The sequence below is a fragment of the Flagellimonas sp. ABD4_174 genome (assembly GCF_056160185.1).
Window position 1 is genome coordinate 1 of record NZ_JBSWWP010000002.1, and the last position, 57,671, is coordinate 57,671.

Genomic DNA, 57,671 nt, shown 5'->3' on the forward strand with positions numbered 1-57,671 from the left:
TACAATCAACATTCCATAAAAGTAGGCTCAGCGGCCTATGTGGGCGAAAACCACTCCAACTCCATAACCAATACTACAGTTTATGTAAGTGCGGATGAAGATGTGAAAGGTAGGTTCGTGTTCAAAAACACATACCGGGACGGCATGAGCCAAATATTTGATGAATTGTCCAATGATCTTAACCTAGGTATTCTTTCGGGCGATAATGATGGTGAAAAAAAGAAGCTGGAGGGCTTGCTCCCGGCAAAGACCAAAATGATGTTCGATCAAAAACCGGAAGATAAACTGGAATACATCAAAAAGTTGCAGCAGAAACATAAGGTCTTAATGGTGGGCGACGGCCTGAACGATGCCGGAGCCTTGGCACAGAGCAACGTAGGGTTGGCCGTTTCGGAAAACATAAACGTGTTCTCCCCTGCCTGCGACGGAATTTTAGATGCTGCCCAACTGCGAACGCTGCCAAAATTTATTAAATTATCCAAGCAATCCGTTCGGATAATCAAAATGAGTTTCCTACTTTCATTGTGTTACAATGTAGTTGGATTGTATTTCGCCGTTACAGGGCAGTTACAACCGGTAATAGCCGCTATTTTAATGCCTTTGAGCTCAATTAGTATCGTGGTGTTTACCACCTTGGCCACCAATTTTGTGGCTAGAGAGTTAAAAAATAAAGAAAGCTGATATATGTCATTTTTTGAAGCATACCATCACAGTAGTTTTACCCCTAAATTAAGGCAGGTATGAGTGTTATTTATGTGTTGTTGGCCATTAGTGTAACGGTGGCCGTGGTCTTTTTTATAGCCTTTGTTTTTTCGGTAAAGAGCGGACAATACGACGACACCTATACCCCATCGGTAAGAATGTTGTTCGAGGATGAGGTGGTAAAGAGCCAGGATAAATCAAACCTATATAGTAAAAAGGAAATCAAACAAACTAAAAGTACAAACCAATAAATATGGAAATACAACAGTTCCGCTACGATAACAAAATCGTGCAAAAGTTCTTATACGCTACCATTTTATGGGGTGTGGTAGGTATGGCAGTAGGTCTTTTGTTGGCCTTTATGTTTTTGTTCCCCAATGTTACCGAAGGTATTTCATGGTTGAGTTTTGGACGTTTGCGTCCATTGCATACCAACGCCGTGATTTTCGCATTTGTGGGTAACGCAATTTTTGCAGGGGTATATTACTCATTGCAGCGATTGCTCAAAGCTAGAATGTTCAGCGATGTTCTGAGCAACATTAATTTCTGGGGGTGGCAGTTGATCATTGTGGCAGCGGCCATTACCTTGCCTTTGGGTTACACAACCTCAAAAGAGTACGCAGAATTGGAGTGGCCCATAGATTTGGCCATTGCTGTAGTTTGGGTGGTCTTTGGATGGAACATGATAGGCACTATCTTAAAAAGAAGACAACGGCACCTATATGTGGCCATTTGGTTCTACCTTGCCACATTTGTTACGGTAGCAGTGTTGCATATCTTTAATAGTTTGGAACTACCTGTTACGGCGTTAAAAAGTTACTCAGTGTATGCTGGTGTACAGGATGCATTGGTGCAATGGTGGTACGGTCACAATGCAGTGGCATTCTTCTTGACCACTCCTTTCTTGGGGTTGATGTACTACTTTGTTCCTAAAGCAGCGAACAGGCCAATTTATTCCTATAGATTGTCCATCGTCCACTTCTGGTCGTTGATATTCATTTATATCTGGGCTGGCCCTCACCACTTGTTATATTCTGCTTTGCCCGATTGGGCTCAGAACCTTGGTGTGGTATTCTCCGTAATGCTTATTGCACCATCTTGGGGTGGTATGATCAACGGTTTGTTGACCCTTCGTGGAGTATGGGACAAGGTGCGTACCGATGCAACATTAAAATTTATGGTGGTTGCCATTACCGGTTATGGTATGGCCACGTTCGAAGGCCCAATGCTTTCCTTGAAAAATGTAAACGCCATTGCCCACTTTAGTGACTGGATCATTGCCCACGTGCACGTTGGAGCTTTGGCCTGGAACGGGTTCTTGACCTTTGGTATGATCTATTGGTTGGTGCCACGAATGTTCAAAACAGAACTGCACTCCAAAGGATTGGCCAACTTCCACTTCTGGATCGGAACCTTGGGTATTGTACTTTATGCCTTGCCGATGTACGTTGCTGGATTTACCCAGGCGTTGATGTGGAAAGAATTTAATCCAGATGGTACCTTGGTTTACGGTAACTTTTTGGAAACCGTTACCCAAATAATTCCAATGTACTGGATGAGGGCCATTGGAGGTTCATTGTACATCTTGGGTATGTTCGTGCTGCTGTATAACGTAGTAAGAACCATAAGGTCAGGTAGCAAGGTTGAAGATGAAGCGGCAGAAGCTCCAGCATTGGAACGTGTTGCCAAAAGAAGAGTGGCCGGCGAAACTTTCCATAACTGGTTGGAAAGGAAACCGGTACAATTGACCATCTTGGCAACCATAGCAATTCTTATTGGAGGTGTTGTTCAAATTGTACCTACAATCTTGGTGAAATCCAACATTCCTACCATAACAAGTGTTAAGCCTTATACTCCTTTGGAATTGGAAGGTCGTGACCTTTACATTAGGGAAGGTTGCGTAGGTTGTCACTCGCAAATGATTCGTCCCTTCCGAAGCGAGGTGGAACGTTACGGAGAGTATGCCAAGGCAGGGGAATTTGTGTACGACCACCCATTCCTTTGGGGGAGTAAGCGTACCGGTCCCGATTTGTTAAGGGTCGGAGGTAAATACTCGGACAATTGGCACTTGAACCACATGTACGATCCACAAAGTACTTCTGCAGGTTCCATAATGCCATCTTATGAATGGTTGGTTACCGACGAGCATGATCGCAGCGATATACAGGCAAAAATGGAAACTATGGTAAAATTGGGGGTTCCCTATACCGAAGAAGATATTGCCAATGCTCCGCAATCCATGGCAGAGCAAGCACAGCAAATCGAAAAGAACCTATACACAGACCCCGAGTTTGCAAAAACCTATGAAGCGGATAAAAAGTACGCCGAAGAAAATGGGCTCGAATTTGTTGAAATGAGAGATCGGGAAATCGTGGCCTTGATTGCCTACCTACAAAGATTGGGTACCGATATAAAGATTGAAGGAACTGAAGAAACAATATCTCAAAACAAATAACCATGTTGAAATTTGTAAAAGAACATATGGAAACCATCGACGGGATAGCCAACTATCCCATGGTTTCCCTACTTATCTTCTTTGTGTTTTTTGTGTTGTTGTTTTGGTGGGTTTTCACCGCTACCAAGGAACACATAAGGGAGATGTCCGAACTGCCTTTGGATAACGATGATCAACAAAACAAACTATAATATTATGAGCACAAAAACACCTTGGTGGATAAGAGTCCCGGTTTTATTCTTCCTGATCTTTGGATTAATGGAATACTTTATCGACTCGGGAGACAAACTGGCAATAATCGAATACCCTATCACACAGTTTTTTTTGCTGTTGGTATTAATGATCCTTATTGCCATAGAACTAATATTGGCCTCTATAGAAAATATTATGTTCCAGACACTGTCCGAAGAAGGAAAGGAACGTTACCTAGAAGCCAAAAGCAAGAAATTTGAATGGACCTGGGCCAAAAATTTAATGGCAAAACTGACCAAGAGCCGTTCAATCGAAAGAGAAGGTGAGATTGTATTGGACCACAATTACGATGGAATCCGAGAATTGGACAACGTGCTGCCACCATGGTGGGTATACCTTTTCTATGCGACGATTGTTTTTGCCGTTGTCTACCTGGTTAGATTCCATATTATCGGCGAATACGACCAAAAACTCGAATACGAACAAGAAGTGGCAGCAGCCCAATTGGCCATTGAAGAGTACAAAAGAACGGCCAAAGATCTGGTGGATGCCAGTACCGTGGAGTTTTTATCGGATGATTCCGATTTGGCCGCAGGTGAGAAAATATTCCAAGCCAATTGTGTGGCCTGTCACATGGCCGATGGTGGAGGTGGAATTGGACCAAACCTGACCGATAAATATTGGATATTGGGCGGAGGCATCAAAAATATTTTCACAACTATATCGGAAGGTGGTCGAGACGGTAAGGGAATGATTGCATGGAAACAAACCTTAAAGCCTGTCGAAATGGCCCAAGTAGCCAGTTATGTGATGACCATGGGCGGAACCACGCCCGCCAATCCAAAGGAAGCTGAAGGAGAAATCTGGGTAGACCCAAATGCTCCCGAAGAAGCCAATGGTACCGAATCTGAAACGGAAGAAACCGCTCCCGAGGAAATGGAGCAGGCCGTCGATTCAACAAACGTTGCCATGAACTAGTCCTTGGGGCGTTCGGCAACAAATATTTATCCATAAACCACAAATGCGATGGAAGAAAACTTTAGGGATTCCATAGGCACAATCACAGAAGAAGGTAAAAGGAATTGGATTTTTCCAAAAAAACCTAGTGGACGGTACTACGATTACCGAAAGTACGTAAGTTACTTTCTACTCGTTTTTTTGATAGCGGCCCCTTTCGTTAAGATCAATGGGCACCAATTTCTATTGTTCAACGTGTTGGACAGGAGGTTCAATATATTTGGGCTTCCATTCTGGCCACAGGATTTTCATCTGGTAGTAGTGTCCATGATCATCGGAGTTATTTTTATTGCACTGTTTACGGTGGCATATGGCCGTATCTTTTGTGGATGGATGTGTCCGCAGACCATATTTTTGGAAATGGTGTTCCGTCGTATCGAATACTGGATAGACGGAGATAGAGGAGCTCAAATACGACTGGACAAGGCTCCGTGGACAGGGAAAAAAATAAGGAAAAGACTTTTAAAGTGGAGTATTTTCTTTCTTATTTCCTTCTTTATCGCCAACGTGTTCTTGGCCTATTTGATCGGTAGCGATCAATTGATCGCTTATATTACAGATGGTCCTATGGCGCACTTGAGCACTATGGTCCCACTGTTGATTTTTACAGCGGTCTTTTATTTCATTTTCGCATGGTTTAGGGAACAGGTATGTATTATCGCTTGCCCATACGGTAGATTGCAAGGGGTGCTGCTGGACAATAAATCCATTGTAGTGGCCTATGACCATAAACGGGGTGAGGGCGAAAACGGGCGTAAAAAGTTCAGAAAGAACGAAGATAGGGAAGCTCTGGGGCACGGCGACTGTATAGATTGTTTTCAATGTGTAAATGTGTGTCCTACAGGGATAGATATTCGCAACGGGACACAGTTGGAATGTGTAAACTGTACAGCTTGTATAGATGAATGTGATCACATAATGGATAGTATCAATAAGCCCAAAGGCTTGATCAGATATGCCAGTGAAGATGAGATCACCCAAGACAAAAAATTCAAATTTACGGCACGCATGAAAGGTTATACAGCAGTGTTAGTCGTGCTTATTGGGATCCTTGTGGGAATGTTGTTTATGCGAAACGAGGTCGAGGCAAACGTACTTCGTTTACCGGGGCAGTTGTACGAGCGCAAGGATAACAACATTATAAGCAATGTGTACACCTATAAATTGGTGAACAAGACCACTAAAGATATTGATAATGTTTCATTCGAATTGATGTCGCACAAAGGAACCATCAAAATGGTCTCCCAGGAAACTTTCACGGTTCCCGCGGAAGAGATGGCCGAAGGAACACTTTTCATCGAAATAAATGCCTCGGCACTCAATGGAGATAAGGATAAACTGAAGATAGGGGTGTACAGCGGGGATAAACTCATAGAAACCACGGTGACCCAGTTTTTGGCACCTAGAAGTTATAACTAAACAAACGAGAGATGAAAATTAATTGGGGAACGGGAATCGTGCTGGCATTTATTGGCTTCATCGCCTTTATCCTATACTTTGTGGTAAGGATGAGCACCGACGATAGTGCCAACCACGATTTGGTTACGGAGGAATATTACAAAAAGGAATTATCCTATCAGCAGGATATAGATGCATCAAACACCGCATCGGAAATGAATGCCAACCTGAAGGTTGAAAAAACCAACGAAGGTTTGATGATATATTTTCCAGAGCGTTTCGACCCAAAAAAGATAAGCGGAACAGTGTCCCTATACAGACCGTCTAACAAGCACTTGGATACCAACTTTCCTATAAGTTTGTCCAAAACACATTTGCTCATACCTGACAATCGCTTGGTAGACGGTCGCTGGGACATTTCCGTAAACTGGAAATACGAAGGTAACTCCTTTTTGCATAAACAAAAATTGGTGTACTAGTAATGTTGACCTCTGCATTGGTATTGGGATTATTGGGAAGCCTGCACTGCTTGGGCATGTGTGGGCCAATCGCCTTTATGCTCCCCTTGGACCAAACCAATCAGGTTAAAAAGACCGCGCAATTATCCATATACCATTTTGGCAGACTATTGGCCTATGGCGTAATTGGTGTGCTTTTTGGACTTTTGGGCAAGGGACTGTCCTTGTTCGGTATTCAGCAAAAGCTTTCGATAGGCATCGGTGCGCTCATGATTGTCCTGGTATTGGTTCCTGCAAAATATCTGAACGGGCATAAGTTTTTAACACCCATTTATTCGATAATTGGTAAGGTGAAATCCAAACTTGGGGCAGAGCTCAAAAAAAAGACCCCGGATACTTTTTTGACCATAGGCTTTTTAAACGGCTTTTTGCCCTGTGGCCTGGTGTATATGGCCCTTTTGGGTGCCATTGCCATGGGCAGTCCCGTGGAGGGCGGACTTTATATGATGATTTTTGGTTTAGGAACGGTGCCGTTAATGTCCTTGGTGGTGTACTCCCGTGGTATGTTCAATACCTCCATTAAATCCAAAATTCAAAAATTGATACCTGTATTCGTGGTCATTATAGGAGTCCTTTTTATAGTTCGTGGACTTGGTCTGGGAATACCGTATGTTTCACCCAAGCAGGCTCCGGCAGATGCTGTATCATCGACCATAGAATGCCATCAACCCTAAAAATCTAATCAAAAATGAAAATAACAACAGCAAGTGAAGCGGTAGGAATTGTTAAATCTGGCGACCGTGTCTTCTTTCAAGGTGCGGCCATGACACCGAACGAATTGATAGATGCCCTTTGCGATCGGTACCAGGAAATTAACAATGTCGAGATCATTTCCATACATACCGAAGGCGACGCAAAATACACTAGGGAACCATATTGTAATGCTTTTACCCTAAATGCATGTTTTGTTGGTGGAAATGTGAGGAGTTACGTAAATACCAGATTGGGTGATTATATCCCGGTTTTTTTAAGTGAAATACCATGGTTGTTTGCCGATGAATATCTTCCATTGGATGTGGCCTTTGTGCAAGTGTCACCACCGGACAAACATGGTTATTGCTCTTTGGGGGTGTCGGTTGATGTGGCATTGCCAGCTGTTAGAACGGCAAAAAAAATAGTCGCACAAATCAATCCACAAGTGCCTAGGACCCATGGAACCGGAATTGTGCATGTAGACGATATCGCCTATGCCATTGAAGTGGATAGGCCAATCCATGAACATAATCCTACCGAAATATCTGAAATAGAAGGCCTGATTGGAAAACATGTGGCATCGTTGATAGATGATGGAGCTACCCTGCAAATGGGTATCGGCAACATACCCAATGCAGTACTTTCCAACCTTGGTAATCATAAAAATTTAGGTATCCATACCGAAATGTTCTCTGACGGGGTCTTGCCGTTGTTGGAAAGCGGAGTAATCAATGGATTGGAAAAGGCGGTAAAACGAGGTAAAATTGTGAGTTGTTTCGCTGTTGGGTCAAGAAAACTATACGACTTTATCGATGATAACCCTATTTGTGATTTTAGGGATTCGGGATATACCAATGATACAGCCAGGATTCGAAGAAATCCGAAGGCAACAGCGATCAATAGTGCCATAGAGATCGACCTTACGGGACAGGTATGTGCGGATACAATCGGAGGATATCAGTTTTCCGGGGTAGGCGGGCAGATGGATTTTATGAGAGGGGCTTCGTTGTCCAAAGGAGGAAAACCAATAATAGCCATGTCCTCTACCACTAAAAAAGGAGTATCCAAAATAACACCGTTCCTAAAGCAAGGGGCAGGTGTGACCACTACCCGTGCGCACATGCATTATGTGGCCACGGAGTACGGGGTGGTGAATCTATTTGGCAAGAACTTGCACCAACGTGCCGAAGCGTTGATTTCCATTGCCCATCCCGATCACAGGGAAACGTTGGAGAAAGCGGCCTTTGAGCGGTTTAACGGTTAGTCGTTTTTAAAGAAAAACAATAAAAAAGGGGGCAATTTTAAAATTGCCCCCCTTTTTTTGAACTGCATGAAACCAATCAAAAATGCAATCCATCAAATTTTAAAGGTGATTACAGGTGCGTTGGAATGGTTGGCGATATCTTCACCAATGCTTCCCATAAAAAAGTGGGCAAGACCTCTTCTGCCGTGTGTTGGGATTCCAATTAGATCGGCGGATACGCCATCACTATAGTTTAGAACGCCTTTCTCAACGGTGTAATCGTTGTAAATTTCTACTTCTAGGCCAAGGCTGGCGGCGTGTAAAAATTTAGAGATTTTTTCATTGGCGTCTTTATGGCTCAAAAACTCGTCACCAGGTGTGTTGATATACACGGGTTGAAGTTTGGCACCGAACAAATCGGCCATATCTTTTGCTTTTTTAAGGGCATCGACACTTTCTTCCTCAAAATCGGAAGCAAACACAAAACTCTTTGGTTTAAACTCCGACATATCACCTTTGATCACCAACACGGGTACGTCGGCTGTTCTGACCACACGCTCCGTATTGGAGCCTATAAAGATTTCTTGAAGGCCATCTGCACCATGGGACCCCATTACAATAAGGTCGGCCTTGTGCTTTTCGGCCACTTCGTTTACTTCGCTGAAAACTTTGTAGTGTTTTATGATCGGAACTACTTTAATACCCTTTAAAAAAGGTTGTTCCAAAAAGTCTGTAAAGCGTTTTTCACCTAGCTTTATCAAATGCACCACTTGTTCTTGGGAAATGTATCCTGATTCGCCCATAATGGCAGGTGAAAGTTCCAACATGTGGAGCACTAAGAGTTCTGCTTCATGTTGTTTCGCCAACGAAGCGGCAACTTTTAGCGCATTTTCGGATTGTTTCGAAAAATCAACTGGTACGATTATACTTTTCATTTTTATTGGATTTTTAGGTTAAACGGTCATGGAAAATATTCGGGTATCTGGTTTGTTTCGTTGCATTTGAAGATCAAACGCCATACTTATATTTCTTACAAAGGGTCTTCCTTTGGCGGTTACTTTTATTTTTTTGTCACTTGTTTCCACCAATCCGTCATTTTTTAATTCGGACAGGTTGGCCACTATCTCTTCAAAATCCACTATTTGTTCTTCAAGTGGTTCCCACGTGGTTTCAAATTGACACATGATATTGAGAATATGTCTTCTCAAAATTTCATCTTCTGTGTTAAGAATATGCCCTCTAAAAATAGGGATTACCCCATGCGAAACCAAATTTTCATACTCTTCTACATTTTTAACGTTTTGTGCAAAGCCATACCAGCTATCGCTGATACTGGATACGCCCAAACCGATCATTAATTTGGTTTTTGATGGTGTATAGCCCATAAAATTTCTATGCAATCTGCCATTCTCCAGCGCCTTGTACAAACTATCGGTCGGCAAGGCAAAATGATCCATGCCAACATCTTTGTACCCAAAGTCGGCAAGCATTCTCTTGCCAAGTTCGTATTGAGCCTTTTTTTCTATGGACGTGGGCAAATCTGATTCTTTGTACCCTCTTTGTCCGTTCCCTTTGAGCCACGGAACGTGGGCATAGCTGTAAAACGCGATCCTATCCGGTTTTAGTGCATTGGTCCTGGCTATGGTGTTTTCCACATCGGAACAATATTGGAAAGGTAGTCCGTAAATAATATCGTGACCAACGGATGTGTATCCAATTTCCCTGGCCCATTCGGTTACATTTTTTACATTTTCGAACGGTTGTATTCTGTTTATTGCACGTTGTACGGTTAAGTTATAATCCTGGACCCCAAAGCAGACCCGTCTAAAACCAACATCGTAAAGTGCCTGTAAATGTTCTTTTGTGGTATTGTTGGGATGACCCTCAAAGCTAAAATCGATATCTTCGGTTTTTTTGCTCAATCGGGCAATTCCGGTCATCAACATTTTTAAATTATCGGGCGAAAAGAAAGTTGGCGTGCCACCCCCAAGATGGAGTTCCTTGATCTTGGGTCTGGTTCCCAACAGATCTACATATAATTCCCATTCCTTTAGCACGGATTCAATATAGGGAGTCTCCACCTCGTGGCGTTTGGTTATACGCTTGTGGCATCCGCAAAAGGTGCACATGCTTTCACAAAAGGGCAAATGTATGTATACACTGATGCCTTCTTCGGAACTTTCGCCAAAAGCTTTTAGCACACTGGAGTTCCACTTTTTTCCGGAAAAACTGTCTGTGTTCCAATAAGGTACCGTGGGGTAGCTCGTGTATCGAGGACCCGGAACGTTGTATTTTTGAACCAATTCGCACATAAGTTGCATACCATTATGTTATAGTTCAAAAGTACTTTTGATCCATTTTAAAAAACATGATAATTGTCAGGATTGCGCCCCAAATGATGCCAAATACAAATTTTTAGGCTGATGTGTATCATGTTTTTGCCCCTCCAAACATTGTACCTTTAAATGATTTAGACATGCTCTTAAATATTTTACTATGGGAGAACATATCAGAAAAAGTTCTTTTAGCGAGGACGAACGTAAGGTATTTGTTCAACATTTGATCAATGATATCCAGGCCCTTGAGAATATGATTGCCGATGGTTTGATCGAAGATGATATTGTTCGTATCGGTGCAGAACAGGAAATGTGTATTATTAAGGACGATTATAGGCCATCACCAAATTCACTGGAAATACTAAAGGAAGTAGATGATCCCCACTTTACCACCGAATTTGCAACATATAATATTGAAGCCAATCTTGACCCTTACAAACTAGAGAAAGATTGCTTTGCCACAATGGAGCATCAGCTTAGGGTGTTGTTGCAAAAGGTAAAAGAATCGGCGGCCAAACACAATACCAAGGTAATTCTTACCGGGATTCTGCCAACAATCAGTAAGGATGAGCTGGGGATGGACTTTATGACGCCCATTCCAAGATATTACCGCATAAACGAAGTGCTTACGGCTTGGCGGGGCGACGATTTTACGGTTAGGATACATGGAGCCGATGAACTATCACTGCATCACGACTCAGTTTTGTTCGAAGCGTGCAATACCAGTTTCCAGCTCCACCTACAAATACCCCCACAGGATTTTGTTAAAAGCTACAACTGGGCCCAAGCTATTTCGGGGCCCGTTTTAGGGGTATGCTGCAATTCCCCGCTTTTATTGGGAAAGGAACTTTGGCGGGAGACTAGGATAGCCTTGTTTCAACAAAGTCTGGATACGCGGGTATGGACCAAGGCATTGCGCGAAGAAGTCGCCAGGGTCGGTTTTGGGGAACGATGGCAAAAAAAATCCGTAGCGGAAACATTTAAACAAGATATTTCCACCCATCGGATATTGCTTACCAAACCTATCGAGGAAAATTCCCTGCAATTATTAAAAGAGGGCAAAATTCCTAAACTCGAGGCATTGAGCTTGTTCAATAGTACCGTTTATAGATGGAACCGTCCTTGTTACGGTGTCGGGAATGGAAAACCACACCTAAGAATTGAGAACAGGTACATTCCCGCTGGCCCTACGGTGATAGATGAAATGGCAAATTTTGCATTTTGGGTCGGGCTAATGGCCGGAAGACCTCATAAGTATGACGACATGCCCGACCTAATGGATTTTAGAACGGCCAAACTTAATTTTCTTAGGGCGGCATCAAGTGGCAGGCATGCCATGTTTTCGTGGATGGGCAAAGCCATGACCATGAAGAAAATAGTTCGGGAAGAATTATTGCCCATAGCTTACAACGGGCTAAGAAAGTTTAATGTTGATGAAAAGGATATTGAAAAACTTTTGGGCATTATCGAAAAGCGCGCAAGTGGTAGAACAGGTGCAGATTGGCAGATCAAAAATTTTAGGGAGCTCAGAAAACAAATAAAACTGGACAGTGCCATAGTGCAACTGACCAAGGCGATCTATCGGAATCAACAAGATGATGAACCGGTTCATCTTTGGAAACCTATCGAGGGCATGGTGGAGACCAAGGAGGCTTTCCGTTGGGTAAGCCAAATAATGTCCACAAAACTAATGAAGTTGTACGAGGACGATTACGCAAATTTGGCCATAGCGATCATGCAGTGGAACAATATTCATCATCTTCCCGTGGAAAATGGCAAGGGAGAGCTTGTGGGGCTTCTCACATGGAGCCATATAGAAAAATTTAAAAAGATCGATAAAAAAGAAGCTAGGGTCTCGGATGTAATGGTCAAAAATGTGATCACGGTAAGCCCAAAAACTGAAATATCCGAAGCAAAGAAAATAATGGAAAAGCACAATATTGGTTGCTTGCCTGTATGTGTGGATGCCCATATCGTGGGAATCATCAGCAAAGTTGATATGTAATAAATATGACAATAGTTCACAGTATAGCATTGGACGAAACTGTAAAGGTGGACCGTGTAATAGATCATATCCGCGGTAAAAAAGGCGGTCCTACAGTGGTATTTTTTGGAGGTGTGCACGGAAACGAGACGGCGGGCGTATTCGCCTTAAAGGAGGTATTTAGGGAGTTGCATTCCAAAAAAACAACTGTTCATGGAGAATTGTACGCCATTTCGGGCAATTTGGGTGCACTGGAAAGCAAACAGCGTTACCAAACCGAAGACCTTAACCGGATATGGTTTCAAGATAGGATCGAACGTATTATAGACCACCAAGAAATAAGGCACAACGAAGAGAACGAGTTGGGGCAGTTGTACCGTTTGATACATAGTATTTTGGACTCCGGCACCCCGCCCTTTTATTTTATGGACCTTCATACCACATCGAGCAATACCAGTCCATTTATGGTTCTGAACGATAGCCTGTTGAACCGCAAGTATGCCTCCAATTATCCTTTGCCGATTATATTGGGGATAGAGGAGTATTTAAAAGGGGCTCTGTTGAGCTATATTAATGAGCTGGGCTACGTATCCTTAGGTTTTGAGAGCGGGCAGCACGATGACGATATGGCCGTAAAGAATTGTATGGAATTTATCCGTTATAGTTTGGCTGTAACACAATCCGTCCATGTTTCGGAAGAGCGGAAAGAACAACTATACCGGAATATTTCAAACTCCAGCGATGCACCCCATAGGTTTTACGAAATATATCATCAGTACGATATCGCGCCCAATAGCAATTTTGTAATGGCTCCTGGTTACGTTAATTTTCAAACGATCCCTAAAGGTGCAGATCTTGCCCTTGTGGATGGTAAAGAACTTAAAACAACAAAAAAGCGACAGATTTTTATGCCGTTGTATCAAAAACAAGGTAACGAAGGTTTTTATTTTATAAGACCGATACCGGTTTTCTTGTTATGGCTGTCCAAGAAATTGAGAAGGTTTAAAGTGGACCATATTTTGGTCAAGCTTCCGGGGGTGGAGTGGAAAGATGGTAGTAAGGATACCTTGGTGGTCGACCAAAGGGTAGCCCGGTTTTTTGCCAAATCGTTCCTCCATTTACTGGGATATAGGGCCAGAAAGTTCGATGAATCCCGATTGATGGCAAAGAATAGGGAGAGTGCTTCAAAATTTAAAGCATATAAAGGAACGGCATGGTACAAAAAATAAAAGGCCCAAGAATTGACTTGGACCTTTTTGGAGAAATTGGATAATGTTCATTAATCGTTCTGCATTATAAAGTTTATCGGAATACTGTATTTAACACTTACGGTTTTTCCTCTTTGTTCCCCTGGTTTAACCCGTGGCAAGGAAGCTATGATCCGGGTAGCCTCTTTTTCCAATAATTTGTCCGGTCCCCTTTGTTGGATTTGACTGACCTTTCCTTTATTGTCTATTACAAACTGTACATAAACTCTACCGGTAATACCCATTTCCAAAGCAGAAGGCGGATAGGTAAAATTCTCCTTTATGTGCTCCTGTACCTTTTGGTTAAAGCATTCTTTGCGTTCCTCTTGGGTTTCGTAAATTTCACAACCCGGAAAAACTGGAACATATTCAATTACGGCAAAGGGAACTACGATTTCTTCCTCTACCTCTTCAACATCAACATCTTCTATCCTAACAACAGCGTCTTCAATAAAGGTTTCTTGGCTGCTCTCGGTACTGGTTATTACAGTTTCCTCTACCTCTTCCACATCCTCAACGATCTCGATAACATCGGGAGCAGATGGCGGTGGTGGTGGCGGGGCAGTTCTTAGTATTTCCGTGACGGGTACATCTTCCTTAAGTTCGTCTGTAACTTGTACAACTTCTGAAACTTTGGATTCCTCTTCATAGAACTTTACTTCGAAGGATTGCCATGTTAAAAACAAGACCGAAGTAAGTCCTATCATGAAATAAAGACTGCTATTGCGTCCTATTTCGGCGTTTGGGTTCTTTTTTGGTTTCATGACTTCTACTATTTAACTAGGTTAAAGGTAGACTTCTTCAAAATCAGAAAATATGATAAAAGTCAGGTTTTCGAATCGCTTGTAATTATTTGGACCGGAACGGGTTGTGTTCTTAGTTGGTCTTAAGCGCGAGATCGTTTTTGGTAAGATCAATATTGAATGAAAGACTTAGCCGGATCATGTCTTCGTTACTTTTTTTAAACTTTCTATTAAAGTAGCCGATGTCCACTTTTATCTTAGGGGTCAATTGTTGCCCAAATCCTATAAATACCCTATTCTGATTAAAAGTTTCGCCCTCTATGTTTAAGAAAAGCTCGTTAAAGGCCTTAAAATAGATATCCTTATATATGGGCTTTACATATTGAAGGCGATATCGCACTCGATTGTTCACTTTTGGATCATCCACATTGATCAATCGTCTATTCTCCAGCCTGAACCTATGGGATATTTTTTGTGTATGGTATAAAGTATTCAGATTGTATTCCGCATATAACCATAGTTGATTGGTATTTTTTACATCGTCCGGTTCAAGGTAGGAGTTGGAATTGAGTAGGGCAAAACCACCGGTAATCGTGGAAGCTTTGCTCAATTTATAGGTAGCCCCGGTCCTGAAAAATAAGAATCCATATTTATCCAACATATGGTGGTGCCGAACAATTCCCACTACCGGTACGCTCCATTCTTCATGAATTTTGGTGTTGCCATAAAGCAATATCCACGATCCGTAATCGTTTTCGCTGGAATTTTGGGCCTGAAGATCTTGGGTTAGTGAAACTGTGAATACTATGGAACAAAGCAATCTTAAACAATACCTTACGTATTCCATAATCAAGGTGTTTTGATTGTTGGAACACAAAGTTTTCCATTAAAATAAATGGAAAAGTATGACACTTGTCATAGATGGTGCTTTACCGTAAAGAAATGTATAGGATTTGGTGTTCTAATTGGATTTTTCCCAGATCAGGGCCGCTGCACCACAAATGGCGGCGGTTTTTCCTTGCATACCGGAGTGCATAAGCTTTACTTTTCCCTTGTAAACATCTAAAAGAAAACCGTTGAAATATTTTTCCAAAGGCGTCATGATCCATTTGCCGCTATTGGTCAACCCTCCCATAAGAATAAAAGCTTCTGGTTGGGTAAAGGCAGTAAAATTGGCTAAGGCCTGTGCCATTATTCTAGCTGTATAATCAAAAGCCTTTAATGCAATTTCGTCACCTTCCTCGGCAGCCTTGGTAATATCCTCCCCATGCAGGTCGTTATAGGCAATGTTCCTAAACCTGCTCTCTACCATATATTTACTTTGCATGTACATAACGGTACGCTTTAGCCCAGTAGCGGATACATAGGCTTCGAGACCACCTTTTACCCCAAGCCCGGTTAACCTGCCATCGCCAATGGTCATATCTACATGGCCCAGCTCACCGGCAAAACCATCAAAACCATCTATAAGTTGACCATTGGCAACAATGCCGGCACCAAAACCGGTGCCAAGGGTTATCACAATAAAATCCGTCATATCTTTTGCGCCACCGAACAACATCTCTCCCAATGCGGCCGCACTGGCATCGTTCATAATACGTATGGGCATATCCATTCTTTGCTTTAACAGTTTTACAATGGGCACACTGCCTTTCCAAGCCAAGTTGCTTGCACTTTCTATGGTCCCGTTTTTACTGGAAGCGTTGGGCGCCCCGATTCCACAACCGATGATATTGGCATCTTCCCCGAATTGTTCCACAAGTTGATCACAAGTGGATTTTATCTTATCCAAATAAGAATCCAAATTTGGATATTCCTTGGTTCTGAAAAAGGTTTTTTCGTAGCATTCACCATATTTATCGACCAAGCCGATTTTGGTTTTGGTGCCTCCTATATCAATTCCTATCACTAAATCCATCGTGTAAATCCAATTAGTTTGTTTGGTTTTAAAGATAAATATAATGGTATCAATATAATAACATACTATGTTTAACTCTATGTGTATTTTTTGCTAATATCAAGGAAAAAATAGAAATCCTGACTTCTGTCATGTTTTACTTCAGTGGTCGATTCTACTTTTGAACAGAGAATTAAAACCAATAAAAATACAGAGGTATGAGCAGTTTAAATAAAATATTGATCCCTTTTGATTTTTCCGAGGCATCCGTAAATGCTTTGGAATACGTGGTCAACTTTGTAGGACCTGATCGTTCCATTGGGATCATAGGACTTTATGTGGGTGCTATGCCCATTACAGAGGCTGATAGCGACAAGTTGGGGAGCGATTTTGTAAAACTATTGGATTCGTTCAATGTGAGGCTTAAAGTGGCCCCGGAATTTATTACAAAAACCGGAAGTGTAGTAAAAACCATTTTGGCCACGCAAGAAGAAAGTGGCGCAGATTTGATCATGATGGGCACAATGGGCGATAAAATTACGGATGAAGCCATAACCAATACATCCAAGCTTGTTTTGGATGCGAACTGCCCCGTAATATCCGTGCCCTACGGAACCAGTATCAAAGAGCCAAAATCGATCGCCTTGGTTTTGGGAGGAGAAAAAATTGATGACAAGTCGGTTTTGGAGACCCTACTCGAGATTGCAAGATCTTTTAATGCCAAGGTACATGTATTGACAATTTACAAGGATTCCGTGTATGACGAGGAGGCGGTCAAAGAATCTAACGAAAACCTGTTGGAATATTACTTGGAACATTTTTATGAAGAGCATTCATTTAGTAAAAATCAAGACGTGGAACAAGGTATCTTGGATTACATCAACGAGAAAAATATTGACCTATTGACCATATTGCCACGAAATCACACCGAAAAAAGTACCCCTTCCGAAGGTAGGTTAACAAAACTGTTGACCCTTCATTCGGAGATACCGGTACTGACTTTGGATTAACCCTACACCATTGAGCATGCTGCCACTGCTATTAATTTTAGGAATTACCATTTTACTGTTTATATGGGGGAAATTTCCTCCCGATGTTGTTGCACTAATGGCCATGTTGGCACTTTATCTCACAGGAATTTTGGACCTGGGTGAGACATTGACCGGATTTAGTAACCCGACCGTAATTATGATCGCGGCCCTTTTTATAATTGGTGAAGGGCTGTCCAGAACCGGTTGGACCGCCATGGCCGGACAGTTTTTTGTGAAGTGGGCAAGGCGGAACATCTCCCGTTTACTGGTAATAGTAACTCTAGGCTCCAGTTTGTTGTCCGGTTTTGTAAGTAATACAGGAACGGTTGCCGCATTGCTCCCTGTAAGTGTAACCGCAGCTTGGAATGCCGGGACCTTACCCTCTAAACTATTGATCCCTGTCGCATTCGGCTCCAATACGGGCGGATTACTGACGTTAACGGGTACACCTCCCAACATTATAGTGAGCAATGCCTTGGTGGAAAATGGATTTACCGGATTTTCGTTCTTTGAATTTGGCTTGATAGGAGTGCCCTTACTTATTATTTCGGTGCTATATTTTAGGTACATAGGGTACAGGTTGCTTCCGTCCCATAGAACCAAAAATAAACCCATGGCCATTGATCAAGAGATGCATAAATGGATCGAAAATTATAGCATTGGGGATAACTTGTATAGACTAAGGATCCGGTCAATGTCGCAATTGATCAACACAAAAATAGGGGATTGGAACTTTGAAGGGGAGCACAAGGTTTCCGTAATGCGTTTAAAACGAAGACATCCCAATAAATTGCAGAGAATACCGCAATTTGTGGAGATGCCCGGACTGGACACGGAAATGCGGTATCACGATATAATCACCGTAAAAGGAGAGCCAGAGGATGTGGACAAACTCGTCCTAAAGTTTCACTTGGGGGTAATACCTACCAAGCCCGAAACCGATATGCTCAAAAAGGAACTGATCAACCAAGAAGTGGGTATGGCGGAAATGATCATTACACCTAAATCGGTATTTGTAGGGAAGACCATTAATCTGGGGCATTATTTGCGCCAGGCAGGAGTACAACTACTGGCGGTTTCTAGGGATAATGCCCCATTGACCGGCAAAATTAAAATTAAAGCGGGGGATGCGTTCGTTATTCGTGGACAGTGGGAAAACATAATATCCCTAAAATCCATGTACGAGAACCTGGTAATATCCGGAAGCCCCGAAGCACTTGCCAAAAATGTGGACCAGCTCACTACAAGGAGCTATATTGCTATGGGGACCTTGGTCCTGATGATTCTCCTTTTGGTGTTTAAAATATTGCCAGGAGCCATAGCAGCACTGATTTGTGCCGGAATTATGATGCTGACCGGATGTGTGCCCATTTCCAAAGCGTACAAAGGGATCAGCTGGACCAGCGTAGTGATGATAGCAGCAATGATTCCCATGGGATTGGCATTGCAAAAAACTGGGGTTGCGCAATTGGCCGCCAATAGTTTGGTGAACACATTGGGGAGCATAAACCCAGTGGCCTTATTGGCAGGTATTTTTCTATTGACTGCGGCTTTTAGCCAAACCATAAACAACTCAGCGACCGCAGTTTTAATGGCTCCGATAGCCATAATGGCGTCGATGACATTAGGGGTTTCGCCAAAACCATTTATGATCGCAGTGGCCGTGAGCGCATCTACCGCATTTTTGACGCCCGTGGGCACCACTACCAATGCAATGGTAATGGGGGCGGGCGGATATAAATTTATGGATTACGTAAAAGTAGGAGGCCCTTTGCTACTATTTTTCTTTATCGCAACACTAATATTGGTTCCATGGATATGGAGCTTCTAACAATTAAATACAGCAGATATGAGCACAACAAAAGACCTAAGTAAGTATGGATTAAAAAACGTCCGGGCACAATGGAACCTCGACGCCGAAACTTTACAGAAGATCACAGTAGAAAAAAACATGGGAGTAGAGACCGATAATGGAACTCTCTGTGTAAATACTGGCAAGTTTACCGGTCGTTCGCCCAAAGATCGTTTTTTGGTTAAGGACGATTATACCAAGGACAAAATTTGGTGGGGACGGATCAACAAGCCTATTTCTCCGGAAAATTTCGACAAGTTATACGATGAGGTGACCAATTATCTCGAAGGAAAAGAAGTTTATGTGCGGGATGCAGCCGTTTGTGCCGATCCAAAATATAAAATGAATGTAAGAACGGTAACGGAATATCCGTGGTCCAACTACTTCATCAAAAATATGTTCTTAAGGCTGGACGAAAGTGAATTGGATAATTTTGAGGAGGAATGGTTGGTACTTTGCGCCCCAGGTTATGAAGCTTCAAACCCTAAAGACTTTGGGATCATCAGTGGAAACTTCTCCATTTTGAACTTTACCAGAAAAATTGCCTTGGTGGCCGGTTCCGCGTATACGGGCGAAATGAAAAAAGGGATATTCTCTGCACTGAACCTTATTCTTCCAACCGAAAAAGAAGTGCTCCCAATGCACTGTTCCGCTAATGTGGGAGAAGGTGGGGATACCGCAATTTTCTTTGGACTGTCCGGAACGGGAAAAACCACCTTGTCCGCTGATCCAGACCGGAAATTGATCGGTGACGATGAGCATGGTTGGACAAAGGAAAATACAATCTTCAATTTTGAAGGAGGGTGCTATGCCAAAGTAATCGACCTTACCGAAGAAAAAGAGCCGGATATTTACAGGGCCATCCGCCCAGGGGCACTTTTGGAAAATGTGGTCTTTAAAGAGGGTACCAAAGAAGTTGACTTTTTTGATAGCAGTATCACGCAGAACACCAGGGTAAGCTATCCTATTGATCATATAGACAATATCCAAACACCATCTTACGCTTCCAACCCTACAAATATCTTTTTCTTAACTTGTGATGCGTTCGGGGTATTGCCTCCGGTATCCAAACTGACCCCAGGTCAGGCTGCATACCACTTTATTTCTGGATATACCGCTAAAGTAGCCGGGACCGAAGCAGGTATTACAGAGCCGGTACCATCGTTCTCCGCATGTTTTGGAGAGCCGTTTATGCCACTTCACCCTGCCGTTTATGCAGAAATGCTGAGCAATAAAATGAAGGAAGCCGGTGTAAATGTTTGGTTGATAAACACAGGATGGAGCGGTGGACCTTACGGGGTAGGGTCTAGGATAAAATTAAAGTACACAAGAGCCATGATCTCTGCCATACTTGAAGGTAAATTGGATGATGTGGAGTTTGATACCCATCCAATTTTTGGATTGAATATGCCCAAGTATTGTCCAGGGGTTCCGACCGAGATTTTGGACCCAATGAACACTTGGTTGCAAAAAGGAGCATATGTGAGCAAGGCGATACAATTGGCACATTCGTTCCATATCAATTTCGATAAATTTGCCAGTGAGGCATCCGAAGAAATTTTAAATGGAGGGCCACTGATCGACTCTCACCACAGTTTGGGAGAACATTTATAGGAGCATGAAATTTTAACTAGTGGACAATACTGATAGATTTAACATAGAAAATTTAGGGGCGCCCCAATATAGGTCGCCCCTAAAACTTAGTACCGTAGAAGGAGACCAAATATTCAATTTTGTAAGCGAATCGAATAGGTTGGTCTTTGACCTGTCCATGGAACATTACAACCAATGTTTGACCGATGGCGTACAGCCGGTTTGTTTGGAAAAGGCCGGACCTAGGCAAGACATTTTTTTCGATGCCGAAAACGCCACAGCAGCCATTGTAACCTGTGGTGGGTTGTGCCCGGGCATAAACAACGTGATCCGGGGATTGGTTATGGCTCTTCATTATTTTTATGGGGTAAAAAAAATTCTGGGCGTGCCGTATGGGTACGAAGGCCTAAATCCCGAAAAAGGACATAAGCTCACGGAATTGACCCCTGATAAGGTTAAGGACATCCATCAATTTGGGGGTACATTTTTAGGTTCATCTAGGGGTGGGCAAGACGTTTCCGTTATGGTGGACACCTTGGAGGCCAACCAAATAGATATGCTCTTTGCCATTGGGGGAGACGGTACCCTGAAAGGTGTAAACGCACTGGGCGAGGAAATTTCCAAAAGAAACGCTAAAATAAGCGTGGTCGGGATTCCCAAGACCATAGACAATGATATAGACCTTATCGACGAATCTTTTGGTTTTGAAACCGCTTTTGATGTGGCCAGTCCCATTTTACGAGATGCCCACAACGAAGCAACCGGGGCCTATAACGGAATATCCATTATTAAATTAATGGGAAGGGATAGTGGTTTTATTGCTGCTTCGGCAGCCTTGGCCATGCCCGTGGTAAACTTTGTACTGGTGCCAGAAATGGATTTTAAACTCGATGGTGAGGGAGGTTTCCTTAAAGTTTTGGAAAAACGCTTGCAGAAAAAAAAGCACGCTGTAATTGTTGTCGCCGAAGGAGCCGGGCAACAGCTCTTTACGGAGAGGACCATTGTAAAGGATGCCTCTGGAAACATACAGCATGAGGATATCGGTGTTTTCCTAAAAGAAAAAATTACAGAGTATTTTAAAGATAAAATCCCGGTTACCATAAAATACATAGACCCAAGTTATATTGTTCGGTGTGCACCGGCCAACTCCAGCGATAGCGTTTTTTGCAGTCGATTGGCCTACCATGCAGTACATGGCGCAATGGCCGGTAAAACCAAGTTTGTGGCCAGTAGGGTAAATAACAATTATGTTTACGTGCCCATATCCGAAGTAACCAAGAAAAGAAAAAAGATAGACTTGGAAGGTGAGTTCTGGTTTTCCGTACTACAAAGTACAGGACAACCTTTCTCCATGTGATAAATTGATGGTTCTTAAACTGACAATTGTCATTAAATTTTATGCATAGTAATACTAGATTTGAATATAATCAAAACAATAATCATGGAAGTACATGTTCAATATCAAAAAATGATGACTAGTGAATCATTGACCGAATTATTAATGAAAAAACTAGAGAGTTTGGAAAATAAATATAACTGGTTGATCAAGGCCAACGTACTTTTTAAAACAGAGAACGATAAATCCGGAGAGGGTAAAATTTGTGAAATTGAACTGAGTGCCCCAGGTCCTAGAATTTTTGCCAAATCGGATACCGATGATTTTGAAAAGTCCATGTCCAAGACAATCGAGGATTTAAGAAGGCAACTTGAGAAAAGACAAGCTACGTTTTCTACCCATTAATTGAACAGAGAGATCAATACTGTGCGTTAATCCATAAATCCAATATGATGAAATTAAAAATCGTAGTCATAAGCATGTTGCTCCTTTTGGGATGCTCCTCTACCAGGTTGGTCTCGACCTGGAAAAATCCCGATATAGTATTATTTGATGCGTACCAGGTGCTCGTTGTGGGGATGATACAGGACGACAGTGCCCGAATGGAGTACGAAACCAAGTTTGTGGAGGTGCTCAAAGAAAAAGGAGTGGACGCCGTGCGCAGTATTGATCTTTTTGATGTAGAGTTTACATCTGCCAAAAGAACCGAAAAGGAATTGGAAGAGGTGGAACAACAATTGTTGGACAAAGGATTCGATGCCATTTTGGTGAGCAAAGTGGTGGGTACCGAAAATAGAAGAACATTTAAAGAGCATATTAACGATGTGGACAAAATGTTCATGAGGTTTACCAATGACTATCTGGAACACCAAGAAATATATTATGATCCCGAATATTACGAGACATTCAACATTTATCATTCGGAGACATCGCTCTACTGTATCTGTGTAGGAAAGGAAATAGAGTTGATTTGGAGGGGAGAAGTGGATGTAACCGAGCCTGCCAACGTCAACAAAGCCATAGATACCTACATAAAAGTGGTTACAAAATCAATGGGAGAACACGATGTAATTTTTTAGGAAGATAGACCGATTGCTTCCAGTACGCCCAGCATATCCAAAAGAATCAAAACGGGAATGGATATTAATATCACGATCAAAACAAAAACCATGATTCGCAAAAAGCCCACCATGAGTTTGTTCCCTATGCTAATTTCATTTGCCATAATAGTGTAATTTCCTTCAATTTACGGAAATATTTGCGCATTTACTATAGATGTTGGTGCACTATTCGACTAACGGACAGCTTTTTAGTATATACTGTTAACCGATCAATCCGTCTCTTTTTGTTTTTTACTGAGCAGTTTGGCCAAATCCTCCAGCGTTATCCCTTTGGTTTCCGGCATCATAAAAATTACCCATAATAATTGCAGGACCATCATAAAGGCGAAGAAGATAAATATCGGCCACGGGTTTTCTTTAAAAATACCTATTTCTGCATCTAAAAAAGTAGGGGTGAGCAAAGTGATCAATGCCGCAAAAACCCAATGGGTACTCGTACCCCAGGACTGTCCGTAGGAACGGACCTTATTGGGGAAAATCTCCGAGATAAATACCCATACCACCGCACCCTGACCAACAGCATGGGAAGCAATAAACACCAAAATAAAAGTAAGCAGCAATACCGAACTTGCTCCGGAATAAAAACACCAGCCAACCATGGCCAAACTTATAATATAGCCGATGGAACCTATATACATGAGTTGCTTTCTGCCGAGTTTATCAATTAAAGAAATACCCACAAAAGTGAAAATCAAATTTATGACCCCAATGGATATGGAACTGAAGAGTGACTCGCCGGAAGCCAATCCGGCACGCTCCAATATTTCGGGGGCGTAATACAAAACAAAATTGATGCCCGAGAGTTGATTAAAAAATGCAATCAAAAAAGCCAATACCAGGGGACGGTTATATTTTCCCGAGAATAAACTGTCGCTCTTTTTTTCCTTGGCCTCGTATATGGCGATTTTTATCTCTTCCAAATATACGGTTGCCTTTTCCTGGGCTGTTCCCAAAAGAACAATGGACTCTTTAACAATGGCATCACTACGGTTTTTAAGCAATAGCCATCGTGGACTATTGGGTATGTTGAACACCATAAGGGTATAGATAAGGGCAGGAAGTCCTTCTATGCCTAACATCCAGCGCCAGGCAATATTCTCGTCAAAGAGTATTCCGATCAGATAGTTGGAGATAAAAGCGACCAAAATGCCAAAAACAATATTAAATTGGTACATGGCCGTTAATCTGCCCCTGGTCTGGGGAGTAGAAATTTCCGAAATATAAACTGGAGCGGCCACGGAAGAGGCGCCAACCCCAATGCCACCAATAAACCTAAAAACCGAAAAAGTGTAAGCTTCTGGAGCAAATGCAGAGCCAATAGCCGAAACAAAGTAGAGAACGCCGATCCAGAACAAGGTTTTCTTGCGGCCCAAAAGATCCGTGGGCAACCCTCCAAAAAGTGCACCCAATACCGTTCCCCAAAGCGCCATGGACATGATAAATATACCGTGGAAGGTAAAAATGGAATCTCCCAAGAACCAATTGGTGTCCCAGATTTCTTTAATGGGTTGGTTGGCACCGGAAATAACAACAGTATCAAAACCAAACAAAAATCCCGCGAGGGCCGCGGTCAATGAAATTCTAAAAATACGCTTGTCCATGGAGAATGACTTTCGCTAAAGCTAACCAAAATTTAAATATTCTAAAGTTGCTCCATAATCAAATCGGTGGCGCCCTTGTTGGATTTTATGTAATCGGAGTTGATGGCACCTATGCTTTTTATGGTATTTGGGTCGTGGATCAGATCATCCATCAAACTAAAAAAACTGTTTTTGTCGGCAATCGGAACAATGCCTCCTGCAAAAACAAGATCTTCTGCTTCTTTGAACCCCTTATATCGTGGTCCGATTATTATGGGCACGCCAAAAACAGCAGGCTCCATGGTATTGTGCAATCCTGTGGCAAACCCACCCCCTACATAGGCAATATTGGCGTAGCTGTAAATTTTGGTCAATAAGCCGATTGTATCCACGATAAGCACATCGAACTCCGTTACATCTGTATTCCCCAATTCCGAGTAAAGCACAGTTTTTTTGGTAAGGGCGGAGATGATTTTGTCCACATGTGGTTTTTTTATTTCGTGTGGTGCAACCACAAATTTTACTTGCCCCTGTGTCTCGTTAATGTATTCGATCAGGATTTCCTCATCTTCGGGCCATGTGCTACCGGCCACTACGCATAATTCGTTCGCCTTAAAGCGATCCATAAAACCTAACCGATTGTCCCGCTTCAAAATTTCCGAAACCCGATCCAATCGCGTGTCACCACTAATGGTTGAATTTGGAAAGCCAATGGCGGTCAATAGTTTTTTTGAATTCTCATCCTGCACAAAAAAGTGTTCGAACTTGCCTAAACTTTTCCGCATAAACCCACCGTAGGGTCTAAAATAGATCTGTCGTTTGGAAAAGATCGCCGAAATCAAATAAACAGGAATGTTTTTGTTGTGTAAATGGAACAGATAATTGGGCCATACTTCATACTTTACAAAAATGGCAAATTCTGGATGAATTAGGTTCAGGAATCGTTTTGCATTGGCATTGGTGTCCATTGGTAAATAAACAACCACATCGGCAACTGTTGTATTTTTCTTTATTTCATATCCGGAAGGGGAAAAAAAAGTGAGGACAATTTGGTGCTCGGGATATTTTGTTCTCAATTTTTCCAAAATCGGCAACCCTTGTTCAAATTCGCCAAGGGAGGCAACGTGCATCCAGATAGATTTTTTTTTAAGGTCAAGACACTTCTCCAAAATGGAAAAGGTCTTTTTTCTGCCCTGTACAAATAATTTGATCTTTTTATTAAAAAGGGCGATCGGTTGAAGAACAAGCCAAGTTGTATACACCAGAATGTTGTAAAAGAAACGCAAAGGCAACATTTTTTGCTAAAATACATTCTTTCGCTTAGGTAGCATTATGGCATCTTAATTTCTTAATTTTGACATATCAATTTACGTAGGATGAAAAAAATTCAAATGGTTGACCTAAAAGGTCAATATGAAGGTATAAAGACCGAGGTCAACGAAGCCATAGCAGAAATCTTGGAATCCTCTGCATTTATAAACGGACCCCATGTGCAGGCTTTCCAGAGCGAGTTGGAAGAGTATTTGGGGGTTAGGCACGTAATCCCATGTGCCAACGGAACAGATGCGCTTCAAATATGTATGATGGGTCTTGGGTTAGAACCAGGCGATGAAGTGATTACCGCGGATTTTACTTTTGCGGCCACAGTGGAGGTAATTGGGTTGTTGCAATTGACTCCTGTTTTGGTAGACGTTGATTTGGATACCTTCAATATAAATATTGAGGCCATTGAAAAAGCCATAACTCCAAAAACCAAAGCCATAGTGCCTGTGCATTTGTTCGGTCAATGTGCCAATATGGACGAAATTATGGAGTTGGCCCAAAAACATAATTTGTATGTAATAGAAGATAATGCGCAAGCCATTGGTGGTTCATATTATTCGAAAGATGGTTCCAAACAAAAAGCAGGGACCATTGGGCATGTTGGGGCAACGTCTTTCTTCCCTTCAAAAAACTTGGGCTGTTATGGCGACGGTGGGGCTATTTTTACCAACAACGATGAACTGGCACATACCATTCGAGGTATTGTGAACCATGGAATGTACAAACGGTATTACCACGATGTGGTCGGGGTAAATTCAAGACTGGATTCCATACAGGCGGCAGTTTTAAGGGCCAAACTACCTAAATTGGATCATTACAACCAAAAACGCTGGGAGGCAGCAGCAAAATACTCCAAGGCATTCGCAGGACAGGAACATATAGTGGTTCCAAAAATTTCGTGCGGCTGTGAAATCCAAAAAAGTGTATGCGATTGCCATGTGTTCCATCAGTACACGTTGCGGATAACCAATGGCAAACGAGATGGTCTGGTACAACATTTAAACGATAACAGCGTTCCATGTGGTGTATATTACCCAGTTCCACTACATAGGCAAAAAGCCTATCTGGATGAGCGATATAAGGAAAACGATTTCCCTGTAACCAATCAATTGGTGAACGAGGTGATTTCACTACCTATGCATACCGAGCTGAATAATGAGCAAATTGATTTTATTGCCAAATTGGTCATTGACTTCGTAAATTCATAAAATGAAAATACTTGTGACCGGTGGTTTGGGATTTATTGGTTCCCACACCGTAGTGGAATTACAAAATGAAGGGTTTGAAGTGGTTGTTGTGGACAATCTTTCCAACTCATCCTTGGATGTTTTGGACGGTATTGAGGCCATCACCGACAAACGTCCCATTTTTGAAGAATTCGATCTTCGCGAAAAACCAAAAGTGGAATCCTTCTTTCAAAAATATCAGGATGTTGCAGGTGTAATACATTTTGCAGCATCCAAAGCAGTAGGAGAGAGCGTGGAAAAACCCTTGTTGTATTACGAGAATAATCTTGGGGTCTTGGTCTACATACTTAAAGAATTAAAGAAAAAGCAGCGTGCCAATTTTATATTTAGCAGCTCGTGCACCGTTTACGGTCAGGCAGACCAAATGCCAATAACCGAAGAGTCCCCGGTAAAACCAGCCGAATCACCATACGGCAATACAAAACAGGTAGGGGAGGAAATCATTAAAGATAGTTGTAAGGTCAATCCACAGTTAAAAGCTATTGCATTGCGGTACTTTAACCCGATCGGAGCCCATCCGTCCGGTAAAATAGGGGAGCTGCCCATAGGAGTACCTCAAAATTTAGTGCCTTTTATTACACAGACCGGTATGGGGCTGCGAGAACAACTTTCTGTATTTGGAGACGACTATCCTACGGAAGACGGAACCTGTATAAGGGATTATATCCATGTAGTGGACTTGGCAAAGGCCCACGTAGCTGCATTGCAACGTTTGTTAAAGGATAAAAACGAAGCTAACTATGAAGTTTTTAATTTAGGCACTGGCAAAGGAAGTTCGGTTTTGGAAGTTATCCGGAGCTTTGAACGAGTTTCCGGACAAAAATTAAATTATAAGATAGTGGATAGACGTCCTGGCGATGTTGTCCAAGCATATGCGGATACTACAAAAGCAAATAAAGTTTTGGGTTGGAAAGCCATATCCACTCTGGATGAAGCTATGGAATCTGCATGGGAATGGGAAAAAAACGTTAGAAGTAGGTAAACGGAAATCCCAAAGCATCATTTTTCACGTACATCATGTATGTTCCCTAAATACAATAACAGTTTAGAGTTGCTGGAAGGTGTTCGTAAAGAAGACCTGTACCCGAAATTGTTGCAACAGCTAAAAAAGGATTTTGATTTGGCCAATGTGCCAATCAATATTCCCGTGGATATAGCCCCTAAAGAGCTCAAGAGTACCATACATGAAAAGGTGTATTACCTGATCGTCGAAAAATTTCCCGACTATCTCAATTTGTTGTATGTAGTGGATATGCCAGAAAACCAAGTCAAGAATATAGATGCAACCGATGCGGTCGATATCTCTGCTGAGGTATCTTTTTTATTGTTGAAGAGGGAGTGGCAAAAGGTTTGGTACAAGACCAGGTACAGTAGTTGATCTTCAAAAATCGTAAATCCCATCGAAACAAGAGTGCAATTTTAAGTTGACGCAATTTTTTCCGACCTAACCAATGGTTCAGTATATATTATTTTCAGTTTCGGTACGTAAATCTTTCTAAAAATTTCATTTTTATCGCTTTCATGACCAATCTGTAATATAGTTGTAAATTTGAATAAGAAATTAAATGGATTGCAAGCATATAAATGCTAAAACCCGTATTTTTGACTAAAATTTTCCATAAATATTTGGAGAAACATAAGGAATGGACAAATATTCTTTTTTAAACGCTGCGCATACTTCATTTTTTGCGGAGCAATACGATAGATATCTAACGAATCCCGATAGTGTAGAGCCCAGTTGGAGGGCTTTTTTTCAAGGATTTGATTTTGGTTTGGAAAACGCCGCCGAAGATTTGGGGGTGGAATCCGAAAAAGGTGGAATGGTCGTGCTTGCCAATGGAAGGAAAGTCGAGATGCCCGAAACCTTGCAAAAGGAGTTCCAGGTTATTCGCTTGATCGATGGTTATCGCTCTCGCGGACATCTTTTTACCAAAACAAACCCGGTAAGGGAAAGAAGAAAATATGAGCCAACTTTGGAATTGTCCAATTTTGGACTTTCACAGGAAGACATGGGTACCGTTTTCGATGCCGGAAAAATTTTGGGCATAGGGCCATCGTCTCTAAAGAACATAATTGCCCATTTGGAGAGCATTTATTGCGATGCGATCGGTGTGGAGTATATGTACATCCGAACCCCGGAACGTATTCAATGGATTCAGGATTGGTTGAACAAGAACGACAATCACCCCAATTTTACACCAGAAGAAAAGAAAAACATACTTAGAAAACTCAACGAGGCAGTTTCTTTCGAAAGCTTTTTGCACACCAAGTATGTTGGGCAGAAACGGTTTTCGCTGGAAGGCGGAGAATCTTTGATCCCCGCTTTGGACGTAATCGTGGAAAAAGCTGCAGACCAGGGCGTAAAACAGTTTGTCGTAGGCATGGCCCATAGAGGGCGCTTGAACGTTTTGACCAACATTTTCGGAAAATCGCCCAAAGATATCTTCAGCGAGTTCGACGGTAAGGACTACGAAGAAACCATATTCGATGGCGACGTAAAGTATCACTTGGGTTGGACCTCTACGCGAGAAACCGATTCAGGGAAAATAGTGAACATGAACATTGCCCCGAACCCATCACACTTGGAAACCGTTAACTCCATCGTGGAGGGAATCTCAAGGGCAAAACAAGACCGTGACCACGGAGATAATATATCTGAAGTATTACCGATTTTAATTCACGGAGATGCCGCATTCGCTGGACAGGGCGTCGTGTACGAAGTAATCCAAATGGCGCGGTTGGACGGTTATACCACAGGAGGTACCATCCACATTGTAGTGAACAACCAGATCGGGTTTACCACCAATTATTTGGATGCAAGGTCCTCTACCTACTGTACCGATGTGGGGAAAGTTACCCTGTCGCCCGTACTGCATGTAAATGCCGATGATGCCGAAGCGGTAGTGCATGCCACAACATTTGCCCTAGAGTATAGAATGCGTTACAAACGCGATATTTTCTTGGATTTATTGGGGTACAGAAAATATGGGCACAACGAAGGCGACGAACCCAAATTTACCCAGCCCTTATTGTACAAATCCATTTCCAAACACGATAACCCTAGAGATATCTATGCTGCTAAATTGATAGCGGAGGGTATCATCGATGAAAATTATGTGAAGGATTTGGAGGAGAAATATAAAAACGATCTCGAAGAAGATCTTTTGGACTCCCGTAAAATTGAAAAAACCAGGATAACACCTTTTATGCAAGATGAGTGGGAAGGCTTTGAGCAAGTTACCGAAGAGGTAATGCTAAAACCTATGGATACCACATATGATCTTAAAAAGATGGATCAGATTGCACAGAGCATCACAAAGCTTCCAGAAGATAAAAAGTTCCTAAGGAAATTGGTTCGACTGGTAGAAGGTCGTCATAAAATGTATTTTGAGGACAACAAACTCGATTGGGCCATGGGCGAACTATTGGCCTATGGATCATTACTGGAAGAAGGGTACGATGTAAGGATGACAGGTCAGGATGTCGAGAGGGGAACCTTTTCCCATAGGCATGCTGTCATCAAAACAGAAATGCACGAGGAGGAAGTGGTCTTGCTGAACGAGATGGGCGAAAACCAAAACGGAAAGTTCCATATCTATAATTCGCTGCTATCGGAATACGCCGTGATGGGGTTTGATTATGGTTACGCTATGGCAAGTCCAAAAACGTTGACCATTTGGGAAGCCCAGTTTGGAGACTTCAGTAATGGGGCCCAAATCATTATTGATCAATATTTGTCATCCGCAGAAGATAAATGGAAGTTGCAGAATGGATTGGTCCTGTTGTTACCGCACGGTTACGAAGGGCAAGGCGCCGAGCACTCGTCTGCCCGTATGGAAAGATACCTGCAATTGTGTGCCAAGGACAACATGTTCGTGGCGGATGTAACCACACCTGCCAACCTGTTCCACTTGTTCCGTAGACAAATGAAAGCCAATTTCCGCAAACCTTTGGTGGTATTTACCCCAAAGAGCTTGCTAAGACATCCAAAAGTAATGTCTACCAAAGAAGAAATGGCCAACGGCAGTTTTCAAATGGTCATTGATGATGCCGAAGCAAAAGCGGCCAAAGTAAAAAGCTTGGTATTTTGTACCGGTAAATTTTACTATGATCTTTTGGAGAAAAAAGAGGAACTTGGTCGAGATGATGTAGCTTTGGTAAGGGTGGAACAATTGTTCCCGTTGCCGGCAAAGCAAATGCGGGCCATAATCAAAAAGTACAAGAACGCCGACGATATTGTTTGGGCACAGGAAGAGCCAAGAAATATGGGTGCCTGGAGCCATATGTTAATGCATTTGGACGAGGCCAAACAATTTAGGGTGGCATCACGTAGGTTTTACGGTGCGCCGGCAGCAGGTAGTGCAGTTCGTTCCAAGAGACGACATGCCCAAGTATTGGACTATGTGTTCGATAAGAGTAAGGACAATATGTTAATAAGATAATTCAAGTATAAACTATAATAGAATGGTTTTAGAAATGAAAGTTCCCTCACCAGGGGAATCCATTACAGAGGTAGAAATCGCCGAGTGGTTGGTAGAGGATGGAGACTATGTGGAGAAGGACCAGGCCATAGCCGAGGTAGATTCGGACAAGGCAACATTGGAGCTTCCTGCAGAGGAGAGCGGAATTATTACCCTAAAAGCTGAGGTAGGCGATGCCGTAGCGGTAGGTGAGGTCGTTTGCCTTATCGATACCAGTGCGGAAAAACCAGAAGGCGCAGGGTCATCGGCCAAAAAAGAAGAGCCGAAGAAGGAAGAACCAAAAAAGGAGGCTGCCAAAGCAGAGGAACCCAAGAAAGATACGTATGCTTCTGGGACTCCCTCTCCAGCGGCCAAAAAAATATTGGACGAAAAAGGAATCGAGCCATCATCTGTTTCCGGTAGTGGAAGAGATGGCCGTATCACAAAAGATGATGCGGTAAAAGCCAAGGCCTCCATGGGTACGCCAACAGGCGGAAGCCGTGGAGAAAGCCGTTCCAAGTTGTCCATGTTGCGCAGAAAAGTTGCCGAACGTTTGGTAGCTGCCAAAAATGAGACTGCCATGTTGACTACCTTTAACGAGGTGGACATGACGGCAATCTTCGAACTGCGAAAGCAATACAAAGAAGAGTTCAAGGAGAAACATGGGGTTAGTCTTGGGTTTATGTCTTTCTTTACCAAGGCCGTTATCCGTGCATTGCAAATGTATCCTGCGGTAAACTCCATGATCGATGGAAAAGAAATGATCTCTTACGATTTCTGCGATATAAGCATAGCGGTTTCGGGGCCAAAAGGGTTGATGGTTCCGGTAATCAGAAATGCAGAAAATCTTACGTTCCGTGGTGTTGAATCCGAAGTTAAACGTTTGGCGATAAGAGCAAGGGAAGGGGAGATTACAGTAGACGAGATGACAGGAGGTACCTTTACCATTACCAATGGAGGTGTTTTTGGTTCCATGTTGTCTACCCCGATCATTAATCCTCCGCAGAGTGCCATTTTAGGAATGCACAATATTGTGGAACGTGCCATTGTTAGGGATGGTGCCATTGCCATAGCCCCGGTTATGTATGTAGCACTTTCTTACGACCATAGGATTATCGATGGAAAAGAATCCGTTGGTTTCTTGGTTGCGGTAAAAGAAGCGTTGGAAAGCCCGGAAGAATTATTGATGGACGGCAACGTGAAAAAAGCGTTGGAACTATAATATAAAGAGAGTCAAGTGCCCTGAGTATAGTCGAAGGGCCTTGTATTGCTCGAACTTGCAAATGCCTTTACTTTTTTAAGTAGAGGCATTTTTTGTTGTAATCGATTATGGCCTTGCCTTTTTTAAGAATGTCCGCCCCGATAATTCCGTCTACGGGCAATGCATTATGTGCAAGCAGTGCATGGTTCACATGTGAAAGATCGAACACAACTACCTTCTGTTTTTTCTTTGTCCACTCCCCGATCTGTATTTTGTTGCTGGAGGATATCAAAGTTTCCATTTCTGTGGCCCCGGCTCCCGCCGCCTTAATATCGGTAGCTTCCGAAATCATTTCAAAAAACTCGATTTTATCCATTCCAACACAAGTGTTGGAGGCGCCGGTATCCAAAATAAATTTGCCTGTAACACCATTAATGTTGGCCGTAAGCTCAAAATGATCGGTTTGCGTAAATGTCAAGGGGATTTTAATATAATCTTTAGATCTCAGGAATTTTTTAAGTGATGTCATATTATTATATGAGGGAGTGTTGAACCTTGAACGATCAAAACATCTTTTAATATAATCGTAAACAAAGTTTTTGGACGTCTAAGATAAACCTATTTTTGTGTTATGGTTTGTTTTAACAGCAATAAGGTCGTCCTTTCAGTTTTTGCCATGTATTTGTTGGTCGCATGTGATTTTAACAAAAAGGAAATCGATAAGGAGGCTATAGCAAAAGCTTATATCCATGGATTGAATACCTACAATTATGATCAAGTGGTAGGTTTGTTTTTGGACAGTGTTCGGTTCAACGAAATGGATTACAGGAGAACTTTTTCCAAACAAGGGTACAGAGATCTGTTCCAGTGGGATTCTGTATTTAGGCCAAAGTATGTCATTTTGGAAATAAAAGGTAAGGATAACGAACTCCATTTAAAGGTTTCCAAAAAGTGTGATCGCATACTCTTTTTGCAGAATAAACCATTTGTCACACATGAGGTCATGAAGATTGAAGAAGGCAAAATACAAAGTATTGATGTAGTGGAATATTTGGATTTTAATGATGACCTGTGGGTAAGAAATAGAGAACAATTGGTCAACTGGGTCAGTGAGCACCATCCCGAATTGGATGGGTTTATCTATGATCAAACCAAAGTAGGTGCACAAAACTTCACAAAAGCAATGGAATTATACGGCAACAGGAACAATGTTGCGGCAGAGCAAGAAAATAGCAGTAAATGATCATAACAGATACGCATACCCATTTATATAGCGAAGCCTTTGAGGAGGATAGGGCGGAAATGATGCAGAGGGCTTTCGATCAAGGAGTGCAAAGGTTTTTTGTACCGGCAATAGATTCTACCTATATAAAATCCATGCTGGATTTGGAAGCCGGTTATCCCGAGAATGTTTTTCTGATGATGGGATTGCACCCGACCCATGTAAAGGAAAACTATAAGGCGGAATTGGCCATTGTGGAGGAATGGCTGGCAAAACGAAAGTTTTACGCCGTAGGAGAAATTGGAGTGGACCTTTATTGGGACAAAACCTTTTTGAAAGAACAACAAGAGGCATTTGCGCATCAGATCCGACTGGCAAAAAAATATCAATTGCCAATAGTAATACATTGTCGTGATGCCTTTGATGAGGTCTTTGAAGTGCTGGAGCAAGAAAAAGGAGAAGGGCTTTTTGGTATTTTTCATTGTTTTACCGGAACCATGGAACAGGCTCAAAAAGCCATTTCCTATAATATGAAGTTGGGCATCGGTGGGGTGGTTACGTTTAAAAACGGGAAGATTGACCAGTTTTTGCACAATGTTGGACTGGAGCATATTGTTTTGGAAACCGATGCTCCCTATTTGGCACCCACCCCATATCGTGGCAAACGGAACGAGAGTTCCTATATTGTAAATGTATTGCAAAAACTATCCTCCATTTATGGAATGCCGGAGGAAGAAATTGCCGAGATTACGACTAAGAACTCCAAAGACATATTCGGAATCTGACCTATGAAAAAAAAGCCCAACATATTATTGATCTACACCGGGGGTACCATTGGTATGGTAAAGGACTATAAAACCGGTGCGCTCAAGGCCTTTAATTTTGAGGAGCTGGTAAAAAATATCCCAGAGTTAAAACAATTGGATTGTAATTTGCACGGAGTGTCGTTCGAAAATCCCATAGATTCTTCCAACATGAATCCGGAAAACTGGGCGGTCATTGCATCAATTATCGAGTCTCATTACGAAGAAAACGATGGTTTTGTGGTGTTGCACGGTAGCGATACCATGAGTTATTCCGCGTCGGCACTCAGTTTTATGTTGGAAAATCTGGCCAAGCCGGTCATTTTCACAGGTTCCCAATTACCCATTGGGGATTTGCGCACCGATGCCAAGGAAAACCTGATAACCTCAATAGAAATAGCGGCACTTCAAAAAAAAGGCAGGCCAGTTGTGCAAGAAGTCGGATTATATTTCGAATACAAGCTCTACAGGGCCAACCGGACCACCAAAATAAATGCAGAACATTTTGAGGCATTTGATTCATTGAACTATCCTCCCTTGGTGGAATCCGGGGTACATTTAAAGGTGAACGAGAATATTTTATTGAAGAAAACCACCAAAGGCAAGTCGTTGCAGGTGCATAAAAATATGGACAACAATGTGGCGATTTTAAAATTATTTCCGGGATTAAACCGAAAAGTACTGCATTCAGTGCTCCAAATTCCCGAATTAAAGGCGCTTATTTTGGAAACTTATGGTGCAGGAAATGCCCCAATGGACAAATGGTTTTTGTCAGAATTAAAAAAGGCTGCAGAAAAAGGATTGCATATTATTAATGTAACCCAATGCTCGGGAGGCAGTGTTTTTATGGGACATTACGAAACCAGTGAAAAACTCAAGGAGATGCAACTGGTTAATGGAAAGGATATTACGACCGAAGCTGCCATTGCCAAGGCAATGTACCTTTTGGGGACAAGGGTTCCGGACAAGTTGTTCAAGACGATTTTCGAGACACCGCTCCGTGGTGAAATGCTGTAAAATTAACGCCTCAAATTTCTATAACTAATAATTTTTTTGTTTATTGGTCGCCCTAAAAGAAACAATAGAGAGGTGGCCGAGTGGTCGAAGGCGCACGCCTGGAAAGTGTGTATACACCAAAAGTGTATCGAGGGTTCGAATCCCTTCCTCTCTGCAAGGTATTTTAGTTTTTCTATTATAAAATTTTATATCTTTAACATTATTAACTAACTAAATTTAAGTTTAAGTAAAATGAAAAAAATATCCTTTTCTCTGGCTGCTGCCGGAATGTTTGTGATGGGAACTACAACTGCATCTGCAGCAATGTTGCAAGAAGAAGCTGAAGCCAGCAAAGGTTTCACCCAAGTGTTAAAAGAGCAATTTATCCAAGGAGGTCCTGCCTTTATGGGTATCGTGTTGCTTTGTTTGATTTTGGGATTGGCCGTAGCCATCGAAAGAATTATTTATTTGAATTTAGCAACCACCAACTCCGCTAAATTGAAGCAACAAGTTGAGGATGCTTTGGCTTCAGGTGGTGTTGAGGCCGCTAAAGAAGTTTGTAGAAACACTAAAGGACCTGTTGCTTCTATCTACTATCAAGGTTTGGATAGAGTTGACGAAGGATTGGAATCCGCAGAAAAAGCTGTTGTAGCTTACGGTGGTGTACAAATGGGTCAATTGGAGAAAAACGTTTCTTGGTTGTCCTTGTTTATCGCTATTGCTCCCATGCTTGGGTTCATGGGTACGGTAATCGGTATGATTCAGGCTTTCCAGAAGATTGCTGCAGTAGGTAACTTGAGTGCCTCATTGATTGCTGGGGATATCCAGGTGGCGTTATTGACAACCGTATTCGGTTTGATCACGGCGATTATCCTACAGATTTTCTACAACTATATTATTGCTAAAATCGATAGTATCGTAAACGATATGGAAGACAGCTCAATCGCTTTGATCGATATGTTGGCTGCCCACAAGAAATAATTACGAATTAAAAACTATCGAGAATCATGAATAAAATAGTAAAAATATTACTCATCGTCATCGGATTGCTTGCGGCCGTTCTTTGGTTCTCCCTTCCGTCTGCCGATGATCCAGGAGCCATAAATAGCGGCTCAATGAACTTCATGTTCATTATCATGTACATCCTTTTGGCTATTGCAGTTGTAACTTCAGTAGTATTTGGATTTGCAAAATTGTTTTCCACAAAGGGAAGCTTAAAGAAAGCTCTTTTTGCCATTGGTGGATTGGCCATTGTAGTGGCCATATCCTACGGGCTTTCTTCAGATAACATGGCTGTGGTAGAAGCTATGTCCGAAAGAGGCGTAGAGACCACGGAAGGCACTGTGAAAAACATTGGAATGGGATTAAATGTATTTTTTATCCTTACCCTAGTAGCGGTAGTTCTAATGGTTGTACCAGGTTTGAAAAGAATGTTTGTAAAGTAAAAAGTTAATTATGCCTAGAAGAAAAGGAGCACCGGAAGTAAATGCCGGCTCCATGGCGGATATCGCGTTCCTCTTGCTTATCTTTTTCTTGGTGACCACCACCATTGAAACTGATGCAGGTTTGGATCGAATGTTACCGCCGATCGAGCCGCCAGACACAGATGTTGTTATTAAGCAGAAAAACATTTTTACTGTTAATATCAACAAGAATGGACAACTTTTGGTCGAGGATAACTTGATGGAAATTAAGGATTTAAGAAAAGCTGCTACCGCGTTTTTGGAAAACGGTGCAGACGGTACTTGTGCCTACTGTAAAGGTAGAAAAGATCCTTCCTCATCAGATAACCCGACCAAAGCCATTATCTCATTAAAAAATGACAGGGAGACCAAGTATAGTACATACATTACCGTTCAAAACGAATTGGTGGGTGCGTACAACGACCTGCGTAACCGTGAAGCACAACGTTTGTTCGGAAGGGATTTCACCAAAATGGAAGCAGAATACCTTAATCCAGAAACCCCATCCAGCGTTAGAGATGATTTGAAAGACAAAGTGAAACGTATCCAGGATATGTTCCCACAAAAACTTTCAGAAGCAGAAACAACAACCAATTAACAACTATTTAATATGGCTAAGTTTACCAAAAAGAAGGATGGCGATTTGCCAGCGGTATCAACGGCATCGTTGCCAGATATCGTTTTCATGCTACTGTTCTTCTTTATGACCGTGACCACGATGAAAGATAGTTCTTTAATGGTTGCCAATACTCTTCCAAACGCTTCGGAAATAAAGAAGTTGGAAAAGAAAGATCGCGTGATTTATATTTATGTGGGGACACCTACGCAAGAATATCAAAAGGTATTTGGTACAGAACCAAAAATCCAATTGAATGATAAATTTGCCAATGTGGACGAAGTAGGTTCATTTATTTTGGCAGAACGTGCAAAGAAACCGCAAGAACTTCAAAACGTATTGACTACTGCTTTGAAAGTTGATAAGGAAGCAAACATGGGCCTTATCACCGACATAAAGCAACAATTGAGAGAAGTGAACGCTCTAAAAGTGAATTATACCACTTATGAGGGGGATGCTTTTAACAATCTACAGTAGGCAATAGCTTAGATTTAGTGGGAAACGCTCCAAATTTTAATTTGGGGCGTTTTTTGTTTAAATTGTTAATGTAATGCTTCGTAAAATTCTACAGATTTTTTTGGGTATGGTGCTTTTGGTATCGTCCTTGCCCGGCAATGCCCAAACAACTACATCCAATCCGCGTTATTTGGAAGACCAGTTTTATATGGGGGTAGGGTATAATGTTTTATTTGATAAGCCCGAGAATGTATCGCAACGAAACCTCTCTTACAATCTGCAGTTTGGCTTTATTAAGGATATTCCGTTCAATGAGCGAAGAAATATTGGGATTGGTCTGGGATTGGGGTACGCCATTAATGCCTATTACTCCAACGTGATGGCTACGGAAGAGGATAATATAATTACATATGGGATTGTGGACGAGGCCGATTTTAACCGTAGTAAGTTGGGAACCCATGCAATTGAACTTCCATTAGAAATTAGGTGGCGTACTTCCACAGCTGAAGACTATAAGTTTTGGCGGATCTATGCAGGCGCACGTTTAGGGTATGTTTTTTCCGGTAGATCTAAATTGGTTACCGATATGGGGAATACCACCTTTAAAAATCCAGATATCGAGGAATTCCATTACGGTCTCACCCTTAGTTTTGGATACAATACCTGGAATTTACACGCTTATTATGGATTAAATAATTTACTCAAGGAGGGGGCAGAGTTGGAAAATGGTGAACCTATCGATTTTAGTGTGCTCAGGGTAGGTTTAATATTTTATATCCTATAACCAGTACTTCAAAATAATCAGCTGGGAACAGCAACCCAATAAAAAGCCAATCAATAGTTCGTTCTTAGTATGTGCTCTAAGATATAGACGAGAGGTTGCTACCAAGCCTGTAAAAAGGGTGAATAAACTTATTGCTATGGTAATGTTGATCTCAAAATGAATGCTCAGTGCGATCATAAAGGTGAGAATACTTCCCATGCCCAATAAGTGCATGCTAGTCTTAAATTTAAAAAACAACAAAATCAAGGTAGCACTGGTGGCCGTAAGTAAGCCAGTAAAATAGTAAAAGAGCTCGTGTACGTAATTATTGGGGATTACCTTATAAAGTATCATTAAAAAGATGATACAGCTTATATAGAGCGGGTATTTTCGTTCCTGAATAGTAGGTAAAAAGATGGAATTGATTACCCCGAGATTTTTTAAGATCAAAAAGAAAATGATTGGGATGATCACCGTAAGTATAAAAATCGGTAGAATATTGCCGCTCTGTACTTCCAAGGTGCTGTAAGGGGCGATCATAAAATACACAATGGTTCCTCCGATAGGTACGAACAATGGATGGAACAGGTAAGAGATAATATGGAATATGTGGCGCATCAGATTTCTTTTCTTAACCGTGCCACTGGAATCCCAAGTTGTTCTCTATATTTGGCCACGGTACGCCGGGCAATTGGATACCCCCTATCCTTTAAAATGGTGGCTAGTTTCGCGTCTGTTAAAGGTTTTTTCTTCTCCTCGTCCCGAATAACGGTCTCCAAGATTTTTTTTATTTCTTTGGTGGATACATCTTCTCCCTGCTCATTTTTCATAGACTCCGAAAAGAAATCTTTGATCAATTTGGTGCCGTAGGGCGTATCCACATATTTGCTGTTTGCCACCCGGGAAACGGTAGAAACATCCATATCAATTTTATCGGCAATATCCTTAAGGATCATGGGGCGGAGCTTTCGCTCATCACCAGTCATAAAATATTCCTTTTGATATTCCATTATGGTGCTCATGGTAACAAACAATGTCTGTTGACGTTGCTTTATGGCATCGATGAACCATTTTGCCGCATCAAGCTTTTGTTTGATGAACATTACCGTATCCTTTTGGGACTTGGACTTTTCCTTTGCATTTTTATAGCCTTCCAACATATTGCTGTAATCTTTGGACACATGGAGTTCCGGGGCATTTCGGCCGTTAAGCGAAAGTTCCAGTTCGCCATCCACAATTTTTATTGAAAAATCTGGGACAATATGTTCGATTATCCGGGTGTTGCCCGAGTAGGACCCACCTGGTTTGGGATTGAGTTTTTCTATTTCAGAAATGGCATCTTTTAGCTGTTCTTCGGTAATATGATGCTTCTGGACCAACTTGGAATAATGCTTTTTCGTAAAATGATCAAAAGATTTTTCCAAAATGCTTGTTGCCAGCTCTATGGACGGTTTCTGACTTTTACGCTTTAGTTGAATGATCAAACATTCGTCCAACGATCGTGCTGCCACCCCTGGTGGGTCTAGGTCTTGTACAATCTTGAGTACTTGCTCTATCTTCTCTTCCTCTACGTAAATATTCTGTGTAAAGGCAAGGTCGTCCATAATATCGGTAAGTGGCCTTCGAATGTAGCCACTTTCATCCACGCTGCCAACTAGGAACTCGGCAATGGCCCATTCTTGATCATCTAAATAGACGGTATTGAGCTGATTGAGCAAATATTGGTTGAACGATGTGCCTGCAGCATACGGCACGCTCTTGTCATCATCTTCCGCACTATAATTATTGGCTTGTGTGCGGTAATCGGGAATCTCATCGTCACTTAGGTAATCGTCAATGTTGATTTCTTCAGTATCAATGTTTTCACTATCCGCGGAATCATCGTAAGTATCCTCATAAACATCATCCAACGCATCGGATTCTTCCTTGCCGCTCTCCAATGCAGGGTTTTCCTCCAGCTCTTGCTTTAACCTTTGTTCAAATGCCTGGGTCGGCAATTGAATAAGTTTCATGAGCTGAATCTGCTGTGGAGACAGTTTTTGTGAAAGCTTAAACTGTAGATGTTGTTTTAGCATACGGATTGATGATTAGCAATCTTTCCTATGTAAAATAATAAAATCAAATTAAAACTCGGCATTCTGGGGTGTCCTCGGGTAAGGTATCACATCTCGAATGTTCCCCATTCCTGTTGCAAACTGAACCATACGCTCGAACCCAAGGCCAAAACCACTGTGGACCGCTGTGCCGAATTTTCTTAGATCCAAGTACCACCAAAGTTCTTTTTCGTCAATATCCAGTGCTTTTATTTTTTGTTGAAGTACATCCAAACGCTCTTCACGTTGTGAGCCTCCAACAATTTCGCCGATTCCAGGGAAGAGTACATCCATGGCGCGAACCGTTTTGCCATCCTCATTCAAGCGCATATAAAATGCTTTGATGTTGGCAGGGTAATCAAAAAGAATTACTGGACATTTAAAGTGTTTTTCTACCAAAAAGCGTTCGTGTTCGCTCTGCAGATCTGCACCCCATTCATCAATAGGGAACTGGAATTTTTTCTTTTTGTTGGGTTTGCTGTTCTTTAAAATATCGATGGCCTCCGTGTAGGACACCCTTTTAAAATTGTTCTCAACAACAAACTTTAATTTTTCGATCAGGGCCATTTCCGAACGCTCGTTCTGTGGCTTGGTCTTCTCCTCGTCCAAAAGGCGCTTTTCCAAGAATTCCAAATCATCCTGACAGTGATCCAGCACATATTGGATGATATATTTTATAAAATCCTCTGCAAGGTCCATGTTGGCATCCAGATCGTAAAAGGCCATCTCGGGCTCTATCATCCAGAATTCTGCCAAGTGGCGGGATGTGTTTGAGTTTTCCGCTCTAAAAGTGGGGCCAAAGGTGTATACCTTGCCCAAGCCCATGGCGTAGGTCTCTGCCTCTAACTGACCAGATACGGTAAGGTTGGTCTCCTTTCCAAAAAAGTCTTGGGAATAATCCACATCCCCGGCATCGTTCAAAGGTGGGTTTTTGGCATCCAAAGTAGAAACACGGAACATTTCACCTGCACCCTCGGCATCGGAACCGGTTATGATAGGGGCATGCATATAGTAAAAGCCATTTTGCTGAAAATAGCTGTGTACTGCAAAGGATAACATAGATCTTACGCGCATTACAGCTGAAAATGTATTGGTGCGTACCCTTAGGTGGGCTTTTTCGCGTAAAAACTCCAACGAATGTTTTTTGGGCTGGATAGGGTAGGTCTCCGGGTCGGCTGTACCATGCACGAAAATATCCGTAACCTGGATCTCCACACTTTGTCCACGACCTTGACTTTCTTCCAGAGTTCCTGAAATTTTTAATGCAGCTCCTGTAGAAATTTGTTTGAGGATCGTATCGTCCAAATTTTCAAAATCAACTACACATTGTAGGTTATGAATGGTGGAACCATCGTTCAAGGCGATAAACCTGTTACTTCTAAATGTTTTTACCCATCCATTTACTTCAACGGAATCTCCTACGGGTTGCTTTTCCAGCAATTCTTTTATGGAATAAGACATCATTCTAAAACTATCGTAATTAAGTTGGTAAAGATAGGTTTTTGATAAAAAATGATGGCAATGGAACGGCTTAATTTATGGCCATTCCATCCACTATTTGTCCTTGAGGTTATCCTCTTCCTTTGGTAAAATGTCGATTTGAGGTTTTTTGAGTACTTGTTTATTGGCAATGCTCCTTTCTAAAGAAAGCAGAAGTGATGGCAATAAGATCAAATTGGAGAGCATAGCGAACAATAAAGTTGCAGAAACCAATCCGCCCAAGGCCTTGGTTCCCCCAAAACTCGAAATAATAAAGACCGAAAACCCGAAGAACAATACAATGGAAGTGTAGAACATACTAACACCGGTCTCTCGAAGAGCTGCATACACCGACTTTTTAATGTGCCAACGATTGGCAGTGAGTTCTTGGCGGTATTTAGCTAAAAAATGAATAGTATCGTCCACTGAAATACCAAAGGCGATACTAAAAACGAGAATAGTGGATGGTTTTATGGGGACACCCAAAAAGCCCATAACACCTGCGGTGATCACCAACGGCAATAAGTTGGGGACCAAGGATATGATTACCATTTTATACGAGCGGAACAAATAGGCCATGAACAGGGAAATAAGTCCGATCGCCAAAGCCAGGGATAATAATAGGTTTTTCACCAAATACTTGGTTCCTTTTAGGAAAAGCAGCGCCTTGCCTGTCATAAAAACATTGTACCGTTCCGATGGGAACTGTTTGGTAATGGCTTCCTGTACATCCTTTTCTATTTCCTCCATGCGATCTATTTTAACATCGCGCATGTAGGTGGTCAAACGTGCAGTTTGCCCAGTACTGTCCACAAAACTTTGTAGGAGGTCGGTTTCTCCGGTTGACGATTTTTGAACAGTGCTCATTATAAATGTGTTCTCTTGACTGGTGGGCAGTTGATAGTATTTAGGGATGCCATTGTAAAATGCCTGTTTGGAATATTTTACCAGATCAACAATGGAAATGGGCCTAGAGAGTTCGGGAATTTCATCGATTACCGTTCCAAGTTGGTCCATACGCTTTAAAGTGGCTGGTTTTGTAACCCCATTTTTTCGTTTGGTATCCACTACAATTTCCATGGGCATTATACCATCAAACTCGGCCTCAAAAAACTGGATATCCTTATAAAAATGACTTTTCTTTGGTAGATCCTCGATCCTACTTCCTGTAATCCGCATCTGATAAATTCCGATAATGCTCAAAACCAGAACCGCTACGGTGGTAATGTACACGGCAATTCTGTGGTTTCGTACCATATTTTCCATCCAATTGACAAAAAAGTCCATCCATTTTTTGTTCAAGTGCTTTAAATGCTTGGTCTTGGGCAACGGCATAAAGCTATAAATGATAGGTATGATCAGTAGGGATAAAATAAATATTCCGATAATATTGATGGAGGCTACAATGCCAAATTCCCGTAACAATTGGCTATCTAAAATGATGAAGGTGGCAAAACCAGATGCGGTGGTAATGTTTGTCATTAATGTGGCATTGCCGATCTTAGAGATAACCCTTTGTAGGGAGAGGGCTTGGTTGCCATGCTTTTTTACTTCTTGCTGGTATTTGTTGATCAAGAAAATACAGTTGGGAATACCGATTACAATGATCAATGGAGGTATAAGGGCCGTAAGTATGGTGATCTCATACTGCAAAAGTCCCAATATGCCAAAAGCCCACATTACACCTATGATCACAACACACATAGAGATAAATGTGGCCCTAAAGCTTCTAAAGAAAAAGAAAAAGATAATGGAGGTGACCAGAAGGGCACCTACAATAAAAAGGCCAATTTCATCTACAATGGATTTAGTGTTCCAAGTTCTTATGTAGGGCATTCCGGAAACATGGACATTCATTTGGGTCTCTTCCTCAAAATCGTTTACCAGTGCCCCAAGGTCGTTAAGGATAAATTCGTTCCGAACGGCAGTGTTCATGATGTCCTTGTCCAGGTACACTACGGTTTGAATAGTACCTGTTTCGGGATTGTACACCAAATTGTCGTAAAATGGCAGTTCTTTGAACAAGTGGTTTTTAAGGGACTCAATTTCCTGTGCGGTTTTTGGTGGGGCCGGAATAAGGGGCTGCATTGCAAAAGCCTGGGTGATGCTGTCCTTGACAAGTTCTTTCAAGTTCTCGAGAGAAATCACATAATCCACCTCTGGAAATGCGTCGAGCTGTTTGCTCAAAGTATTCCAGCGGTTAAAATTTTTAGGGGTGAACAGAGCCGGATCCTTAACGGCCAGTACAATGGCATTCCCTTCTTCTCCAAAAATTTTGGTAAAGGAATTGTACTCAATGGTAGCTGGGTGGTCATCTGGAAGAATATTGGCCTCGGTGTTGGAAAAACGCATATTTTTCCACTGCATCGCCAAGAAAACAGTGAATCCGGCAACCCCCAAAAGAATGAGGATTCTATTTCGGAGAATAATTCTTGCGACCTTAGGCCAAAATCCTTTAGTGAGCTTTGCTACCATGTGGGTTTTGTTGGCCGCAAAGGTAGAAAATGATATGTTGTGTTCCTAGAAAAGACCGTAGTCAAAATTGAAGTTTTACACCTTCATGATCTCGGCTTCTTTTGCCGTTAAAATGCTATCGACTTTTTCACTGTAGGAATTGGTAAGTTCCTGAACATCGACCTCGGCATTGCTCAAAAGATCCTCGGAAATATCCAGTGCTTTAAGCTCTTTGTTGGCGTCTTGCCTTACGCTTCGGATGCTTACTTTTGCATCTTCGGCTTCGGATTTTGCCTGTTTGGTCAGTTGAACCCTTCTTTCTTCGGTCAAAGGTGGAACGTTGATGATGATCATGTCGCCATTGTTCATTGGATTGAAGCCTAAATTGGCATTCATAATGGCAGTTTCTATTTCACCAAGAAGATTTTTTTCCCAAGGTTGAACGGACAAGGTTCGCGCATCGGGAGTATTGATGTTGGAAACTTGGGAGAGCGGAGTCTGTGATCCATAGTAATCTACCATTACCGTAGATAGCATCATTGGGCTGGCTTTGCCGGCCCTGATCTTTGTCAATGCTTTTTGTAAGTGTGCGATGCTGGCATCCATGCTTTCCTTTGCACTATCAAGAATAAATTTTACTTCTTCGTCCATAATTATAAATATATAAAAACTGAATCCATTATCTGCGTTCAACTACACGTTGACCACTGTTCCAATATTTTCTCCTGAAACTATTTTCATTAAGTTGCCACGTGTGTTCATGTCGAAAACAACGATGGGCAATTCGTTTTCCTGACTGAGGGTAAAGGCGGTTGTGTCCATTACTTTGAGCCCTTTGGAAAGCACTTCGTTAAAAGAGATGGAGTCGAATTTGGTAGCCGTTTTGTCCTTCTCTGGGTCAGATGTGTAAATTCCGTCCACTCGTGTACCTTTTAAGATAACATCCGCTTTGATCTCAATAGCTCTCAGTACGGCTGCGGAGTCGGTGGTAAAGTATGGATTTCCGGTTCCCCCTCCAAAAATCACCACTCTGCCTTTTTCCAAATGGCGAATAGCTCTTCTTCTGATAAAAGGTTCTGCGACCTCATTGATTTTTATGGCCGATTGTAACCTGGTCTGCACCCCTCTTAGTTCAAGGGCACTTTGCAGTGCGAGGCCGTTGATCACTGTTGCCAACATGCCCATATGGTCTCCTTGGACCCTATCCATACCTTGGCTAGCTCCGGCCAATCCCCGAAAAATGTTTCCCCCGCCAATTACAATGGCCACTTCTACACCTTTATCGATTACTGATTTTATTTCTTCGGCATATTCATCCAATCGCTTGGCATCTATACCATATTGTTTTTCGCCCATTAGGGCTTCGCCGCTTAGCTTTAATAAAATTCTTTTGTAATGCATTAAAAGTATATTGAAGTCCGGACAAAAATAATCAAAATATTTTACGGGAAATGAAGAATTCTAGGTTTGATACCATCACAAAAAAACCGCTTCTTTTGGGAAGCGGTTTAGTGAAATTATGTTGTAGGCAAATTAACCAAGTGCCACTCTTGCGAATCCTGTAACTTCCAAACTGGAGTCTACAGACTTAACATATTGGGAAACACTTTGCTTGCTGTCTTTGATAAAATCTTGGTTTACCAAGGTGTTGTCCTTAAAGAAACGCTTCAATTTACCTTGGGCGATCTTGTCCAACATTTCTTCTGGTTTGCCTTCTTGGCGCAATTGATCTTTTGCGATTTCGATTTCTTTGTCAATGATCGATTGGTCAACACCATCCTCGTTCAATGCAACAGGGTTCATAGCAGCAGCTTGCATGGCTACATCTTTTGCGGCTTCGGCGGCACCGTCAACATTGGCGGACAAACCTACCAAAGTGGCGATTTTGTTGCCAGCATGTATGTATGAACCTACGAAAGGGGCATTCAATTTTTCAAAGCTTCCGATTTCGATTTTTTCACCGATAACCCCGGTTTGCTCAGTCAATTTATCAGCTACGGTCATTCCATCGTAGGAAGCAGCTAAGAAATCTTCTTTGCTTTCGAAACCTAGTGCAATATCGGCCAAATCGTTGGCAAGCTTTACAAAACTATCGTTCTTGGCAACAAAGTCAGTTTCGCAGTTCAATGAAATTGCAACTCCTTGTGTATTGTCGCTGTTTACCTTTGCAATGGCAGCACCTTCTGAAGATTCTCTATCAGCTCTTTTTGCTGCTACTTTCTGACCCTTTTTTCTAAGGATCTCTATTGCCTTATCAAAATCACCTTCTGCTTCGACCAAAGCTTTTTTGCAATCCATCATTCCAGCTCCGGTGGTCTTTCTTAATTTATTTACCTCTGCGGCGGTAATCTTTGCCATTTTCTTTTCTTTTTAAATTTTATATAAAGTAAAACACTATTGCCGTGTTTTGGATTAGGACAATGTTAAATAAGTGGGTTTATTCAACACCGCCTTTTACGCTGTCTTGCCATTCTTTAAGTTCGTCCCATTTTCCATCGGCGGCCATTTTAGCTTGTTTTGGCCAAGAAGTTGGGTCCAAGTGAGCTAAAGTTGAGCTAGCTTCGGTCAAGATTTCCTTGATTTTTTCAGCGTCTGCATCAGCTAGGTCTGCATAGGATTTTACGCCACTTGCTGCCAAAGCTTCGGCGGCTTTTGGTCCAACACCTTCAATTTTGGTAAGGTCGTCCGCTTTAGCTTCAGCTTTTGGAGCGGCTTCAGCTTTTTTTGCAGGTTTTTCTTCGGTGGCTTTATTTTCCTTGTTGGTGTCCTCTTCCTTGTCTTTACCGTTGTTTTTCTCGCTCTTGCGCTCTTCCAATCCTTCTGCTACGGCTTGTGTAACAGACTCTAGGATAGCTTCAATGGATTTACCGGCATCGTCGTTGGATGGGATGGCATAATCTACATCACGTGGGTCGGAGTTGGTATCTACCATTGCAAAAATTGGAATGTTCAATTTTTGGGCTTCTTTTACGGCAATGTGCTCACGCATGGTATCCACGATAAACAGGGCTCCTGGCAAACGTGTCATATCGGCAATGGAACCTAAGTTCTTTTCCAATTTTGCACGCAAACGATCTACCTGCAATCTTTCTTTTTTGGATAGGGTGTTGAATGTACCGTCTTTCTTCATTCGGTCGATAGCTGCCATCTTTTTAACAGCTTTACGAATGGTTACAAAGTTGGTCAACATACCACCTGGCCATCTCTCTGTGATGTACGGCATGTTTACCTTGGATACTTTGTCCGCTACAATGTCCTTTGCTTGTTTTTTTGTGGCTACAAAAAGGATTTTTCTTCCTGAGGCTGCAATTTTTTTAAGGGCCTCGTTGGCCTCCTCAAGTTTTGCAACTGTTTTGTAGAGGTTGATTACGTGAATCCCATTTCGCTCCATGTAGATGTACGGAGCCATGTTCGGATTCCACTTTCTTGTTAGGTGTCCAAAATGCACACCTGCTTCCAGTAAGTCTTTTACTTCAATTTTACTTGCCATTTTTGTACTTAGTTTACGTTCCGTTGTAAGTAGCAATGGGTTGGTGGTCACAAAAAATGTTCGCCCGGCCCATTTAGATGCTAAACTAGTTTCCAAAAGTCGATTTGTTTTTCCTTTTGGAACAACGACAACTTTGTTAAAAATTTAACCCTGAAATATGTATGCTTTCAGGGTTTTCAATGAACTTATATATAGATGGGCAAAGGCCCAAAGTATATTAACGTTTGGAGAATTGGAATTTCTTACGGGCTTTCTTCTGACCGAATTTCTTCCTTTCCACCATTCTCGGGTCTCTTGTTAATAACCCTTCTGGTTTAAGAACAGTTCTGTTCTCTGCATCTATTTCGCACATTGCTCTGGACAAAGCCAAACGAACGGCCTCTGCCTGACCTGTGATACCACCGCCGTAAACATTTACTTTTACGTCGTAGTTGCCTTCGGTTTCTGTTAAGGCAAAAGGTTGTTTTACTTTGTATTGCAATGTACCTGTGGTAAAGTAATCGTTAAGATCTCTTTTGTTGATGGTAATGTTTCCTGAACCTTCGGAAACATAAACTCTGGCCACAGCTGTTTTTCTTCTACCTATCTTATGAACCACTTCCATTATTTGTAGTCGTTTAAGTTTATAGCTTTTGGTTTTTGCGCTTCTTGTCCGTGCTCTGCCCCTGCGTAGACCTTAAGGTTTCTGAACAGGTCGGCTCCTAATTTATTTTTAGGAAGCATTCCTTTTACGGAGTTTTCGATAATGCGCTCAGGATGTTTTTCCAATACTTCTAGTGCGGAAGCAGAACGTTGTCCACCTGGATACCCAGTGTATCTTTGGTATTCTTTATCGTTCCATTTGTTACCTGTCATGTCGATTTTCTCTGCATTGATGACGATAACATTGTCTCCACAATCAACATGGGGGGTAAAGTTGGTCTTATATTTCCCTCTAAGTATTTTGGCTACTTTAGACGCCAATCTTCCTAAGGTCTGTCCTTCAGCATCAACCAATAACCATTGCTTGTCAACAGTAGATTTATTGGCGGAAATAGTTTTATAACTTAATGTATCCACTTCTCGAATATTATTGATTTAAATAACCTATCCCGATTAACGGGCTGCAAATGTACAATTATTAGATTGAATTACAAACGGTTGATCGGGAATATTTTTCCACTTTTTTCAAATTCAATCTTTAGGGGTGGAAAACGGCTGTAAGATAATCTTGAAAGGTGTTAAAAAAAGATTAAAAAAATTGGTAACTGTAACGCATTCCGATTTATAGTGTCTTTACCATATCAATCTAACCAAAAAACGAACAAGTGAGATATGAAGTCCTAATAATCCTGGCCCTATTATTCCTCAATTCCTCTCTAGCACAAGACTCGACCCAAGTCGTTGCCAAAAAAAGATATGTTACCCAAAGTTTAGGCGAATATGCCGCGCCCGACATTAATGGAATTTTAGAAGATGATGCTTGGGACTTGGTGGAATGGGGCGGTGATTATATAGAATTTCAGCCCGATGAAAACACCCCGCCTTCGCACCAGACCAAATTTAAAATTTTATATGATAGCAAGAACCTATATATAGGTGTTCGTTGTTATGATAGTGAACCGGACAAGATCGTAAAAAGGCTGTCCCGTAGGGATGGTTTTGATGGTGATTGGGTAGAATTCAATATTGACAGCTATTTTGATAAGCGTACTGCCTTTTCTTTTACCATAACCGCCGCAGGGGTAAAGGGTGATGAGTTTATATCAAATAACGGTAACAATTGGGACCCGAGCTGGAACCCTATTTGGTATGCCAAAGCCCATGTTGATGATGAAGGATGGACGGCAGAATTGAGGATTCCTCTTAGCCAATTGAAATTTGGAAGAGCAGAAGAGCAGGTATGGGGCTTTCAGTCTACTCGACGTTTTTTTAGAGACGAGGAACGTTCCCTGTGGCAGCGTAAACCCGTAGATCAACCCGGTTGGGTGAGCGAGTTTGGCGAGCTGCACGGTCTAAAAAATATACAGCCCCAAAAACAGTTGGAAATCCAGCCCTATACCGTGGCAAAAACAGAAACTTACGAAGCCGAGGAGGGAAATCCGTTTCGGGGTGGTAGCGAAAGTGATATTACCGCAGGTCTGGATGCCAAAATTGGAATTACCAACGATCTTACTTTGGATTTAACGGTAAACCCTGACTTTGGACAGGTAGATGCCGACCCGTCGGCAATCGCCTTGGATGGGTTTCAGATATTTTTCCAAGAGAGACGCCCATTTTTTGTCGAGAACAAAAACATCTTCGATTTTAGGGTGTCTCAGTCCCAAGCGGGAAACACATTCGGTTCCGATAATATTTTTTACTCCCGAAGAATCGGTAGAAGCCCACAAGGCTATCCCGATACCTCGGATGGAGAATTTGTAGATCAACCAGATAATACTCCAATGATCGGTGCCGCTAAATTTAGTGGAAAAACTAAAAATGGTTGGGCAATCGGGGTGTTGGAGAGTGTTACTTCGCGAAGAAACGCTACCATAATTAATGGCGAGGGAAATACCAGAAAAGAAATGGTGGAACCTTTGACCAATTATTTTGTAGGAAGACTTCAAAAGGATTTCAACCAAAGAAATTCTTATATCGGAGGAATCTTTACGGCCACTAACCGAGAAAACTTGCCCGAACAGCTCAATTTTCTGCACGATGCTGCCTACACAGGAGGTCTGGACTTTAAACATCAATGGGCAAACCGGGATTGGTATGTAGGCGGAAACCTTACCATGAGTCATGTTCAGGGAGGTAAAGAGGCCATCGCCAATACGCAACGATCCATAACGCACTTGTTCGACAGGGTGGGGGCAGACCATGTGCAAGTGGATACTACAAGAACATCTTTGACAGGTACCGGAGGTAATGTACAAATAGGAAAGATCGGCAATGGACATTGGCGGTTTGAATCTGGTGCTACATGGAGGTCTCCTGAACTGGAGCTCAACGATATTGGCTTTCAGCGCCAGTCGGATGATATTCGCCATTATACATGGATCGGATACCAGACCTTAAAGCCCGATAGTACTTTTAGACGCGTAGGCATCAACTATAACCACTGGACCGCTTGGGATTTTGAGGGAAACCATAATTACTTACAGTTCAATACCAATACTTGGCAAAACTGGAAGGGTAACTGGAATACCAATATCGGATTCAATTTTGCTCCTATAGAATATTCCAACTTTGCACTAAGGGGCGGACCAAGACTACGGCAGTCTCCCTGGGTAAATTTTTGGAACAGTATTAATACCGATTCCAGAAAAAAGATCAGGTTTTCTTTTTTCCATAATGGAAGAAAGGCCTTGGACAATTCCGTAAAGACCTATTATATGGAAGGTGGTTTTGTGTATCAGCCCATTAATGCACTGCGTATTTCTGCATTCCCATCTTTGAGGATAAATCGGGATAAATTGCAGTTTATTGACAATTTTGACGATGTGGGCGGTTCTCCGCGTTACCTGAACGGTGAGATCAGACAGCGAACCTTGAGTATGTCGGTACGTTTGAACTATACCATAAACCCCAATTTGACCATTCAATATTGGGGGCAACCTTTTATTTCCAGAGGCCGATATTCAAACTTTAAGCATATTACCGACCCTATTGCCAAAACTTTTGAAGATCGATTTATCCAGTACACGGTCCAACAAACCTCTTTGACCGATGGTGATTATGCCATTGATGAAGATTTGGATGGTGTTACCGATTTTAGTTTCAGCGACCCGGATTTTTCCTTTGTGCAATTCCGTTCCAATTTGGTGATCCGGTGGGAATATATTCCCGGATCGGAGATATTTTTGGTGTGGTCTCAAGATGTATCAAGGAGCGGAGACCCTACCGAAGGACTTTTATCGAGCTTGGGCGATAACATTTTTGGGCAAAAGCCACAGAATATCTTTTTGCTGAAGGCTACTTATCGGTTTGTACTATAAGTGTGCATCAACTTCGTTAAAGCTTTCACCAAAGCACCATTTGCTTCAGGATTACCTATGGTAATGCGCACTTTTCCAGGGGCGCCAAACTGCGATACCGGTCGTACCATAATGCCCTCATTCATCATTTTATCGGTAAACTCCATCTCGGGCAGAGGTGGGTCTATGATAAAAAAGTTAGCTTGACTTGGCCAGTATTTAATGCCTAATTCATCAAATGCTCTGGAAATAAAAGCTCTGCCATCCAAAACGGTTTCTACTGTTTTTTGTATGAATTCGGTATCGTTCAAAGCTCCAATGGCAGCTTCAATGGAAGTCAGGGGCAATAAAAAGGGTTTGTGTATCAATCGCACATAATTGGCAATGGTGGGTGTGGTGTATCCATACCCGATGCGTTGTCCGGCCAAACCATAGGTTTTGGAAAAACTGTTGAGCCCGATCACATTGTGGCCTTCCAATACGTATGGCAAAGCGGTCACATAATCTTTCGCATCCGCAAAATGTCTATAGACCTCATCAAAAATGACGATAATATTCTTGGGAACACGGGTGATAAAATCGTCCATCACGGATTTTGGAATATAGGTTCCCGTAGGATTGTTGGGACTGGTCAGGAATATCACCTTGGTCTTTTCGTTGATGGCATTCAAGATTCCCTCCACATCCAAATCGTAGTTGGGTGATAGCAAAGGAACATCTACTTGCTTAGCGCCGTACCATCTGGAAAAAACGGAGTAGGGCAGAAAACAGGGATTGGAAAAAATAACTTCGTCCCCTTCGTTGATAAATGCACGAAGCAGCATATCGATAACCTCAGAGCCACTATTTCCACACAAAAACTGGTCGGCGCTCAATTGCCCGTCAAAGTCTTTTGCCAGGGCTTCCCGTAAACGAATATCGGTCTGGTCCGGATATATATCGATAGTGTCGGCAGCGATTTTCATCGCAGCAACAGCTTTGGGTGATGCTCCCAATGGGTTTTCGTTAGAGGACAATTTGTAAATTTTTTTATCGGTCGGGGGAATGTTTTTTCCACCTTTATAAACCTCTTTCGGCACCAAATGGGCCTTGAAAATGGATGAAATATCTTTCAGCATATTTAGTAAACTTTATAGGCTTTCCGCAAACAATAAATAAGCTATTGCATTTTTTGTATTGCCCGCTTCCAATACTTTTTTTGCCAAGGTGTGCAGTTCAGTTTTGGAGGCATTTTGCACCCCTTCGTTGGCTATGATGGTTTTTATCTCATCCGAAGATGGAACGCTTTCCAAATTCCCCAAACGGCCTAAATTGTTCCCTGTTAGAACATCGCTCTCGCGAATCCCCTTGGGCAGCGCATCCACGCCAATACCTTGGGACCGGATAGGTTTAGGAACCTCGAACAGGGATTCTTTTATGGCTCGGATATACCAATTGCCACCCATACGACCCACTACATCGAGTTTTTCGGTATCCAACACGTTATTTGTTAAATATTCATCGTTAATGTGGATCATGTCCACTTGTGCAATCACCAAGTTTCCGGCTCCGGGAATCTGTCCTAATTCCACCACCTCCAATACCCTGCACTCAAAAGAAACGGGGGCTTCGGCCACTCTTGGAGGTTTAACTTTTACACTGGGGATTTCGGTAAATCCGGCCTTTCTAAATTCGTTCACCCCTTTGGCGTAGGCTGTGCTCGAAAGGGACATCTGCTCCACCATTTTATGGTTCACTACATTGATCACCACTTCTGGTACTTCCATTACATTTTGGTGGGTGTGTTTTAAAGAGTTGTCCCTGCCACTTCGCGTTGGCGAGAACACCATTACGGGAGGATTGGAACTAAAAACGTTGAAAAAACTATACGGACTCAGGTTCACATTGCCTTCGGCATCAACTGTGCTGGCAAAGCAAATGGGTCTTGGAGCCACAGCTGTCGATAGTATACTGTATAGTTCCGGTTGGGGTATGGTAGTTGGGTCTATGGTTTTGATCATATTTTGGTTTTCTGTAATTTCCGTGAAAACGGGAATCTTAATTCATTTTATATCAAGGTGACTGAGCGAGGTCGAAGTCACCGTTCAGTAGCTTCGACTCAGCTCAGCTACCAAAGTTATTTCGCAGGGAGCACTTTAGTGGTCACTTCACCAAACCCTACCCTTATATCGTCTTTTTTGGCGTAACCTTTCAATGTTACAGTGTCACCATCTTCGATAAACTTTCGTTCGCTTCCATCATTTAGTTTGATGGGTTTTGTACCTCCCCACGACAATTCCAGCATAGAACCAAAACTGTTTTCTTCCATACCGGAGATGGTACCCGAGGCCATTATATCCCCAATGTTGATGTTGCATCCATTTACCGTATGATGTGCGAGTTGTTGCAGCATATTCCAGTACATATGTTTAAAGTTACTAAAGCAAACGGTGGTTTTTTCACCTTGTTCCGGTGTGATGATAACCTCTAGATTGATGTCATAATTCTTGTTGCCCTCAAATTGCAAATATGGCAATACTTCGGGTTCCTGTTTGGGCCCTGCCAGTTTGAAGGGTTCCAAAGCTTCCAAGGGAACTACCCAAGGCGATATGGATGAGGCAAAATTCTTGGCCAAAAAGGGCCCCAACGGTACATATTCCCACTTTTGAATATCGCGCGCCGACCAATCATTAAATAAGACAAGGCCAAAAATATAATCCTCGGCCTCTTTTGTGGAAATAGATTCGCCCATCGATGTTTCCTTACCACATATAAAGCCCATTTCCAGTTCAAAATCCAAGCGTTTTGTTGGGCCAAAAACGGGTGTCTCCGTGCCTTTGGGCATGGTTTGGCCTTTAGGTCTATGAATGGGTACCCCACTTACAACAATGGAGCTTGCCCTGCCATGGTAACCCACTGGAATATGTTTCCAATTGGGCAAAAGGGCATTTTCTGGGTCACGGAACATTTTGCCCACATTGGTGGCGTGCTCCATGCTTGAATAAAAGTCGGTATAATCGCCAATAGAAACCGGCATATGCATTTGGGCTTCGGATTGCTTTACAAAGAGTTCAGGTTTTCCGGCCAAAACGGATTCGTCATCTTTTAGCCAATATTGGATTTTTTTGCGCACACGGGTAGTGATTTCCTTTCCAAGGGAAATAAAATCATTCAAAGTGTCTTTTTCCAATAGGGCTGTATTAAAGTCGAACACATCCAGTTCGGCAACAGCGGCCAAGTCCAAGATATGCGCTCCAATGGCCACGCCAATACGTGGACTTCGGTCTTGGGTGGAAAAAATCCCAAAAGGAATATTGTGAATCGAAAAATCTGAGTTTTCGGGTATATCTATGATCATATTTTTTAGATATGAGATGTGAGTAGTTAGAATTTAGATTCTAGGTTTATATTGATTTTTTATGTTTCTATTATCTAATATCGGTCTCGTATAACCGTCGGTTACGAGTTAATATGCGGTAATTGCGGTTATACATTGTTGCCAGTAGTACTTTATTCTTATTGCTGAAACTCTCCAAATTTGCTATTCTTTTCAGTCCATAAAAAGTATTCTCCAAACAAAGTTCCAGATAAAAATTCAGTCGTTATGTTCTCTACTTGGTGTCCGTTTATTGTTAATCCTAAACTTTTACTGTCATTTAAGTTTTCTTCAATTTCTCTCAAGAAATTAAACGCAGTCGAATCCAAAATATTCAGGACAAGTCGGTTTAGGATTTCTATTTGTCTTTCATTCAATCCGTTAAAAAATTCAAATCGTTCGTCTTCTAATTTTTGAAATTCAGGTGCTAAATTCGGATTTCTAGGTAGTTCAGAGTATTCTTTTTCAGACATAGATTTTCCAAAGTCTCTATTTTTTTCATAGTATTCAAAGTTTTCATCGCGTAATTTCTTTACGATTATTTCTCCGAGTTCTTTATAGTCTTTTGAAAAATCCATTCGTTAAATATTAGTTTTGATTTGTGTTCTGCGTATTACTGGCAACTAATGTCTAACTACTAAATTATTCCAACCAAGATTTATAATATTTGCCATCATCAATTTTAAGGGCGTTTTTGGTTACTTGCAAGGGTTTAAAGGTGTCTATCATCACTGCCAGTTCCTCGGTACCTTTTTTGCCGATACTGGCTTCGTAGGTTCCTGGGTGTGGGCCGTGGGGAATGCCTGCGGGATGCAGGGAAATATATCCTGGTCCGATGCCCGTTCTGCTCATAAAATCTCCGTCCACGTAATAGAGCACTTCGTCGGAATCTATATTGGAGTGGTTGTAAGGTGCCGGAATGGATTTAGGATGGTAATCGTACAACCTGGGACAGAACGAACAAACCACAAAAGCACTGGTCTCAAAAGTTTGGTGCACCGGTGGCGGTTGATGCACACGTCCCGTAATCGGCTCAAAATTATGGATCGAAAAGCCATAGGGGAAATTATATCCGTCCCAACCCACTACATCAAAAGGGTGTGTGGCGTACACTAGCTGGTGCAACATCCCCTGTTTTTTGATTTTCATCAAAAACTCTCCCTTTTCATCAAAAGTTTGAAGGTCTTGCGGCAATTTGTAATCGCGTTCGCAAAAGGGTGAATGCTCCAATAATTGCCCGAACCAATTGCGGTATCGTTTTGGGGTGTATATGGGATGGAAGGATTCTGCATATAAAATACGGTTATCTTCTGTGTCAAACTCGATTTGATAGATCATTCCTCGTGGGATGATCAGGTAGTCCCCATATTCAAA

At 42.0% G+C, this 57,671-nt stretch carries 55 protein-coding genes and 1 tRNA gene (1 of these 56 running past the window's edge); 32 read left to right on the forward strand and 24 right to left on the reverse strand.

Annotation, left to right across the window (positions count from 1 at the left end; all coding sequences use genetic code 11):
- The 9 genes from ACXAFK_RS14015 to ACXAFK_RS14055 all read left to right on the forward strand — a co-directional run.
- Positions 1-681, forward strand: a 681-nt coding sequence (locus tag ACXAFK_RS14015; protein WP_474958174.1) for an HAD-IC family P-type ATPase, incomplete at its 5' end; no start/stop codon positions are given.
- A gap of 59 nt (positions 682-740) precedes the next feature.
- Positions 741-953, forward strand: coding sequence for a cbb3-type cytochrome oxidase assembly protein CcoS (gene ccoS, locus ACXAFK_RS14020; RefSeq protein ID WP_224835556.1), 213 nt, complete (start codon positions 741-743; stop codon positions 951-953).
- Positions 954-955: 2 nt separating this feature from the next.
- Positions 956-3,157, forward strand: coding sequence for a cytochrome-c oxidase, cbb3-type subunit I (gene ccoN / locus ACXAFK_RS14025; RefSeq protein WP_474958175.1), 2,202 nt, complete (start codon positions 956-958; stop codon positions 3,155-3,157).
- A 2-nt stretch (positions 3,158-3,159) separates the two neighbouring features.
- Positions 3,160-3,348, forward strand: a complete 189-nt coding sequence (locus ACXAFK_RS14030; protein WP_067037876.1) for a cytochrome C oxidase subunit IV — start codon at positions 3,160-3,162, stop codon at positions 3,346-3,348.
- Between the two features lie 4 nt (positions 3,349-3,352).
- On the forward strand, positions 3,353-4,327 hold the full coding sequence (locus ACXAFK_RS14035; protein ID WP_474958176.1) for a cbb3-type cytochrome c oxidase N-terminal domain-containing protein: 975 nt from the start codon (positions 3,353-3,355) through the stop codon (positions 4,325-4,327).
- Positions 4,328-4,375: 48 nt separating this feature from the next.
- A complete protein-coding gene (gene ccoG / locus ACXAFK_RS14040; protein WP_474958177.1) occupies positions 4,376-5,785 on the forward strand; it encodes a cytochrome c oxidase accessory protein CcoG in 1,410 nt (469 codons plus the stop codon).
- Positions 5,786-5,796: 11 nt separating this feature from the next.
- Entirely contained in the window at positions 5,797-6,243 is a 447-nt protein-coding gene (locus tag ACXAFK_RS14045) for a FixH family protein (protein WP_224835552.1), read from the forward strand.
- Positions 6,244-6,245: 2 nt separating this feature from the next.
- On the forward strand, positions 6,246-6,956 hold the full coding sequence (locus ACXAFK_RS14050) for a sulfite exporter TauE/SafE family protein (RefSeq protein WP_474958178.1): 711 nt from the start codon (positions 6,246-6,248) through the stop codon (positions 6,954-6,956).
- A 14-nt stretch (positions 6,957-6,970) separates the two neighbouring features.
- Positions 6,971-8,239 carry an acetyl-CoA hydrolase/transferase family protein gene (locus ACXAFK_RS14055; RefSeq protein WP_474958179.1) on the forward strand — a complete coding sequence of 423 codons (1,269 nt, stop codon included), beginning with the start codon at positions 6,971-6,973 and terminating at the stop codon, positions 8,237-8,239.
- Positions 8,240-8,331: 92 nt separating this feature from the next.
- On the opposite strand, the gene ACXAFK_RS14060 is transcribed toward ACXAFK_RS14055, so the two are convergent.
- Both ACXAFK_RS14060 and hemN read right to left on the reverse strand, forming a co-directional pair.
- Positions 8,332-9,153 (reverse strand): universal stress protein, encoded by an 822-nt coding sequence (locus tag ACXAFK_RS14060; RefSeq protein ID WP_474958180.1) that lies wholly within the window; start codon positions 9,151-9,153, stop codon positions 8,332-8,334.
- 18 nt (positions 9,154-9,171) lie between these two features.
- Positions 9,172-10,530 (reverse strand): oxygen-independent coproporphyrinogen III oxidase, encoded by a 1,359-nt coding sequence (gene hemN, locus ACXAFK_RS14065; RefSeq protein ID WP_474958181.1) that lies wholly within the window; start codon positions 10,528-10,530, stop codon positions 9,172-9,174.
- Positions 10,531-10,714: 184 nt separating this feature from the next.
- Between hemN and ACXAFK_RS14070 the strand changes: the two genes are divergently transcribed.
- Both ACXAFK_RS14070 and ACXAFK_RS14075 read left to right on the forward strand, forming a co-directional pair.
- Positions 10,715-12,559 (forward strand): CBS domain-containing protein, encoded by a 1,845-nt coding sequence (locus ACXAFK_RS14070; protein WP_474958182.1) that lies wholly within the window; start codon positions 10,715-10,717, stop codon positions 12,557-12,559.
- 5 nt (positions 12,560-12,564) lie between these two features.
- A complete protein-coding gene (locus ACXAFK_RS14075) occupies positions 12,565-13,767 on the forward strand; it encodes a succinylglutamate desuccinylase/aspartoacylase family protein (protein WP_474958183.1) in 1,203 nt (400 codons plus the stop codon).
- Positions 13,768-13,817: 50 nt separating this feature from the next.
- Here the strand turns inward: ACXAFK_RS14075 and ACXAFK_RS14080 are convergent, their stop codons facing one another.
- The 3 genes from ACXAFK_RS14080 to ACXAFK_RS14090 form a co-directional block, all read right to left on the reverse strand.
- Entirely contained in the window at positions 13,818-14,549 is a 732-nt protein-coding gene (locus ACXAFK_RS14080; RefSeq protein WP_252078899.1) for an energy transducer TonB, read from the reverse strand.
- 112 nt (positions 14,550-14,661) lie between these two features.
- The gene (locus ACXAFK_RS14085) at positions 14,662-15,375 is read right to left on the reverse strand and encodes a DUF2490 domain-containing protein (protein ID WP_474958184.1); all 714 of its coding nucleotides are present in this window, start codon (positions 15,373-15,375) and stop codon (positions 14,662-14,664) included.
- 114 nt (positions 15,376-15,489) lie between these two features.
- Positions 15,490-16,446, reverse strand: a complete 957-nt coding sequence (locus tag ACXAFK_RS14090) for an ROK family protein (RefSeq protein WP_224835544.1) — start codon at positions 16,444-16,446, stop codon at positions 15,490-15,492.
- A 197-nt stretch (positions 16,447-16,643) separates the two neighbouring features.
- Here ACXAFK_RS14090 and ACXAFK_RS14095 point away from each other — a divergent pair, with 197 nt between their 5' ends.
- The 6 genes from ACXAFK_RS14095 (at position 16,644) to ACXAFK_RS14120 (ending at position 23,316) form a co-directional block, all read left to right on the forward strand.
- On the forward strand, positions 16,644-17,435 hold the full coding sequence (locus tag ACXAFK_RS14095; protein ID WP_474958185.1) for a universal stress protein: 792 nt from the start codon (positions 16,644-16,646) through the stop codon (positions 17,433-17,435).
- Positions 17,436-17,451: 16 nt separating this feature from the next.
- On the forward strand, positions 17,452-19,287 hold the full coding sequence (locus ACXAFK_RS14100; RefSeq protein WP_474958186.1) for an SLC13 family permease: 1,836 nt from the start codon (positions 17,452-17,454) through the stop codon (positions 19,285-19,287).
- 18 nt (positions 19,288-19,305) lie between these two features.
- On the forward strand, positions 19,306-20,922 hold the full coding sequence (gene pckA, locus ACXAFK_RS14105) for a phosphoenolpyruvate carboxykinase (ATP) (protein ID WP_224835541.1): 1,617 nt from the start codon (positions 19,306-19,308) through the stop codon (positions 20,920-20,922).
- A 19-nt stretch (positions 20,923-20,941) separates the two neighbouring features.
- Positions 20,942-22,258, forward strand: coding sequence for an ATP-dependent 6-phosphofructokinase (locus tag ACXAFK_RS14110; RefSeq protein WP_474958187.1), 1,317 nt, complete (start codon positions 20,942-20,944; stop codon positions 22,256-22,258).
- A gap of 84 nt (positions 22,259-22,342) precedes the next feature.
- The gene (locus ACXAFK_RS14115; protein ID WP_224835539.1) at positions 22,343-22,642 is read left to right on the forward strand and encodes an HPF/RaiA family ribosome-associated protein; all 300 of its coding nucleotides are present in this window, start codon (positions 22,343-22,345) and stop codon (positions 22,640-22,642) included.
- Positions 22,643-22,686: 44 nt separating this feature from the next.
- Positions 22,687-23,316 carry a hypothetical protein gene (locus ACXAFK_RS14120; RefSeq protein ID WP_338193174.1) on the forward strand — a complete coding sequence of 210 codons (630 nt, stop codon included), beginning with the start codon at positions 22,687-22,689 and terminating at the stop codon, positions 23,314-23,316.
- Here the strand turns inward: ACXAFK_RS14120 and ACXAFK_RS14125 are convergent.
- The 3 genes from ACXAFK_RS14125 to ACXAFK_RS14135 form a co-directional block, all read right to left on the reverse strand.
- Complete coding sequence (locus tag ACXAFK_RS14125; RefSeq protein ID WP_224835537.1) at positions 23,313-23,462, reverse strand: hypothetical protein; 150 nt, start codon at positions 23,460-23,462, stop codon at positions 23,313-23,315. The genes ACXAFK_RS14120 and ACXAFK_RS14125 overlap by 4 nt on opposite strands.
- 105 nt (positions 23,463-23,567) lie before the next feature.
- Positions 23,568-24,959 carry a sugar porter family MFS transporter gene (locus ACXAFK_RS14130; RefSeq protein ID WP_474958188.1) on the reverse strand — a complete coding sequence of 464 codons (1,392 nt, stop codon included), beginning with the start codon at positions 24,957-24,959 and terminating at the stop codon, positions 23,568-23,570.
- Positions 24,960-25,000: 41 nt separating this feature from the next.
- Positions 25,001-26,233, reverse strand: coding sequence for a 3-deoxy-D-manno-octulosonic acid transferase (locus ACXAFK_RS14135; RefSeq protein WP_474958189.1), 1,233 nt, complete (start codon positions 26,231-26,233; stop codon positions 25,001-25,003).
- An 81-nt stretch (positions 26,234-26,314) separates the two neighbouring features.
- On the opposite strand from ACXAFK_RS14135, the gene ACXAFK_RS14140 reads away from it, so the two are divergent.
- From ACXAFK_RS14140 to odhB, 5 genes are all read left to right on the forward strand, one after another.
- Positions 26,315-27,469 carry a DegT/DnrJ/EryC1/StrS family aminotransferase gene (locus ACXAFK_RS14140; protein ID WP_474958190.1) on the forward strand — a complete coding sequence of 385 codons (1,155 nt, stop codon included), beginning with the start codon at positions 26,315-26,317 and terminating at the stop codon, positions 27,467-27,469.
- Between the two features lies 1 nt (position 27,470).
- Positions 27,471-28,490 carry a UDP-glucose 4-epimerase GalE gene (gene galE, locus ACXAFK_RS14145; protein ID WP_474958191.1) on the forward strand — a complete coding sequence of 340 codons (1,020 nt, stop codon included), beginning with the start codon at positions 27,471-27,473 and terminating at the stop codon, positions 28,488-28,490.
- A gap of 39 nt (positions 28,491-28,529) precedes the next feature.
- Positions 28,530-28,886: a hypothetical protein gene (locus ACXAFK_RS14150; RefSeq protein WP_474958192.1), complete on the forward strand. Its 357-nt coding sequence runs from the start codon at positions 28,530-28,532 to the stop codon at positions 28,884-28,886.
- A 265-nt stretch (positions 28,887-29,151) separates the two neighbouring features.
- A complete protein-coding gene (locus ACXAFK_RS14155; RefSeq protein ID WP_474958193.1) occupies positions 29,152-31,950 on the forward strand; it encodes a 2-oxoglutarate dehydrogenase E1 component in 2,799 nt (932 codons plus the stop codon).
- Between the two features lie 22 nt (positions 31,951-31,972).
- Positions 31,973-33,190: a 2-oxoglutarate dehydrogenase complex dihydrolipoyllysine-residue succinyltransferase gene (gene odhB / locus ACXAFK_RS14160; RefSeq protein ID WP_224835530.1), complete on the forward strand. Its 1,218-nt coding sequence runs from the start codon at positions 31,973-31,975 to the stop codon at positions 33,188-33,190.
- A 67-nt stretch (positions 33,191-33,257) separates the two neighbouring features.
- Here the strand turns inward: odhB and ACXAFK_RS14165 are convergent, their stop codons facing one another.
- Positions 33,258-33,698 (reverse strand): retropepsin-like aspartic protease, encoded by a 441-nt coding sequence (locus ACXAFK_RS14165; protein ID WP_474958194.1) that lies wholly within the window; start codon positions 33,696-33,698, stop codon positions 33,258-33,260.
- Positions 33,699-33,800: 102 nt separating this feature from the next.
- Between ACXAFK_RS14165 and ACXAFK_RS14170 the strand changes: the two genes are divergently transcribed.
- From ACXAFK_RS14170 to ACXAFK_RS14210, 9 genes are all read left to right on the forward strand, one after another.
- On the forward strand, positions 33,801-34,412 hold the full coding sequence (locus tag ACXAFK_RS14170; protein ID WP_474958195.1) for a hypothetical protein: 612 nt from the start codon (positions 33,801-33,803) through the stop codon (positions 34,410-34,412).
- Positions 34,409-35,176, forward strand: a complete 768-nt coding sequence (locus ACXAFK_RS14175; RefSeq protein WP_474958196.1) for a TatD family hydrolase — start codon at positions 34,409-34,411, stop codon at positions 35,174-35,176. Before ACXAFK_RS14170 ends, ACXAFK_RS14175 begins: the two co-directional genes overlap by 4 nt.
- Before the next feature lie 3 nt (positions 35,177-35,179).
- Positions 35,180-36,211 (forward strand): asparaginase, encoded by a 1,032-nt coding sequence (locus ACXAFK_RS14180; protein WP_474958197.1) that lies wholly within the window; start codon positions 35,180-35,182, stop codon positions 36,209-36,211.
- Between the two features lie 66 nt (positions 36,212-36,277).
- Positions 36,278-36,365 (forward strand) — tRNA-Ser (locus ACXAFK_RS14185).
- A 77-nt stretch (positions 36,366-36,442) separates the two neighbouring features.
- Positions 36,443-37,171, forward strand: a complete 729-nt coding sequence (locus ACXAFK_RS14190) for a MotA/TolQ/ExbB proton channel family protein (RefSeq protein WP_224835525.1) — start codon at positions 36,443-36,445, stop codon at positions 37,169-37,171.
- Between the two features lie 26 nt (positions 37,172-37,197).
- Positions 37,198-37,635: a hypothetical protein gene (locus ACXAFK_RS14195; RefSeq protein ID WP_224835524.1), complete on the forward strand. Its 438-nt coding sequence runs from the start codon at positions 37,198-37,200 to the stop codon at positions 37,633-37,635.
- A gap of 10 nt (positions 37,636-37,645) precedes the next feature.
- Positions 37,646-38,251, forward strand: coding sequence for an ExbD/TolR family protein (locus tag ACXAFK_RS14200; protein ID WP_224835523.1), 606 nt, complete (start codon positions 37,646-37,648; stop codon positions 38,249-38,251).
- 12 nt (positions 38,252-38,263) lie between these two features.
- A complete protein-coding gene (locus ACXAFK_RS14205) occupies positions 38,264-38,746 on the forward strand; it encodes an ExbD/TolR family protein (RefSeq protein ID WP_224835522.1) in 483 nt (160 codons plus the stop codon).
- A gap of 73 nt (positions 38,747-38,819) precedes the next feature.
- Positions 38,820-39,509 carry a porin family protein gene (locus ACXAFK_RS14210; RefSeq protein ID WP_474958198.1) on the forward strand — a complete coding sequence of 230 codons (690 nt, stop codon included), beginning with the start codon at positions 38,820-38,822 and terminating at the stop codon, positions 39,507-39,509.
- Here the strand turns inward: ACXAFK_RS14210 and ACXAFK_RS14215 are convergent.
- The 10 genes from ACXAFK_RS14215 to rplM form a co-directional block, all read right to left on the reverse strand.
- Entirely contained in the window at positions 39,504-40,106 is a 603-nt protein-coding gene (locus ACXAFK_RS14215; RefSeq protein ID WP_474958199.1) for a hypothetical protein, read from the reverse strand. The two genes, ACXAFK_RS14210 and ACXAFK_RS14215, sit on opposite strands and share 6 nt — an antisense overlap.
- On the reverse strand, positions 40,106-41,563 hold the full coding sequence (gene rpoN / locus ACXAFK_RS14220) for an RNA polymerase factor sigma-54 (protein WP_474958200.1): 1,458 nt from the start codon (positions 41,561-41,563) through the stop codon (positions 40,106-40,108). The genes ACXAFK_RS14215 and rpoN overlap by 1 nt, the downstream gene beginning before the upstream one ends.
- 48 nt (positions 41,564-41,611) lie before the next feature.
- Positions 41,612-43,045 carry an asparagine--tRNA ligase gene (gene asnS / locus ACXAFK_RS14225; protein ID WP_224835518.1) on the reverse strand — a complete coding sequence of 478 codons (1,434 nt, stop codon included), beginning with the start codon at positions 43,043-43,045 and terminating at the stop codon, positions 41,612-41,614.
- 90 nt (positions 43,046-43,135) lie between these two features.
- Complete coding sequence (locus ACXAFK_RS14230; RefSeq protein WP_474958201.1) at positions 43,136-45,535, reverse strand: efflux RND transporter permease subunit; 2,400 nt, start codon at positions 45,533-45,535, stop codon at positions 43,136-43,138.
- Positions 45,536-45,610: 75 nt separating this feature from the next.
- Positions 45,611-46,165 carry a ribosome recycling factor gene (frr, locus tag ACXAFK_RS14235; protein WP_224835516.1) on the reverse strand — a complete coding sequence of 185 codons (555 nt, stop codon included), beginning with the start codon at positions 46,163-46,165 and terminating at the stop codon, positions 45,611-45,613.
- A 42-nt stretch (positions 46,166-46,207) separates the two neighbouring features.
- Positions 46,208-46,915 (reverse strand): UMP kinase, encoded by a 708-nt coding sequence (pyrH, locus tag ACXAFK_RS14240; RefSeq protein ID WP_224835515.1) that lies wholly within the window; start codon positions 46,913-46,915, stop codon positions 46,208-46,210.
- 132 nt (positions 46,916-47,047) lie between these two features.
- On the reverse strand, positions 47,048-47,872 hold the full coding sequence (tsf, locus tag ACXAFK_RS14245) for a translation elongation factor Ts (protein ID WP_474958202.1): 825 nt from the start codon (positions 47,870-47,872) through the stop codon (positions 47,048-47,050).
- 79 nt (positions 47,873-47,951) lie between these two features.
- Positions 47,952-49,004 (reverse strand): 30S ribosomal protein S2, encoded by a 1,053-nt coding sequence (rpsB, locus tag ACXAFK_RS14250; RefSeq protein WP_474958203.1) that lies wholly within the window; start codon positions 49,002-49,004, stop codon positions 47,952-47,954.
- A 217-nt stretch (positions 49,005-49,221) separates the two neighbouring features.
- Positions 49,222-49,608 (reverse strand): 30S ribosomal protein S9, encoded by a 387-nt coding sequence (gene rpsI / locus ACXAFK_RS14255; RefSeq protein WP_224835512.1) that lies wholly within the window; start codon positions 49,606-49,608, stop codon positions 49,222-49,224.
- A complete protein-coding gene (rplM, locus tag ACXAFK_RS14260) occupies positions 49,608-50,063 on the reverse strand; it encodes a 50S ribosomal protein L13 (protein WP_224835511.1) in 456 nt (151 codons plus the stop codon). Before rplM ends, rpsI begins: the two co-directional genes overlap by 1 nt.
- Before the next feature lie 248 nt (positions 50,064-50,311).
- Between rplM and ACXAFK_RS14265 the strand changes: the two genes are divergently transcribed.
- Positions 50,312-52,963: a DUF5916 domain-containing protein gene (locus ACXAFK_RS14265; protein ID WP_474958204.1), complete on the forward strand. Its 2,652-nt coding sequence runs from the start codon at positions 50,312-50,314 to the stop codon at positions 52,961-52,963.
- Here ACXAFK_RS14265 and ACXAFK_RS14270 read toward each other — a convergent pair.
- The 5 genes from ACXAFK_RS14270 to ACXAFK_RS14290 form a co-directional block, all read right to left on the reverse strand.
- Positions 52,945-54,060, reverse strand: a complete 1,116-nt coding sequence (locus ACXAFK_RS14270; RefSeq protein ID WP_474958205.1) for a pyridoxal phosphate-dependent aminotransferase — start codon at positions 54,058-54,060, stop codon at positions 52,945-52,947. The two genes, ACXAFK_RS14265 and ACXAFK_RS14270, sit on opposite strands and share 19 nt — an antisense overlap.
- 12 nt (positions 54,061-54,072) lie before the next feature.
- On the reverse strand, positions 54,073-54,942 hold the full coding sequence (locus ACXAFK_RS14275) for a flavin reductase family protein (protein ID WP_252078925.1): 870 nt from the start codon (positions 54,940-54,942) through the stop codon (positions 54,073-54,075).
- 116 nt (positions 54,943-55,058) lie between these two features.
- Complete coding sequence (gene fahA / locus ACXAFK_RS14280; RefSeq protein ID WP_293296744.1) at positions 55,059-56,279, reverse strand: fumarylacetoacetase; 1,221 nt, start codon at positions 56,277-56,279, stop codon at positions 55,059-55,061.
- Positions 56,280-56,437: 158 nt separating this feature from the next.
- Positions 56,438-56,875, reverse strand: a complete 438-nt coding sequence (locus ACXAFK_RS14285) for a hypothetical protein (protein WP_252078927.1) — start codon at positions 56,873-56,875, stop codon at positions 56,438-56,440.
- A 64-nt stretch (positions 56,876-56,939) separates the two neighbouring features.
- Positions 56,940-57,671, reverse strand: partial view of a homogentisate 1,2-dioxygenase gene (locus ACXAFK_RS14290; RefSeq protein WP_474958206.1) — the 3' portion only. Its footprint extends 426 nt past the window's final position; the window shows 732 of its 1,158 coding nt (coding positions 427-1,158); its start codon lies off the right edge, out of view; the stop codon is at positions 56,940-56,942.

Excerpts from the sequence above, each read along its gene's own strand:
- ACXAFK_RS14140 (WP_474958190.1), top strand. The coding sequence starts at position 26,315 with ATGAAAAAAATTCAAATGGTTGACCTAAAAGGTCAATATGAAGGTATA.
- ACXAFK_RS14090 (WP_224835544.1), bottom strand. The coding sequence starts at position 16,446 with ATGGATTTAGTGATAGGAATTGATATAGGAGGCACCAAAACCAAAATC.
- ACXAFK_RS14175 (WP_474958196.1), top strand. The coding sequence starts at position 34,409 with ATGATCATAACAGATACGCATACCCATTTATATAGCGAAGCCTTTGAG.
- pckA (WP_224835541.1), top strand. The coding sequence starts at position 19,306 with ATGAGCACAACAAAAGACCTAAGTAAGTATGGATTAAAAAACGTCCGG.
- ACXAFK_RS14270 (WP_474958205.1), bottom strand. The coding sequence starts at position 54,060 with ATGCTGAAAGATATTTCATCCATTTTCAAGGCCCATTTGGTGCCGAAA.
- rpsB (WP_474958203.1), bottom strand. The coding sequence starts at position 49,004 with ATGGCAAGTAAAATTGAAGTAAAAGACTTACTGGAAGCAGGTGTGCAT.
- ACXAFK_RS14035 (WP_474958176.1), top strand. The coding sequence starts at position 3,353 with ATGAGCACAAAAACACCTTGGTGGATAAGAGTCCCGGTTTTATTCTTC.
- ACXAFK_RS14075 (WP_474958183.1), top strand. The coding sequence starts at position 12,565 with ATGACAATAGTTCACAGTATAGCATTGGACGAAACTGTAAAGGTGGAC.
- rpoN (WP_474958200.1), bottom strand. The coding sequence starts at position 41,563 with ATGCTAAAACAACATCTACAGTTTAAGCTTTCACAAAAACTGTCTCCA.
- ccoG (WP_474958177.1), top strand. The coding sequence starts at position 4,376 with ATGGAAGAAAACTTTAGGGATTCCATAGGCACAATCACAGAAGAAGGT.
- ACXAFK_RS14130 (WP_474958188.1), bottom strand. The coding sequence starts at position 24,959 with ATGGACAAGCGTATTTTTAGAATTTCATTGACCGCGGCCCTCGCGGGA.
- ACXAFK_RS14135 (WP_474958189.1), bottom strand. The coding sequence starts at position 26,233 with ATGTTGCCTTTGCGTTTCTTTTACAACATTCTGGTGTATACAACTTGG.
- ACXAFK_RS14180 (WP_474958197.1), top strand. The coding sequence starts at position 35,180 with ATGAAAAAAAAGCCCAACATATTATTGATCTACACCGGGGGTACCATT.
- hemN (WP_474958181.1), bottom strand. The coding sequence starts at position 10,530 with ATGTGCGAATTGGTTCAAAAATACAACGTTCCGGGTCCTCGATACACG.
- ccoN (WP_474958175.1), top strand. The coding sequence starts at position 956 with ATGGAAATACAACAGTTCCGCTACGATAACAAAATCGTGCAAAAGTTC.
- ACXAFK_RS14165 (WP_474958194.1), bottom strand. The coding sequence starts at position 33,698 with ATGACATCACTTAAAAAATTCCTGAGATCTAAAGATTATATTAAAATC.
- ACXAFK_RS14230 (WP_474958201.1), bottom strand. The coding sequence starts at position 45,535 with ATGGTAGCAAAGCTCACTAAAGGATTTTGGCCTAAGGTCGCAAGAATT.
- ACXAFK_RS14150 (WP_474958192.1), top strand. The coding sequence starts at position 28,530 with ATGTTCCCTAAATACAATAACAGTTTAGAGTTGCTGGAAGGTGTTCGT.
- ACXAFK_RS14125 (WP_224835537.1), bottom strand. The coding sequence starts at position 23,462 with ATGGCAAATGAAATTAGCATAGGGAACAAACTCATGGTGGGCTTTTTG.
- ACXAFK_RS14045 (WP_224835552.1), top strand. The coding sequence starts at position 5,797 with ATGAAAATTAATTGGGGAACGGGAATCGTGCTGGCATTTATTGGCTTC.
- ACXAFK_RS14155 (WP_474958193.1), top strand. The coding sequence starts at position 29,152 with ATGGACAAATATTCTTTTTTAAACGCTGCGCATACTTCATTTTTTGCG.
- ACXAFK_RS14120 (WP_338193174.1), top strand. The coding sequence starts at position 22,687 with ATGATGAAATTAAAAATCGTAGTCATAAGCATGTTGCTCCTTTTGGGA.
- ACXAFK_RS14215 (WP_474958199.1), bottom strand. The coding sequence starts at position 40,106 with ATGCGCCACATATTCCATATTATCTCTTACCTGTTCCATCCATTGTTC.
- pyrH (WP_224835515.1), bottom strand. The coding sequence starts at position 46,915 with ATGCATTACAAAAGAATTTTATTAAAGCTAAGCGGCGAAGCCCTAATG.
- ACXAFK_RS14070 (WP_474958182.1), top strand. The coding sequence starts at position 10,715 with ATGGGAGAACATATCAGAAAAAGTTCTTTTAGCGAGGACGAACGTAAG.
- ACXAFK_RS14170 (WP_474958195.1), top strand. The coding sequence starts at position 33,801 with ATGGTTTGTTTTAACAGCAATAAGGTCGTCCTTTCAGTTTTTGCCATG.
- ACXAFK_RS14210 (WP_474958198.1), top strand. The coding sequence starts at position 38,820 with ATGCTTCGTAAAATTCTACAGATTTTTTTGGGTATGGTGCTTTTGGTA.
- ACXAFK_RS14275 (WP_252078925.1), bottom strand. The coding sequence starts at position 54,942 with ATGATCAAAACCATAGACCCAACTACCATACCCCAACCGGAACTATAC.
- rpsI (WP_224835512.1), bottom strand. The coding sequence starts at position 49,608 with ATGGAAGTGGTTCATAAGATAGGTAGAAGAAAAACAGCTGTGGCCAGA.
- odhB (WP_224835530.1), top strand. The coding sequence starts at position 31,973 with ATGGTTTTAGAAATGAAAGTTCCCTCACCAGGGGAATCCATTACAGAG.
- fahA (WP_293296744.1), bottom strand. The coding sequence starts at position 56,279 with ATGATCATAGATATACCCGAAAACTCAGATTTTTCGATTCACAATATT.
- ACXAFK_RS14115 (WP_224835539.1), top strand. The coding sequence starts at position 22,343 with ATGGAAGTACATGTTCAATATCAAAAAATGATGACTAGTGAATCATTG.
- frr (WP_224835516.1), bottom strand. The coding sequence starts at position 46,165 with ATGGACGAAGAAGTAAAATTTATTCTTGATAGTGCAAAGGAAAGCATG.
- ACXAFK_RS14200 (WP_224835523.1), top strand. The coding sequence starts at position 37,646 with ATGCCTAGAAGAAAAGGAGCACCGGAAGTAAATGCCGGCTCCATGGCG.
- ACXAFK_RS14095 (WP_474958185.1), top strand. The coding sequence starts at position 16,644 with ATGAGCAGTTTAAATAAAATATTGATCCCTTTTGATTTTTCCGAGGCA.
- ccoS (WP_224835556.1), top strand. The coding sequence starts at position 741 with ATGAGTGTTATTTATGTGTTGTTGGCCATTAGTGTAACGGTGGCCGTG.
- ACXAFK_RS14055 (WP_474958179.1), top strand. The coding sequence starts at position 6,971 with ATGAAAATAACAACAGCAAGTGAAGCGGTAGGAATTGTTAAATCTGGC.
- ACXAFK_RS14190 (WP_224835525.1), top strand. The coding sequence starts at position 36,443 with ATGAAAAAAATATCCTTTTCTCTGGCTGCTGCCGGAATGTTTGTGATG.
- galE (WP_474958191.1), top strand. The coding sequence starts at position 27,471 with ATGAAAATACTTGTGACCGGTGGTTTGGGATTTATTGGTTCCCACACC.
- tsf (WP_474958202.1), bottom strand. The coding sequence starts at position 47,872 with ATGGCAAAGATTACCGCCGCAGAGGTAAATAAATTAAGAAAGACCACC.
- ACXAFK_RS14085 (WP_474958184.1), bottom strand. The coding sequence starts at position 15,375 with ATGGAATACGTAAGGTATTGTTTAAGATTGCTTTGTTCCATAGTATTC.
- ACXAFK_RS14080 (WP_252078899.1), bottom strand. The coding sequence starts at position 14,549 with ATGAAACCAAAAAAGAACCCAAACGCCGAAATAGGACGCAATAGCAGT.
- ACXAFK_RS14030 (WP_067037876.1), top strand. The coding sequence starts at position 3,160 with ATGTTGAAATTTGTAAAAGAACATATGGAAACCATCGACGGGATAGCC.
- asnS (WP_224835518.1), bottom strand. The coding sequence starts at position 43,045 with ATGATGTCTTATTCCATAAAAGAATTGCTGGAAAAGCAACCCGTAGGA.
- ACXAFK_RS14050 (WP_474958178.1), top strand. The coding sequence starts at position 6,246 with ATGTTGACCTCTGCATTGGTATTGGGATTATTGGGAAGCCTGCACTGC.
- ACXAFK_RS14060 (WP_474958180.1), bottom strand. The coding sequence starts at position 9,153 with ATGAAAAGTATAATCGTACCAGTTGATTTTTCGAAACAATCCGAAAAT.
- ACXAFK_RS14285 (WP_252078927.1), bottom strand. The coding sequence starts at position 56,875 with ATGGATTTTTCAAAAGACTATAAAGAACTCGGAGAAATAATCGTAAAG.
- ACXAFK_RS14195 (WP_224835524.1), top strand. The coding sequence starts at position 37,198 with ATGAATAAAATAGTAAAAATATTACTCATCGTCATCGGATTGCTTGCG.
- ACXAFK_RS14205 (WP_224835522.1), top strand. The coding sequence starts at position 38,264 with ATGGCTAAGTTTACCAAAAAGAAGGATGGCGATTTGCCAGCGGTATCA.
- ACXAFK_RS14100 (WP_474958186.1), top strand. The coding sequence starts at position 17,452 with ATGCTGCCACTGCTATTAATTTTAGGAATTACCATTTTACTGTTTATA.